The 57,671-nt window shown below is 59.4% G+C and carries 54 protein-coding genes (2 of these 54 running past the window's edge); 28 read left to right on the top strand and 26 right to left on the bottom strand.

Translation table 11 applies throughout. The features are described from left to right. From DBR44_RS15565 to DBR44_RS15530, 8 genes are all read right to left on the bottom strand, one after another. Positions 1-349, bottom strand: partial view of a CheR family methyltransferase gene (locus DBR44_RS15565; RefSeq protein WP_124644924.1) — the start only. 494 nt of this gene lie to the left of the window's left edge; only the first 349 of its 843 coding nucleotides appear in the window; the start codon lies at positions 347-349; its stop codon lies beyond the left edge, outside the window. A gap of 18 nt (positions 350-367) precedes the next feature. Then, on the bottom strand, positions 368-3,142 hold the full coding sequence (locus tag DBR44_RS20105; RefSeq protein ID WP_124644923.1) for a methyl-accepting chemotaxis protein: 2,775 nt from the start codon (positions 3,140-3,142) through the stop codon (positions 368-370). A gap of 29 nt (positions 3,143-3,171) precedes the next feature. Further along, a complete protein-coding gene (locus DBR44_RS15555) occupies positions 3,172-3,666 on the bottom strand; it encodes a chemotaxis protein CheW (RefSeq protein ID WP_124644922.1) in 495 nt (164 codons plus the stop codon). A 16-nt stretch (positions 3,667-3,682) separates the two neighbouring features. Continuing rightward, entirely contained in the window at positions 3,683-5,911 is a 2,229-nt protein-coding gene (locus tag DBR44_RS15550; protein WP_199731064.1) for a chemotaxis protein CheW, read from the bottom strand. Between the two features lie 85 nt (positions 5,912-5,996). Further along, positions 5,997-6,413: a response regulator gene (locus DBR44_RS15545; RefSeq protein WP_342773767.1), complete on the bottom strand. Its 417-nt coding sequence runs from the start codon at positions 6,411-6,413 to the stop codon at positions 5,997-5,999. Continuing rightward, entirely contained in the window at positions 6,391-7,551 is a 1,161-nt protein-coding gene (locus tag DBR44_RS20035; protein ID WP_281279249.1) for a methyl-accepting chemotaxis protein, read from the bottom strand. Before DBR44_RS20035 ends, DBR44_RS15545 begins: the two co-directional genes overlap by 23 nt. A 278-nt stretch (positions 7,552-7,829) precedes the next feature. Continuing rightward, a complete protein-coding gene (locus DBR44_RS15535; protein WP_233170603.1) occupies positions 7,830-8,138 on the bottom strand; it encodes an STAS domain-containing protein in 309 nt (102 codons plus the stop codon). Positions 8,139-8,156: 18 nt separating this feature from the next. Further along, on the bottom strand, positions 8,157-9,317 hold the full coding sequence (locus DBR44_RS15530) for a PAS domain-containing sensor histidine kinase (RefSeq protein ID WP_124644920.1): 1,161 nt from the start codon (positions 9,315-9,317) through the stop codon (positions 8,157-8,159). A gap of 202 nt (positions 9,318-9,519) precedes the next feature. Here DBR44_RS15530 and DBR44_RS15525 point away from each other — a divergent pair, with 202 nt between their 5' ends. From DBR44_RS15525 to DBR44_RS15485, 9 genes are read left to right on the top strand one after another with little or no spacing between them, the layout of a single operon-like run. Next, a complete protein-coding gene (locus DBR44_RS15525; RefSeq protein WP_124644919.1) occupies positions 9,520-10,470 on the top strand; it encodes a chemotaxis protein in 951 nt (316 codons plus the stop codon). A gap of 36 nt (positions 10,471-10,506) precedes the next feature. Further along, positions 10,507-11,445 (top strand): chemotaxis protein, encoded by a 939-nt coding sequence (locus DBR44_RS15520; protein WP_124644918.1) that lies wholly within the window; start codon positions 10,507-10,509, stop codon positions 11,443-11,445. Positions 11,446-11,496: 51 nt separating this feature from the next. Then, positions 11,497-11,886 (top strand): chemotaxis response regulator CheY, encoded by a 390-nt coding sequence (gene cheY, locus DBR44_RS15515; protein ID WP_082693990.1) that lies wholly within the window; start codon positions 11,497-11,499, stop codon positions 11,884-11,886. A gap of 54 nt (positions 11,887-11,940) precedes the next feature. Next, the gene (gene cheZ, locus DBR44_RS15510; RefSeq protein ID WP_124644917.1) at positions 11,941-12,693 is read left to right on the top strand and encodes a protein phosphatase CheZ; all 753 of its coding nucleotides are present in this window, start codon (positions 11,941-11,943) and stop codon (positions 12,691-12,693) included. A 44-nt stretch (positions 12,694-12,737) separates the two neighbouring features. Then, positions 12,738-14,651, top strand: a complete 1,914-nt coding sequence (locus DBR44_RS15505) for a chemotaxis protein CheA (RefSeq protein ID WP_124644916.1) — start codon at positions 12,738-12,740, stop codon at positions 14,649-14,651. 25 nt (positions 14,652-14,676) lie between these two features. Then, positions 14,677-15,900: an EAL and HDOD domain-containing protein gene (locus DBR44_RS15500; RefSeq protein ID WP_124644915.1), complete on the top strand. Its 1,224-nt coding sequence runs from the start codon at positions 14,677-14,679 to the stop codon at positions 15,898-15,900. Between the two features lie 33 nt (positions 15,901-15,933). After that, positions 15,934-16,602, top strand: coding sequence for a tRNA (adenosine(37)-N6)-threonylcarbamoyltransferase complex dimerization subunit type 1 TsaB (gene tsaB / locus DBR44_RS15495; RefSeq protein WP_124644914.1), 669 nt, complete (start codon positions 15,934-15,936; stop codon positions 16,600-16,602). Further along, on the top strand, positions 16,599-17,036 hold the full coding sequence (gene rimI / locus DBR44_RS15490) for a ribosomal protein S18-alanine N-acetyltransferase (RefSeq protein WP_233578604.1): 438 nt from the start codon (positions 16,599-16,601) through the stop codon (positions 17,034-17,036). Before tsaB ends, rimI begins: the two co-directional genes overlap by 4 nt. Continuing rightward, a complete protein-coding gene (locus DBR44_RS15485) occupies positions 17,033-17,908 on the top strand; it encodes a uracil-DNA glycosylase family protein (RefSeq protein WP_124644913.1) in 876 nt (291 codons plus the stop codon). The genes rimI and DBR44_RS15485 overlap by 4 nt, the downstream gene beginning before the upstream one ends. Positions 17,909-17,931: 23 nt before the next feature. On the opposite strand, the gene DBR44_RS15480 is transcribed toward DBR44_RS15485, so the two are convergent. From DBR44_RS15480 to rpmB, 3 genes are all read right to left on the bottom strand, one after another. Continuing rightward, positions 17,932-18,639: a type 1 glutamine amidotransferase gene (locus DBR44_RS15480; protein WP_124644912.1), complete on the bottom strand. Its 708-nt coding sequence runs from the start codon at positions 18,637-18,639 to the stop codon at positions 17,932-17,934. Between the two features lie 234 nt (positions 18,640-18,873). After that, positions 18,874-19,029 (bottom strand): 50S ribosomal protein L33, encoded by a 156-nt coding sequence (rpmG, locus tag DBR44_RS15475; protein ID WP_012696028.1) that lies wholly within the window; start codon positions 19,027-19,029, stop codon positions 18,874-18,876. 34 nt (positions 19,030-19,063) lie between these two features. Next, positions 19,064-19,297, bottom strand: coding sequence for a 50S ribosomal protein L28 (gene rpmB / locus DBR44_RS15470; protein WP_011137003.1), 234 nt, complete (start codon positions 19,295-19,297; stop codon positions 19,064-19,066). Between the two features lie 268 nt (positions 19,298-19,565). Between rpmB and DBR44_RS15465 the strand changes: the two genes are divergently transcribed. The 5 genes from DBR44_RS15465 (at position 19,566) to DBR44_RS15445 (ending at position 25,611) form a co-directional block, all read left to right on the top strand. Beyond that, positions 19,566-21,206 (top strand): CTP synthase, encoded by a 1,641-nt coding sequence (locus tag DBR44_RS15465; protein WP_124644911.1) that lies wholly within the window; start codon positions 19,566-19,568, stop codon positions 21,204-21,206. Between the two features lie 2 nt (positions 21,207-21,208). Next, positions 21,209-22,060, top strand: a complete 852-nt coding sequence (kdsA, locus tag DBR44_RS15460) for a 3-deoxy-8-phosphooctulonate synthase (RefSeq protein WP_103525330.1) — start codon at positions 21,209-21,211, stop codon at positions 22,058-22,060. A 107-nt stretch (positions 22,061-22,167) separates the two neighbouring features. Continuing rightward, positions 22,168-23,451, top strand: coding sequence for a phosphopyruvate hydratase (eno, locus tag DBR44_RS15455; protein ID WP_124644910.1), 1,284 nt, complete (start codon positions 22,168-22,170; stop codon positions 23,449-23,451). A gap of 8 nt (positions 23,452-23,459) precedes the next feature. Then, on the top strand, positions 23,460-23,750 hold the full coding sequence (ftsB, locus tag DBR44_RS15450; RefSeq protein WP_059284867.1) for a cell division protein FtsB: 291 nt from the start codon (positions 23,460-23,462) through the stop codon (positions 23,748-23,750). 76 nt (positions 23,751-23,826) lie between these two features. After that, complete coding sequence (locus DBR44_RS15445; RefSeq protein ID WP_124644909.1) at positions 23,827-25,611, top strand: GGDEF domain-containing protein; 1,785 nt, start codon at positions 23,827-23,829, stop codon at positions 25,609-25,611. 46 nt (positions 25,612-25,657) lie between these two features. On the opposite strand, the gene DBR44_RS15440 is transcribed toward DBR44_RS15445, so the two are convergent. Together DBR44_RS15440 and DBR44_RS15435 are read right to left on the bottom strand one after the other, a co-directional pair. After that, entirely contained in the window at positions 25,658-25,969 is a 312-nt protein-coding gene (locus tag DBR44_RS15440; RefSeq protein WP_124644908.1) for an RnfH family protein, read from the bottom strand. After that, a complete protein-coding gene (locus tag DBR44_RS15435) occupies positions 25,962-26,399 on the bottom strand; it encodes a type II toxin-antitoxin system RatA family toxin (protein ID WP_124644907.1) in 438 nt (145 codons plus the stop codon). The genes DBR44_RS15440 and DBR44_RS15435 overlap by 8 nt, the downstream gene beginning before the upstream one ends. A gap of 178 nt (positions 26,400-26,577) precedes the next feature. Here DBR44_RS15435 and smpB point away from each other — a divergent pair, with 178 nt between their 5' ends. The 3 genes from smpB (at position 26,578) to guaA (ending at position 29,029) form a co-directional block, all read left to right on the top strand. Then, positions 26,578-27,033, top strand: a complete 456-nt coding sequence (gene smpB / locus DBR44_RS15430) for an SsrA-binding protein SmpB (protein WP_103525334.1) — start codon at positions 26,578-26,580, stop codon at positions 27,031-27,033. Then, positions 27,030-27,386, top strand: a complete 357-nt coding sequence (locus DBR44_RS15425; RefSeq protein WP_124644906.1) for a hypothetical protein — start codon at positions 27,030-27,032, stop codon at positions 27,384-27,386. Before smpB ends, DBR44_RS15425 begins: the two co-directional genes overlap by 4 nt. Positions 27,387-27,451: 65 nt before the next feature. After that, a complete protein-coding gene (guaA, locus tag DBR44_RS15420) occupies positions 27,452-29,029 on the top strand; it encodes a glutamine-hydrolyzing GMP synthase (protein WP_124644905.1) in 1,578 nt (525 codons plus the stop codon). Positions 29,030-29,317: 288 nt separating this feature from the next. Here the strand turns inward: guaA and DBR44_RS15415 are convergent, their stop codons facing one another. After that, positions 29,318-30,931: a methyl-accepting chemotaxis protein gene (locus tag DBR44_RS15415; protein WP_124644904.1), complete on the bottom strand. Its 1,614-nt coding sequence runs from the start codon at positions 30,929-30,931 to the stop codon at positions 29,318-29,320. A gap of 424 nt (positions 30,932-31,355) precedes the next feature. Here DBR44_RS15415 and DBR44_RS15410 point away from each other — a divergent pair, with 424 nt between their 5' ends. The 3 genes from DBR44_RS15410 to DBR44_RS15400 are packed head-to-tail and all read left to right on the top strand — an operon-like array spanning position 31,356 to position 32,351. Further along, positions 31,356-31,670 carry a YqjD family protein gene (locus DBR44_RS15410; protein WP_124644903.1) on the top strand — a complete coding sequence of 105 codons (315 nt, stop codon included), beginning with the start codon at positions 31,356-31,358 and terminating at the stop codon, positions 31,668-31,670. Between the two features lie 14 nt (positions 31,671-31,684). Next, positions 31,685-32,071: a phage holin family protein gene (locus DBR44_RS15405; protein WP_124644902.1), complete on the top strand. Its 387-nt coding sequence runs from the start codon at positions 31,685-31,687 to the stop codon at positions 32,069-32,071. 1 nt (position 32,072) lies between these two features. Next, positions 32,073-32,351, top strand: a complete 279-nt coding sequence (locus DBR44_RS15400) for a hypothetical protein (protein WP_124644901.1) — start codon at positions 32,073-32,075, stop codon at positions 32,349-32,351. A gap of 39 nt (positions 32,352-32,390) precedes the next feature. Here the strand turns inward: DBR44_RS15400 and DBR44_RS15395 are convergent, their stop codons facing one another. Continuing rightward, a complete protein-coding gene (locus tag DBR44_RS15395; protein WP_233578603.1) occupies positions 32,391-33,455 on the bottom strand; it encodes a hypothetical protein in 1,065 nt (354 codons plus the stop codon). A 24-nt stretch (positions 33,456-33,479) separates the two neighbouring features. Between DBR44_RS15395 and tadA the strand changes: the two genes are divergently transcribed. Genes tadA through DBR44_RS15380 form a run of 3 tightly spaced genes read left to right on the top strand, consistent with a single transcriptional unit; the run spans position 33,480 to position 35,276 of the window. Beyond that, positions 33,480-34,205 (top strand): tRNA adenosine(34) deaminase TadA, encoded by a 726-nt coding sequence (gene tadA, locus DBR44_RS15390; RefSeq protein ID WP_199731072.1) that lies wholly within the window; start codon positions 33,480-33,482, stop codon positions 34,203-34,205. A 1-nt stretch (position 34,206) separates the two neighbouring features. Then, positions 34,207-34,854 (top strand): L,D-transpeptidase, encoded by a 648-nt coding sequence (locus DBR44_RS15385; RefSeq protein WP_124644898.1) that lies wholly within the window; start codon positions 34,207-34,209, stop codon positions 34,852-34,854. Between the two features lie 5 nt (positions 34,855-34,859). After that, positions 34,860-35,276 carry a DUF2721 domain-containing protein gene (locus tag DBR44_RS15380; protein ID WP_124644897.1) on the top strand — a complete coding sequence of 139 codons (417 nt, stop codon included), beginning with the start codon at positions 34,860-34,862 and terminating at the stop codon, positions 35,274-35,276. Positions 35,277-35,327: 51 nt separating this feature from the next. Here DBR44_RS15380 and DBR44_RS15375 read toward each other — a convergent pair whose 3' ends face one another. Next, a complete protein-coding gene (locus tag DBR44_RS15375) occupies positions 35,328-36,080 on the bottom strand; it encodes a class I SAM-dependent methyltransferase (protein WP_124644896.1) in 753 nt (250 codons plus the stop codon). Between the two features lie 442 nt (positions 36,081-36,522). After that, on the bottom strand, positions 36,523-36,993 hold the full coding sequence (locus tag DBR44_RS15370; protein WP_124644895.1) for a YaiI/YqxD family protein: 471 nt from the start codon (positions 36,991-36,993) through the stop codon (positions 36,523-36,525). A 174-nt stretch (positions 36,994-37,167) separates the two neighbouring features. Here DBR44_RS15370 and DBR44_RS15365 point away from each other — a divergent pair, with 174 nt between their 5' ends. After that, positions 37,168-38,316 (top strand): SpoIIE family protein phosphatase, encoded by a 1,149-nt coding sequence (locus DBR44_RS15365; protein ID WP_124644894.1) that lies wholly within the window; start codon positions 37,168-37,170, stop codon positions 38,314-38,316. 69 nt (positions 38,317-38,385) lie between these two features. On the opposite strand, the gene DBR44_RS15360 is transcribed toward DBR44_RS15365, so the two are convergent. From DBR44_RS15360 to DBR44_RS15350, 3 genes are all read right to left on the bottom strand, one after another. Beyond that, the gene (locus DBR44_RS15360) at positions 38,386-39,084 is read right to left on the bottom strand and encodes a DsbA family protein (RefSeq protein WP_124644893.1); all 699 of its coding nucleotides are present in this window, start codon (positions 39,082-39,084) and stop codon (positions 38,386-38,388) included. Then, a complete protein-coding gene (locus DBR44_RS15355) occupies positions 39,078-39,956 on the bottom strand; it encodes an MBL fold metallo-hydrolase (RefSeq protein ID WP_124644892.1) in 879 nt (292 codons plus the stop codon). Before DBR44_RS15355 ends, DBR44_RS15360 begins: the two co-directional genes overlap by 7 nt. Before the next feature lie 235 nt (positions 39,957-40,191). Beyond that, positions 40,192-41,403: a diguanylate cyclase gene (locus DBR44_RS15350; RefSeq protein ID WP_233578602.1), complete on the bottom strand. Its 1,212-nt coding sequence runs from the start codon at positions 41,401-41,403 to the stop codon at positions 40,192-40,194. Between the two features lie 355 nt (positions 41,404-41,758). Between DBR44_RS15350 and DBR44_RS15345 the strand changes: the two genes are divergently transcribed. After that, positions 41,759-42,682 carry a LysR family transcriptional regulator gene (locus DBR44_RS15345; RefSeq protein ID WP_124644890.1) on the top strand — a complete coding sequence of 308 codons (924 nt, stop codon included), beginning with the start codon at positions 41,759-41,761 and terminating at the stop codon, positions 42,680-42,682. Here the strand turns inward: DBR44_RS15345 and DBR44_RS15340 are convergent. After that, positions 42,676-43,617 carry a GlxA family transcriptional regulator gene (locus DBR44_RS15340; RefSeq protein WP_124644889.1) on the bottom strand — a complete coding sequence of 314 codons (942 nt, stop codon included), beginning with the start codon at positions 43,615-43,617 and terminating at the stop codon, positions 42,676-42,678. The genes DBR44_RS15345 and DBR44_RS15340 overlap by 7 nt on opposite strands. 124 nt (positions 43,618-43,741) lie before the next feature. Between DBR44_RS15340 and DBR44_RS15335 the strand changes: the two genes are divergently transcribed. After that, complete coding sequence (locus DBR44_RS15335) at positions 43,742-44,269, top strand: cysteine hydrolase family protein (protein ID WP_124644888.1); 528 nt, start codon at positions 43,742-43,744, stop codon at positions 44,267-44,269. A gap of 77 nt (positions 44,270-44,346) precedes the next feature. Here the strand turns inward: DBR44_RS15335 and DBR44_RS15330 are convergent, their stop codons facing one another. The 4 genes from DBR44_RS15330 to DBR44_RS15315 form a co-directional block, all read right to left on the bottom strand. Then, the gene (locus tag DBR44_RS15330; protein WP_124644887.1) at positions 44,347-45,873 is read right to left on the bottom strand and encodes a fumarate hydratase; all 1,527 of its coding nucleotides are present in this window, start codon (positions 45,871-45,873) and stop codon (positions 44,347-44,349) included. A gap of 293 nt (positions 45,874-46,166) precedes the next feature. Beyond that, positions 46,167-47,087, bottom strand: a complete 921-nt coding sequence (locus tag DBR44_RS15325; RefSeq protein ID WP_158613631.1) for an Hpt domain-containing protein — start codon at positions 47,085-47,087, stop codon at positions 46,167-46,169. Between the two features lie 57 nt (positions 47,088-47,144). Then, complete coding sequence (locus tag DBR44_RS15320; protein ID WP_124644885.1) at positions 47,145-48,869, bottom strand: diguanylate cyclase domain-containing protein; 1,725 nt, start codon at positions 48,867-48,869, stop codon at positions 47,145-47,147. Between the two features lie 3 nt (positions 48,870-48,872). Continuing rightward, complete coding sequence (locus DBR44_RS15315; RefSeq protein WP_233578601.1) at positions 48,873-49,910, bottom strand: extracellular solute-binding protein; 1,038 nt, start codon at positions 49,908-49,910, stop codon at positions 48,873-48,875. Positions 49,911-50,324: 414 nt separating this feature from the next. Here DBR44_RS15315 and DBR44_RS15310 point away from each other — a divergent pair, with 414 nt between their 5' ends. Both DBR44_RS15310 and DBR44_RS15305 read left to right on the top strand, forming a co-directional pair. Next, on the top strand, positions 50,325-51,527 hold the full coding sequence (locus DBR44_RS15310) for an ammonium transporter (RefSeq protein ID WP_124644884.1): 1,203 nt from the start codon (positions 50,325-50,327) through the stop codon (positions 51,525-51,527). A gap of 158 nt (positions 51,528-51,685) precedes the next feature. Continuing rightward, positions 51,686-54,928: an EAL domain-containing protein gene (locus DBR44_RS15305; RefSeq protein WP_124644883.1), complete on the top strand. Its 3,243-nt coding sequence runs from the start codon at positions 51,686-51,688 to the stop codon at positions 54,926-54,928. Here DBR44_RS15305 and DBR44_RS15300 read toward each other — a convergent pair. Beyond that, positions 54,923-57,671, bottom strand: the 3' portion of a protein-coding gene (locus DBR44_RS15300) for a bifunctional diguanylate cyclase/phosphodiesterase (RefSeq protein ID WP_124644882.1). It continues 398 nt past the right edge of the window; only the last 2,749 of its 3,147 coding nucleotides appear in the window; its start codon lies off the right edge, out of view; its stop codon occupies positions 54,923-54,925. The two genes, DBR44_RS15305 and DBR44_RS15300, sit on opposite strands and share 6 nt — an antisense overlap.

Raw genomic sequence — 57,671 nt, 5'->3', positions numbered from 1 at the left:
CGGTGGAAACTGCTGCGCTCCACACCCGGTAATGCCGCTCCTGCGCCACTCGCTCCATCGCATGCAGCCGCAACAAGTCGAAGTGGTGCGGCTCGCGGAAAAACGCGGTGAGATTGGTGGTGAGCGCGTTGACGAAGTGTTGCCACTCCGCCTCGTCTTCCGCCTTTTCCAGCAGGTCCAGATAATCGGCAAACTGGCGCATGCCCAGCTGGCGCACGCGCTTGGCCAGCCGGGAATAAGCCATGTGGCTCTTGCTGTCGTTCAGCGAAATGCCGACACGCTGGTACAGCATCTGTCGCAGGCGACGAAAATCCGCCGCGGTAAACTTGATATCGCGCTCAGTGCTCATCAGGCATCACCGCGCGGCTCAAAACTCCTCCCATTCGTCGTCGTGTTGAGCCGGCCCCGGCAGGGTCTTGATGCGCTCGGCATTGAGCGCCATGCGGGTCGATACCGGTTTGATCTGCTGACCGGGTGCCGGCAGGCGCGCCGCCTGGCCGTGGTCGTGGCTGCGATGCGCCTTGGGTGCGGACAGGCGCGCCACTGGCGTGCCATCGAGGCGGAAGATCGACACCGCTTCCATCAGATGACGGGCCTGCTCTTCCAGCGACTCGGCCGCCGCGGCAGCCTGCTCGACCAGCGCCGCGTTCTTCTGGGTGTTTTCGTCCATCTGCGTCACCGCCAGATTGACCTGTTCGATCCCCGAGCTTTGCTCGACCGAGGCGGCCGATATATCGCTCATGATGTCGGCCACGCGGCGAATGGAGCTGACGATCTCTTCCATGGTGCGGCCAGCCTCATCCACCAGCCGGCTACCCGATTCCACCTTGTCCACCGAGTTGCCGATCAACAGCTTGATTTCCTTGGCGGCAGCCGCCGAGCGCTGTGCCAGATTGCGCACTTCGCTGGCCACCACGGCAAAACCCCGGCCCTGTTCGCCGGCACGCGCGGCTTCCACCGCAGCATTCAGCGCCAGGATATTGGTCTGGAAGGCAATGCCGTCGATCACGCTGATGATGTCGACAATCTTTTTGGCACTGTCGTTGATCTCGTTCATGGTGGACACCACATTGCCCACCACCTGGCCGCCACGGGCAGCGATGTCGGACGCACCGATGGCCAGGCTATTGGCCTTCTTGGCGTTTTCGGCATTCTGTCTGACGGTGCTGGTGATTTCTTCCATGCTGGAGGCGGTTTCCTCCAGGCTGGCCGCCTGCTGTTCGGTGCGACCGGACAGATTGCTGTTACCGGCAGCGATTTCCTGCGAGGCGGTGTTGATGGCCTCGGTCGACTCCTGGATATTGCCGACAATGCTGCGCAGCCGTTCCACGGTGGCATTGGTATCAGACTTGAGCTGCCCCAGCATGCCTTCGTAATCATTCTTGATGGTGCGCGTCAGGTCGCCCTGAGCCAGGCCGCCCAGCACGATGGCGATGTCACCCAGTGCCTGGCTGGTCACACCCAGCAACTGGTTGACACCCTCGGACAGTACGCGGAAGAAGCCGGTCTTGCCCTCGAGCACCAGCCGGGAGGCATAGTCGCCCTTGCCGGCGGCACTGACGATGGCTTCCACTTCTTTCTCGATCAGCACTTCGCCGGTGCGGTCCTTCCACTCAACCACCGTACCCAGACGTTCGCCGTCGCCGCCGAATACCGGGTTGGCAGTCAGCGAGAAATGACGGCCACCGACCGCGATATCCGCCTTGTAAGTGCTGCGCAGATTGGCCAGCAGATCGCGCTGGTGCGCCGGATTGCGGTGGAACATGTCCATGTTGCCACCCAGCACATGACGGGTGCTGAAATTGGGCAGGGCCTTGCGCAGATCCGCCTCGGCCGTGGCCAGCATTTCCAGCACGCTGTGATTCACATAGATGATGTTGCGCTCGTTGTCGGCAATCATCACATTGGTGGTGACATTGTCCAGGGCGCTGCGGATGCGGGCATTCTCTGCCGCCACTACGCGCTCGGCATCCATGCGCTGCTGCTCGATGGCCTGCTGTGCCAGCTCGGCGGTACGGTCAATCCACTCCACCCCATAACCAAGCCGCTTGCCGCTTTGGCCATTGATCGGCGTCAGAATCAGGTTGAAGGTGCGGCCGCCGACATGGATGGTGCCTTGGTGCGGATTACGCAGCTGTTGCATCAGGCCACGCTGATGCCCCGGATTGCGGTGGAACTGGTCGATATTGCTGCCCAGCAGATTGCGGGCGGAAAACTGCGGCAGGTCGCGGCGAATATCGCTTTCTGCCTGAGCGAACATATTGATGACCGACTGGTTGGCGTACACCACATTGAAGTCGGCATCGGCAATCATCATATTGGTGGCGGCATTATCCAGCGCATTGCGCACCCGGATGTTTTCCACCGCCTTGTCTGCCGCCTGGCGGATATAGGCAAACAGGCTGCTATTGTCATTGGCCGCCACTTTCAGTTCGGTGGTGACTTCACCGGCAGCCAGCTCCTGCATCAGCTTGACAGCCTCTGCCGGCTCGCCACCGATCTGCCGCAGCAAGGAGCGGCTGATCAGCCAGCCGGCCAGCATGGCGATCAGCACAGCGGCCGCCATCAGGGCGTTCAGCAGCACAGACGCACTATTAGCCCGCTCCAAGGTGCCTTGCGCTACCTGCCGGGACAGCGCTTCCTCGAACTTGACATAGCCATCAATTTCCTTGAGGTAGTCCAGCTGGGTGGCGCGCAGGGTCTGCAGCAGATAGCTCTTGGCTTCTTCCTCCTGCCCTGCTTGCAGATGCTGACGGAACACGGCCAGTTGCTGGCGATAGCTGGCCTCGACCGTACGCACACGGTCGAACAGCACCTGCCCTTCGGCCGGCACGCCACTGGACAGGGTGGCCATCTGCCGGCTAATCAGCGTCAGCGCTTCGTCGATCTGCTTGTGCTGCTGTTCCAGCACCACCGGGTCTTTGGACAGCAGCAAGGTCCGGGTGGCCCGGGCGGTGAGGTTGACGTTATCCACCACCTTGTTGGCTTCAGAAGCCCGCGGCACATGGACGTTGGCGATTTCGTCGATATCGTTGCGCAGACTGTGGATCTGCGCAATCGCTACCGCCATGGCGGCGATGATCACCACGACCAGCAGGCCGAAGCCCAGCAGTAAGCGGTGCGACACTTTCAGATTATTCATTTTCACCTCTCCCAAACGCCATGTCGGCCTCAGCCACGGTCGGTAATATCCACCAGCGCCATCTCATCACTGCTCATCAGGCGCTCGATATCCACAATAATCACCATGCGCTCCCCTTGGGTGCCCAGGCCCTCGATATACGTGGTTTCCACCACGGAACCAAACTCCGGCGGATCGCGCAGTTCATCCTCAGCCAGCTGGATGACATCGGACACGCCATCCACCACCATCCCCACCGTACGCTGGAAGATATTGAGGATGATCACCACCGTAAATGCGTTGTAGACCGGTTCGCCCAGCCCGAACTTGATGCGCATGTCGACAATCGGCACGATGCTGCCACGCAGATTGACCACTCCCTTGATGAAGGCAGGGGCGTTGGCAATGCGCGTCACCGCTTCGTAGCCACGAATCTCCTGCACTTTCAGGATGTCGATCCCGTATTCTTCCTGTCCCAGGGTAAACACCAGCAGCTCGCGCACTGCCTTGCTTTGCCCGTGGCGGTATTCCAGCTGTTCTGTCATCGGTTCTGCCTTCCCCTCATGCCTCGTCTGTCATGGCCTGCCGTGCCGCCGTTTGCGCCGGTCGCTGGTTGTGACGGGCGATGATCGATATATCCAGAATCAGGGCAACCCGGCCATCCCCCATGATGGTGGCGCCGGACATGCCCTCGACTTTGCGATAATTGGTTTCCAGATTCTTTACCACGAACTGTTGCTGGCCGATGAGTTCATCCACCAGCAGGGCCAACTGATAGCCGCCGGCCTCGACGATGACCAGAATGGCGCTGGTGGGATCGCTGGCGGCACTGGCATCGACATGGCCGAAGAAGGCAGCCAGCGACACGATGGGCAGGTATTGGCCGCGCACATTCACCAGCTGGCCGCGCCCTGCTACCGTTTTCAGTTCCGGAGCCTGCGGCTGCAGGGACTCCAGCACAAAAGTCAGCGGGATGACATAGATATCCTGGCCGACACGCACCGACATGCCATCCATGATCGCCAGCGTCAGTGGCAGGCGGATGCTGATGGTGGTGCCGAAATCCGGCATGGAATCGATATCGATGCGGCCACCCATGCTCTGGATATTGCGCTTGACCACATCCATGCCCACTCCGCGACCAGACACATCGGTCACTTCGGTTGCCGTGGAGAAGCCCGCCTCGAAAATCAGCCCCCACACCTCGCTATCGCTCAAGGCATCGCTGACCGGCATGCCGCGCTCGCGCGCCTTGGCCAGAATGCGCTCGCGATTAAGGCCGGCGCCATCGTCGGTCACTTCAATCACGATGCTGCTGCCCTGATGAAAGGCCCGCAGTGTCAGTCGCCCCACGGCCGACTTGCCCTTGGCCACCCGGACCTCGGGCGATTCCACCCCGTGGTCCAGGCTGTTGCGCACCAGATGGGTCAGCGGGTCGGCCAGCTTTTCGATAAAGCCTTTGTCCAGCTCGGTATTTTCGCCCACCATTTTCAGCTCGATCTGCTTGCCCAGCTTGCCGGCCAGATCGCGTACCACACGCGGAAAACGGTTGAAGACAAAGGCGATGGGCGTCATGCGAATGGACATCACCGCTTCCTGCAATTCACGCGAGTTGCGCTGCAAGGCCGAGATGCCGCCCAGCAGGCGTTCGTATTGCACGGCGTCCAGCTCCTGGCTGGACTGGGTGAGCATGGACTGGGTAATGACCAGCTCGCCCACCAGATTCAGTAGCAGGTCGACCTTGTCGATATTCACCCGAATGGAGTTTTCCACGGCCGGTGCAGCACGCTCCTGTCGCGGAGCGGCCACCACGGCAACCGTGGGTGCGGCCGCCACGGCCACAGCCGGCTCCAGCGGTGCAAACAGGCCAAAACCTTCTTCCTCGTGCAACATGACTGGTGCGATGGCTGGCCCGGCTACCGGGGCAAACAGCCCGAAGCCCTCTTCCTCATACAGCATGTCTGCCGTCGGCTCGCTGCCGCCAACGGCAGCGGCCAAGGGTTCGAACAAGCCGAAGCCATCCTCTTCAAAGGCAATGTCGGCAGCAGCAGTCTGTGTGGGGCTGGCAATACTGGAAGAAAGAAACAGCCCGAAATCGCCCTCGTCTTGCTGGCCATGATCCTGGGTGATGCGGAAGTGTTCCGGCGAAATGGAAAAGGCCAGCGATTCGGCCACTTCGTCAGCAGCCAGCGTCGAGGTGAAAATCACTACCCAGGGCAGTTGATCACTCCCCCCCCCTTCTTGCACCACACTCAGCTCACCCAGCGCAGTCAGCGACTGCAACAGTGCCGGGTAATCGGTGGTCGGCAAGCAGCAGTCCAGCTCGACATACAGCGTGGTGCAGACTGCAGGCGCGGCGGATGACTGCACAGGCGCCACCACCGGCGGCGGTGCGGAGCCGCCACCGGCAACCAGCCGTTCCAGCCAGTTTTCCACCGCACTGATCGCGGACTCGGCCACGGCCTCGCCACCGCGGTGTGCGCCCAGCATGCCGGCCAGCACATCCTTGGCATTCAGGCAGGCATCCACCATGTCGGCAGTCAGCCGCATGCTGCCCTTGCGCACCTTGTCCAGCAGGTTTTCCAGGATATGGGTCAGCGCAGCCAGATCGGCAAACCCGAACGTAGCCGCCCCCCCCTTGATGGAGTGGGCAGCACGGAAAATGGCATTGAGGTCTTCGCCGTCCGGTGCCGCCAGGTCTACCCCCAGCAACACGGACTCCATGGTGGCCAGATGCTCGTCGGTTTCATCAAAGAACACCTGATGAAACTGCGACATATCGATTGACACGATGCTTCCCCTTACTGCGCAGTCCGGATAGTCAGCGGTGGAACCCGTCTGCTGTCGCCCGGCACATCACGATCGGTCTGGGCAATCAGCCAACCAGCCGCTTTACCACATCCAGCAGCTTTTGCGGATCAAACGGCTTGACCAGCCAGCCGGTAGCACCGGCGGCTCGCCCCAGCGATTTCATCTGATCGCTGGACTCGGTGGTCAGCATCAGGATGGGCGTCGTGCCATAGGCCGGCAATTTGCGCAGCGCGCGAATCAGGTTCAGGCCGTCCATGCCCGGCATGTTCTGGTCGGTCAGGATCAGGTCAAAGCTGTCCGCCTGGGCCCGCGCCAGACCACCATTGCCATCGACCGCCTCTACTACCTCATAGCCCGCACTTTTGAGAGTAAAGGTCACCATTTGACGGATTGACGCCGAATCATCGACTGTCAGTACTTTTTTTGGCATGTTGTTCCCACTTTTCTTTTGTTCACGCTCAAAACAAATCAATGCTGCCACTCTGCATCTGACCTTGTGCCACCGGATTGTTGGACAAGCTGATTTGCAGTTCTGCCAGCCGGGCAGAGGCTCTCACCTCCCACTGCCCTTGTTGTTGCTGCTTGTTGCTGGTCAATTCCATCATTTCTTCGATGCCGTACAAACGCTTGCCGACATGGGCAATCAATTGCGACACCATGTCCTGAAACTGCAGCGAACGCACCGCATCGCCCACGTGGTCTGACAGCAAGCCCACGCCATGGCGCAAGCGACCGATTGATTCGGCCATCACCGCATCCATCACCCGGATGCGCGATGAAGTGTCATCCAGCCGCTGTTTGGCCTGCAAGGTAAACATCATGTCCTGCGAGGCCAGCTGGTTGATCAGCCCCTCGGCATGCTCGACCGAACCATTCACCCGGTTGATCAGGTTACGGATTTCATCGCTGAAACTACTGGTGCGGCCGGACAGATGGCGGACTTCCTCGGCCACCACGGCAAACCCCCTGCCGGCCTCCCCGGCCCTGGCCGCCTCGATCGAAGCGTTCAAGGCCAGCATATTGGTTTGGTTGGTAATGGAGTGAATCTCATCCAGCAACAGAATGACCCCCTGCATCTCCTGACCAATCGACTCCATCTGCTCGACCAGCAGCATGGCCAGCCGGCTGTTCTCCACCGTCTTTTCAACAAAGCTGCCCATCGCATTGGCGATTTCATTGACAAAAGTGCTGAAAGACATGGCATGCGAGTCCATGCCCACCTCGCCTTTGGCCAGGCTTTCGGCTAGCTGCAACTGTGCAGCGGCCTCCTGCGACAGGCCGGAAAAACTGTTGACCAGGGTCAGTACCGCATCCTGGATCAGCGTCTGTACCCGGCTCACCTCCAGCTTTGACTGGGAGATCTGCTCCTGAATGAAGTCAAGGCAGTCAGGCGCAGCAGGTGCAGCTGCGGTCTTGCCGGAATCCGCCTCTTCCCTATCCATCACCGTCGGCTCCTTGGCTAGGTACAGAAAATGCAATACGAACAGCAGGCTGGCGGCAAGCGGCAAAGCCAGGCCCCACACCAGCGCACCCCACAAGGGGCCACTCAATATCACCAGTACCGAAATCAGGCAAAGACCACACGCCACGAAACGTCGCTGCGGATAGAAAAGCACCATGTAGCCCCCGGTCATTCAGCAAAATTGCCAATGTACTATCTTCTTCATCAACTAATATGCCAGCTTAATCAAGGAGAAAATCGACCGGATGGTGTAAATAATGGTATTAGCCATTAAATAATTAATTATTAATGTTTTTATCACTTCTACAGAAAACCGACAAAACGGCTGTCTGTCAAAATATATAGACTGACTTGCTGCCAACGGAAACCCCGACAGACAGCGAGATGGCGCTCACCAGCCAGCCCGGGCCGGCACTACGTCACAGAGTGAAGGCATTACTTGATGGTGAACATCTTGTTGAAGCAGGCGATTTCCAGCACTTGCAGCACGGTATCGCGGCAATTGATCAGCGACATCGATTTTTTCTGACTGGTAGCGCGTTCTTTCAGCAGCAGCAACATGCCCAGCGCCGAGCTATCCAGAAAGGGCACTTGATCAAAATCGACCTGAATTTCCTGCACGGCCGGATTTTCCAGCAACTCCTGGCTGGCAAGACGGAAATCCTTGTGCAGATTGAAATCGAACTGGCCGACCAGAACGAGCGTACCAACCTGACCTTCTACTTTAACCACTGGCTTCATCATCTATCCCCCTGATTCACATTACACATCGACCGCTCCCGTCCCGCGGCAGGGGAGAGTCAATTCAAAATAAGCACCACCTTGCGCACGATCCCCACCCATCACCGTGCCGGCCAGCTCTTCCGCCACCTTTTTCACGATGGACAGCCCAAGGCCTGTTCCGCCTGGGCGGGTGGTAAAGAAAGGCTCGAACAGCCTGGCCGGATCAGCCCCCTGCAGGCCCACGCCATCATCCTCTACCCGGAAACAAACCTGCTCATCCCGCAGACTCACCGTGAGGCCGATACGCCCGCCTTCCGGCGAGAAATGCATGGCATTTTCCAGCAGGTTGACCAGCGCCCCCTGCAGGGCCTTGCGGTCACCCATTACCGTTATGGCAGAAGGCAGCAGGTTATTGCAATCCCAAATCATGTCACGCTCATGACATTGCGGTATCAATACCGCAGCGACATCCTCAACCAGCGCCGCGACATCGAGCCACTCCAGCGCACTGGTCTGGCCGCGCACAAACCCCAGCATGTTCTGGATCAGCCCCTCCAGCGCCTTCATCCGGGCCAGGCTCTTGTCGACAAACTTCGCCCGGTCCTCTGGCCGCAAGCCTTCCTGCTTCAGATTGGCGGTATAAAGCATGGCCGTGGCCAGCGGGGTGCGTAACTGGTGCGCCAGCGACGCAGCCATGCCGCCCATCGCGGCCAGCTTTTGCTGGTGCGCCAGCTCCACCGTCAGATGATGCAGACGGCTGACATCATGCAGCAGCACGATGCGTCCGCCCGAGGCCGGCAAATCCTGATATTGCAAGGCCAGACGACGGGCAGACTCTTGCTGCGGCAAGGTATAGGTCCCGTCCAGTTCGGAGCGCGTCCAGCCGGCCATGACGGTATCCCAGGCCATCCCGCCGTGCTTGCCTTGCAGCAAAAGCTGGGCCGCCGGATTTTCAGCCACGACCACGCCATCGGCGGCCAGCTGTACCACGCCGGCAGGCAGCGCTTCCAGCAACATCCCCAATCTTTCGGCGAGTTCGGCGTTTTCGTCACGCTGTTTACGCAATTGGTTGTTAGCCTCGTCCAGTTGCGCATTCAGTACGTTAACCTGCACTTCGAGCTGGCGATAAGCATCGATTAACTGACTAGAAACAGTGTTGAACTGCTCGAAAGCCGCCTCCAGCATCTCCTGGTCTTTCAAATTTGATGCTGTCTTGGCCATGTTTAGCGTCGTATTTGTAAAAAGGACTTAAACAGTATGATAATGACTAAGTCTGAGCCAAGCCAACTTAAAGTCTGATCTGAGCCAAGACAGTTTTCAAAGAAAGCTGGGAAAATGAATAATTGGCGTATACAACGGGAGTATTGCGCCACCACAACGAACCGATGCAGCGGAGGTTTCTGTGTCAGAGCTTCTTAAAAAAATTGATGCCAGAACAAAACTGGCGGGGACCAACAAGCTGGAAATCCTGCTGTTCTCCCTGGGGCACGACCAGCGTACGGGAAGAAAAGAAGTTTTCGGCATTAACGTGTTCAAGGTGCGCGAAGTCATGCGCACCCCTGAAATCACGTCCGCCCCGGAAATGCCATCGTCGGTCGAAGGCATGGTCAGCCTGCGCGGCTCGCTGGTGCCGGTGATTGATCTGGCCAAATACGCTGGCATCGTCACCAGCAACAAGCCGGAAATCATGATCGTCACCGAGTACAACGGCCACACGCAGGGCTTTCTGGTGGAAGCGGTCGACACCATTTTGCGCCTGGACTGGTCTGCCATGCGCGTGCCGCCGGACATGATCACCAACCGCATGGCCGGCCTGGTCACCGCCGTCACCGAGCTGGATCAGGGCACCCTGGTGATGATGATGGATGTGGAAAAAGTACTGGCCGAAACCTCGCTGGTTGACGATTCCCACCACTTCATCAATATCGAACCGGTAAAAGAAGAACGCATGATCTTCTTCACCGACGACTCCGCCGTCGCCCGCAAACAGATCGAACGCACCCTGGACGCGATGCAGGTCAAATACGCCTACGCCATCAATGGCATGCGCGCCTGGGAAGAACTGCAAAAAATGGCCATGCAGGCCGAGCTGTCCGGCAAGCGCCTGTGTGAAACCCTGCATCTGGTACTGACCGACGTGGAAATGCCGGAAATGGACGGCTACATGCTGACCAAGCTGATCAAGAGCGACCCGCGCTTTGCCGGCATTCCGGTACTGATGCACTCCTCGCTGTCCGGCTCTTCCAACCAGAAGCTGGGCCAGTCGGTGGGCGTCGACGAATATGTCTCGAAATTCGAAGCCCAGAAGCTGTCGATGAAGCTGCGCGAAATGCTCAACCTGGCCAAAAACTAAAGCAAACCGGACAGCCATTCGGAAGAGGGAAAAAATATGTCAGCAACAGACGCATCCTTGCTTGCCAGCGTCGATGCCCGTACCAAACTGGCGGGCTCCAACAAAATGGAAATCCTGCTGTTTTCGCTGGGCACCCGCGAAACCTTCGGCATCAATGTATTCAAGGTCAGGGAAGTATCACAAACGCCGGCCATCACCAAAACCCCCAACATGCCGTTCGGGGTGCAGGGCGTGCTGTCCCTGCGCGGCAACATCATCCCGGTCATTTCGCTGGCACGTTTCGTCGGTTCGGAACAGAGCGGACGCAAATTCGACACCATGATCGTCACCGAATTCAACAAGAGCACGCAGGCTTTTCTGGTGGATTCGGTCGACCGCATCATCCGCGTCGACTGGGACCGGGTACGTGCCCCGGAAAACATGATGAGCACCACGACCAACTCCAACCTGATTACCGCGATTACCGAGCTGGAAGACGGCAAGCTGGTTTCCATTCTGGACGTGGAGCAGATTCTGGCTACCGTGGTGGGTGAGCCACGCCTGCCGGACATCCCGCAGGCACAGCTGGAGAACGACCAGTACCTGTTCTTCGTCGACGACTCGGTGGTGGCGCGCAAGGAAATCACCAGTGTGCTGGAAAAGATGGGCATCAAGTTCCAGCAGGCCACCAATGGCCGCGAAGCCTGGGACCGCCTGCAAGTGCTGGCCAGCCGCAACTGGGGCGAGGACGAATCGCTGCACGACTATCTGAAGATCATTCTGGTGGATGCGGAAATGCCGGAAATGGACGGCTATGTCCTGACCAAACTGATCAAATCCGATGTCCGCTTTAAAGGCATCCCGGTTATCATGCACTCCTCGCTCTCCTCCAACGCCAACAAGGCGATGGGTTCCAGCGTGGGTGTCGATGCCTATGTTGCCAAATTCGATCCGGCAATACTGGCTGAAACTTTGATTCCATTCCTGCAGAGGTAACCGTTAAAATCAACGGCTCAATGGAATACCGACATTTCAGGACCTACCCAGATGCCAGATAAAAACATGCGATTCCTCGTTGTGGACGATTTCTCGACCATGAGAAGAATTGTTCGCAACCTGCTGAAAGAGTTGGGGTTCACCAACGTCGATGAAGCCGAAGACGGCCAGGTTGCCTTGCACAAGCTGAAAACGCAGCATTTCGACTTTATCGTTTCCGACTGGAACATGCCGAACATGACCGGCATCGAGTTGCTGAAAGCAGTACGCGCCGATCAACAGATCAAGCATCTGCCCTTCATGATGATTACTGCCGAAGCCAAGCGGGAAAACATCATAGAAGCCGCCATGGCCGGAGCCAGCGGCTACATCGTCAAACCGTTCACGGCGGCAACACTGGAAGAAAAGATGAACAAGATCTTCCAGACCATGAACAAGTAAAACGAATAAACATAGCAAATAAACTTGCCTAGTCAGCACTGAGGAGAGGCTATCGTGCCGGATCACATTCTGGAAAGTGGAGATTCCCCGGATCTCGAAGCATTGTTTGACAGCATAGCCAGTCAGCAACAGCAAAAAGAACCAGAAGCAGTCTCGACGACATCGGCTGGGGCGGTCACCACGGCAGGTAGCAACGAAATCAGTACGGCAGTCATGTACGAACAGATTGGCCAGCTAACCCGCAAGATGCACGACGCACTGCGTGACCTGGGCTACGACAAATCGCTGGGGAAGGTGGCGGATGCCATTCCCGATGCCAAGGACAGGCTGAGCTATATCGCCTCGCTGACGGAAAGTGCCGCAGAGCGGGTGCTGAATGCCACCGATCTGGCCAAACCCTACCAGGATGATCTGGAAAGCCGTGCCAAACTGCTGTCGGAACGCTGGAACCTGCTCTATGCCAACCAGCTGTCCACTGCCGAATTCAAGAACCTCGCCGAGGATACCCGTCAGTACCTCGGCCATGTTCCGAAACAGACTCAAGCCACCAATACCCAGTTGCTGGAAATCGTGATGGCGCAAGACTTTCAGGACCTGACCGGCCAAGTCATCAAGAAAATGATGGATATGGTGCATATACTGGAAACGGAACTGGTCGCCTTCCTGATCGAATTCTCTCCGGATTCGAAGAAGGCCGAGCTGGACAATAATCTGCTGAATGGACCGGTAGTCAATCCGGAAGGCAGAACGGACGTGGTGTCCAGCCAGCAGCAGGTCGATGATCTGCTGGAAAGCCTGGGCTTCTAAACAAAAAGCGGTGAACGTGTTAGCGGCATAAGCGGGGTGAGAAAATGAGCGATTTTGGCGGCATGGAAGAACTGCTACAAGACTTCCTGATGGAGTCTACCGATCTGCTGTCCGACGTGGACAACAAACTGGTGGAACTGGAAAAGCGTCCTGAAGACAAGGCACTGCTGAATGACATTTTCCGGGGTTTTCATACCATCAAGGGCGGAGCTGGCTTTCTGAATGTGGGTCCGATGGTGAATTTGTGCCATCGCACCGAAAACCTGTTCGACAAGCTGCGCAATGGTGAACTCCACATCACGCCAGAAGTCATGGACGTGATCCTGGACGCAACCGGCATTGTGCGCGACATGTTCGGCACCCTGGGCCAAGGCCTGATGGTGGCCGATGCCGATGCCGACGTACTCAATGCGCTGGACGCCGTACTGGCCGGCGAGATGCCCGGCAAGGCAGAAGCTGCAGCCCCTGCAGCAGTGGCCCCGGCAGCGCAAGCTGTGGCCACCCCTGCTCCAGCCGCAGCCGCCGCGACAGACGGTCCGGACTGGAATGCCCTGCATCAGGCCATCGTGCCGCAGGCCGCTCCGACTGCCCCGGCAGCCGCACCGGCACCGGCAGCACCGGTGACTGCCGTCGCCACGACACCGGTTCAGGAATTGCTGCCCGCAGCAGAACACATCCCTGCAGCCAAGCCCGCCACCAAGGCTGTTGCCAACAAGCAGCCCAGCAGCGCCGGCAATAGCAGTGGCCCGCAGGAAAACACCATCCGTATCGATACCGTACGCCTGGACATGGTGCTCAATCTGTCCGGCGAAATCGGCCTGACCAAGAACCGCCTGACTACCCTGCGCACGGAAATCCTGCAGGGCAATCGCGACGGCAACACCCTGCGTTCGCTGGACGAAGCCATCAGCCAGCTCGACCTGCTGGTGGGTGACCTGCAGAACGCGGTGATGAAGACCCGCATGCAGCCGATTGGCCGCCTGTTCCAGAAGTACCCGCGCTTGGCGCGTGACCTGGCCCGCCAACTGGGCAAGGAAGTCGAGCTGGTGCTGTCCGGTGAGGAAACCGAGCTGGACAAGACCATGATCGAAGATCTGAACGATCCGCTGGTCCACCTGGTTCGCAATGCGGTCGATCATGGTGTGGAGTCACCAGAAGAGCGCATTGCCGCAGGCAAGAAGCCGCAATCGCTGATCCAGCTGACTGCCGAACAGGTGGGCGATCACATCCAGATTGAAATCACCGACGATGGCAAGGGCATGAATCCGGATGCCCTGCGTCGCAAGGCTATCGAAAAGGGCCTGATCGACCAGGAAACCGCCAACGGTCTGGACGAGAAGCAGTGCCTGCAGCTCATCTTCATGCCGGGCTTCTCAACCAAGGACCAGATTTCCAGCGTCTCCGGCCGTGGTGTCGGCATGGACGTGGTGCGGACCAATATCCAGAAGCTGAACGGCCGCATCGATATCAACTCGCTGCCGGGCGAAGGCACTCGCATCAGCATCTCGTTGCCGCTGACGCTCGCCATTCTGCCGGTACTGGTGGTACGTGCCTGCAACCAGCCGTTTGCCGTACCGCTGGCCATGGTGCGCGAGATCATCACCATCGATCCGAATGCCATCCAGGAAGTATCCGGCAAGCCCACCATCGTGGTGCGCGACGAAATCCTGCCACTGCGCACGCTTGCCGGCCTGCTAGGCTGGGAACCGACGCAGAAGCCTTACTTTGGCGTGCTGATGCAGTCGGCCGAAAAGTCCTTCATTCTGGCCATCGACTCCTTTGTCGGTCGTGACGATGTTGTCATCAAGCCGCTGCAGAATATTCGTCCGAAGGGTGTGGCTGGTGCCACGCTGTCTGGTGATGGCTCGGTAGTCCTGGTACTGGACATGGAAGACCTGCTCAGCTCCAGCGATGGCACCAACGGTCAAGTCCGGACCTCGGAGTTGATCTCCGCATAAGAAAAACCAGAACTGGCAAGTTTTAATGACCTCACAAAGCGCCTTCATTGGCCGACAAACGGTATTAAACCGTAACCAGCAGCTCATCGGGTATGAGCTGCTTTTTCGTGCAAGCGAGGAAGCCAACTCGGTAGGCCCTCACAGCGAACTGCAGGCGGATACCCAGGTATTGGTCAATACCCTGAACAATATGGGTACCAGCTGGCTGATCGGCAACAAGCTGGCGTTTATCAATGTTGGTGAAGCCATGCTCACCAGCGACTTTCTGGAGCTGCTGCCACCGCGCCGCGTGATTCTGGATATCGCCCCCGACATCAGCGCCTCCAGCGAGCTGCTGTCGCGGGCGCGCCATCTGCGTTCGCTGGGTTTTGGCATCGCTCTGGATGATTTCTCGTTCGAAGCCCAGTCCGCCGCTTTTCTGGAGTTCGCCAACTACGTCAAGCTGGATATCCAGAACCGCAATACCAACCACTTCCAGGTGCTGGCGGCCCGTTTGCGCAGCTATCCGGTGATCCGCATCGCCGAGCGGGTGGAAACCCACGAGCAATACCATCTGTGCAAGGAACTGGGCATGGATGGCTTTCAGGGCTACTACTTCGCCAAGCCGGAAACGCTGTCGGCGCGGGTGATTCATCCCACCTTCAGTAATGCGCTGGAACTGCTCAACCTGTTGCGCATGGATGCTGACCTGCGCCAGGTAGAACAGATCCTAAAGCGCGATGTGGCCCTGTCCTTCAAGCTGCTGCGCTATGTCAACTCCGCGGCAGCCGGGCTGAATACCACCATCAGCTCCTTCTCGCATGCCGTCACCGTACTGGGCTACAAAAAGCTTTACCGCTGGCTGACCCTGTTGCTGATCACGGCCTCTGACGATGGCCGTGCACCGCCCGCCTTGCAGAAAACTGCGGTGACCCGCGGCCGCCTCATGGAATTACTGGGTGAGCAGCTGGGACTGAATCATGACGACTGCGACAATTTGTTCATCGTCGGCATGTTCAGCCTGCTGGATGTGCTGTTCGACATGCCCATGCCCAATATTCTGGAACACTTGCAGCTGCCGGCTGCCCTGATCGAAGCCCTGGCGGAACGCAAGGGCCAGATGGGCGCGCTGCTGCAACTGACCTGCAGCTGCGAAGATGGCCAGCTGACCGGCGTAGTTGAACAGTCAGCCCAACTGAAGCTCAGCGCGGACCAGCTCAATCAGGCCCACGTCGCCGCACTCGCATGGGTAGAGGATCTGGGCTTATAATTGCCAGCCCTTCAGCCGGTTCCGAACCCTTCGATGAAACTGTTAGCCATTGATACCTCCAGCAGTTATTTGTCCCTGGCCCTCAGCCTGGATGGCGAAATGCACGCCTTTCATGAGGAAATGGGGCAAAAACACGCGGAACGGACCCTGCCGGAAATTGACCGCCTGCTACAACAGGCGGGCATCAAACTCGGAGCACTGGACGCCATCGTCTTCGGGCAGGGGCCAGGTTCGTTTACTGGTCTGCGCATTGCCTGCGGCCTGGCGCAAGGACTGGCCTTTTCAGCCGGGCTGCCGGTCATCGGCATCCCCACACTGGATGCAGTTGCCCAGCAAAGTGAAGCCGGCCAGCTGCTGGTTTGCCTGGATGCCCGCATGCAGCAGGTGTACTGCGCGGTCTACCAGACCGGCCCTCACTGGCAACGCCGGGGACCCATTACCCTGCAGGACCCCCAAGCGGTAATACTACCGGACGGTATCAGCCTGGTGGCTGGTGACGGCTTTGATAATTACCCTGCCCTGCTGGCTGGACAGCGCGAGCACATCCGCCATAGCGGCGTCCTGCGCGCCGATGCCCGTGCCCACATCGCGCTGGCACAGAGCGGCCGTTATCCCATGCAGCACCCGCGCGAAGCCGAACTGCTTTACGTCCGCAACAAAGTGGCCTTGACCTCAATCGAACAGCAGGCGCTCAAGGGATGAGCAGCGTCCACCGCTACCATCCTGCCTCCGCCCACAGCCTGGCCACGCTGGAAGCCGCTGCGACACCGCATGGCTGGAGCGAAGGCAATTATCAGGACTCCATCAACGCTGGCCACCCGTTTTACTGCCTTGGTCAACAAGAGATCGGCTTTGCCGTGGTCATGCCCGTGCTGGATGAAGCCGAATTGCTGAACATTGTCATCGCCGCGCCGCAGCAAGGGCGCGGTCTGGGCCGACAACTACTGGCCGGCCTGATGCAGGATCTCCAGCAACAGGGCTGTCAGCGCCTGTTTCTGGAAGTACGTGCCAGCAATACCCCGGCGCGGGCACTCTATCAACGCTGTGGCTTTCGTGAGTCCGGCCTGCGCAAAAACTACTATCCTGGCCACGATGGTCAACGCGAACACGCCATCCTGATGGAGGCCAGCCTGTGAACCGCAGCAGCTTTATCCAGCAGGCCATCGGCCTTGGCCCGCAATGGCAGGCCCGCAGCGGCTGGTTTGAACAGCATCCGGCCGAACTGGACCGGCAAGCCATGCAACTGGCACAGCAGCAATCCAGCCAGCCGCCCACAACAGACACTGTAGCCATCCCGGCACCAGCTGCTGTTACCAATGTCCACATGCCCACCCCGGCCATGGTGACAAGCGAAACTGCAGCACCAAGCACGCTGGACGCAGCATTAGCTGCCGCCGGTGTGACTGACCACCTGGAGCAGCCGCTGTCATCGCCCCAGCCGCTGGTGGAGCTAGGCTGGGACCAGCTTGAACAAGCAGTGGCAAACTGCCAGAACTGTCAGCTCTGCCACACTCGCACCCAAACGGTATTTGGCCGTGGTAATCCGCGGGCACGCTGGATGCTGATCGGCGAGGCACCCGGCGAACAGGAAGACAAGCAAGGCCAGCCCTTTGTCGGCAAGGCCGGTCAGTTGCTGGCCAATATGCTGGCCGCTGCCGGGCTGGACCGTGAGCACGATGTCTATATCGCCAATGTGTTGAAATGCCGGCCACCAGGCAATCGCAACCCGGCTCCGGAAGAAATCCTGGCGTGCAGCACTTATCTGCAACAGCAGATCCGCCATGTACAACCCACCCTGATCCTGGCGCTGGGCCGCTTTGCCGTGCAAACCCTGCTGCAAACCGAGCAAAGCATAGGCAAGTTGCGCGGTCAGTTACACCAGTATCAAGGCATTCCGCTGATTGCCACTTACCACCCGGCCTATCTGCTACGCAATCTGCCGGACAAGGCCAAGGCCTGGCAAGACATGGTGCTGGCCAAGCAGCACTTCAGCCGCCTCAGCAGCTAGTTGCGCCGCAGAACCTGCCATCATCAGCCATAAACGCCCAGCAGCCAGCGCCGATAGATGTCATCGGCCTGGGCGTGGCTCTGTGGCATGCCCTCCTCCAGCGAAGCTGCAATCTGCGCCACAGACATGACGCTGGGCAGATCATGGGCATCGATCTCCTGATAACCCACCTGCAACCACTGCCGGATCATTTCTACCTTCACCTCGCAATGAAACTGCATGCCCAGGTGCCGGCCATCGTAAAGATAAGCCTGGTTGCGACAATAAGCACTACTGGCGAGCAAGCTGGCACCTTGCGGCAAGTCGAAGCTGTCACTATGCCACTGAAAAACACGCAAGGACGCGCGCTGGCCAAACCACTCCTCCGCTAGCGGCTCGGCCTGCAGATCGATCCAGCCGATTTCCGGGATTGCAGCCTTGCGTACCTGCGCCCCAAGCGCCCGGGCCAGCAGCTGGCCACCCAGGCAGTGCCCAATCACCGGCACATCAGCAGCCACTGCCCGCCGCAGGAAATCAATCTCCGGCAGAATCCAGTCATGCTCTGTCTCGTCGTTTACGCTCATCGGACCACCAAAGGTGGCGATGCCGGCGTAAGTTGACACATCATCGGGCAGCACATCACCGGCATAGACCTTGAAAATGCGCGAAGGGATGCTCTGGCGGTTTAGATAATCGAGAAAATACTCTGGTCCATCCAGCGATACATGCTGAATGATGGCGATAGGCTTCATGTCGTTTCCTCATGCTCACCTGGCACCCAATCGATGCAAAAATGATCACAAAAAAATTTAAAAAGCCAATATAGATGAATTAATACAGGCAATGAATTGATACTTGATCAAATCATCAAGAGACCAGCCTAAGTGCGCCTCAGAAACAACACAATAATCCCGTGCATGACAGGCAATAAAAAACCCTTCTCCGTGCACCAGAGAAGGGCTCTTGAACGTTACCGAAAAACAAGCTTACTTCAGCTTGGTTTCCTTGTAGATAACGTGTTTACGGACAACGGGATCAAATTTTTTGATCTCCATTTTTTCCGGCATCGTGCGCTTGTTCTTCGTAGTGGTATAGAAGTGGCCAGTGCCGGCTGTGGATTCAAGCTTGATTTTATCGCGCATTGTATAACCTATCTGTCGCTATCTAGTTGACCGCTTAGATCTCGCCACGAGCGCGCAGATCTGCCAGCACTACATCGATACCAACTTTATCGATAGTACGCAGTGCAGCGTTGGATACGCGCAGGCGCACCCAGCGGTTTTCGCTTTCTACCCAGAACTTGCGGTACTGCAAGTTCGGCAGGAAACGACGTTTCGTCTTGTTGTTGGCGTGGGAAACATTGTTCCCGGTCATCGGACGTTTGCCGGTGACTTTGCAAACACGCGCCATGTTAACACTCCCAAAACCGGTAAAAGCTGGCTTTATACCATGAAAAAAGCCAGCGATTCAAGCATGATGCGCACCTTCCGCAGAAAGCACGATCTCGTATATGAAACAGTCGGGGCGGATTGTAACGGAATTACCACAAACACGCGAGTGCAACATGCAATTGCCCGAAGCAAGTGTTGCATTCATTGTTGCAACAAGCGGTGCCATGGCGGTTCAAATCCAAGCGATTTCAGGTTAAAATCCCGGATTCCCATAGAGCCGTAATTCCATGACCAAGTATATCTTCGTAACCGGCGGTGTGGTGTCTTCCCTCGGGAAGGGCATTGCCGCTGCGTCCATTGCTGCCATTCTTGAGTCGCGCGGGCTGAAAGTCACCATGCTGAAGCTCGACCCGTACATCAACGTCGATCCGGGTACCATGAGCCCCTTCCAGCACGGTGAAGTATTCGTGACGGAAGACGGCGCAGAGACCGACCTTGACCTTGGCCACTATGAGCGCTTCATCCAGTCCAAGATGAAGAAGAGCAACAACTTTACCACCGGTCAGGTTTACGAGTCGGTCATCACCAAGGAACGCCGTGGCGATTACCTGGGTGGCACCGTACAGGTCATTCCGCACATCACCGACGAAATCAAGCACAAGGTGCATGAGGGCGCCGGCGATGCCGACGTAGCCATCGTCGAAATCGGCGGCACCGTGGGTGATATCGAATCCCTGCCCTTCCTGGAAGCCATCCGCCAGCTGCGCTCCAACCTGGGCCGCAAGAACACCATGTATGTGCATCTGTCCTACGTGCCGTTCATCGCGACCGCAGGCGAGATCAAGACCAAGCCGACCCAGCACTCGGTGAAGGAACTGCGCGAAATCGGCATCCAGCCGGATATCCTGCTGTGCCGCATGGACCGCGAACTGCCGGCCGATGAAAAGCGCAAGATCGCCCTGTTCTGCAATGTGGAAGAAAACGCCGTCATCGGCTGTTATGACTCCGACTCCATCTACAAGGTACCGGCGATGCTGCACGAGCAAGGCATCGACGACATCATCACCGAACACATGCAGCTGGACATTCCGCCGGCCGACCTGTCGGTATGGGCGCGCATCATCGACGCCATCGAGCACCCGGAGCAGTCGGTCAACATCGCCATGGTCGGCAAATACGTCGATCTGACCGAATCCTACAAATCGCTGTCCGAAGCCCTGAAACACGCCGGCATCCACACACGCTCGGCCGTCAACATCATCTATGTCGACTCCGAAGACATCGAACGTGATGGCGCCGAATCGCTGAAGGACATGGACGCCATCCTGGTTCCGGGCGGCTTTGGCAAGCGCGGTGTGGAAGGCAAGATCAAGGCCGTCAAGTTTGCCCGCGAGAACAATATCCCCTACATGGGTATCTGTCTGGGCATGCAGATCGCGCTGATCGAATACGCGCGTGACGTGGCCGGTCTGGCTGGTGCCAACTCCACCGAATTCGACCTCGACACCGATTACCCGGTGGTCGCCCTGATCGACGAATGGGTCAATCACGACGGCAAGATCGAAAAGCGTGATGAAAACTCCAATCTGGGCGGCACCATGCGTCTGGGCGGTCAGCACTGTGATCTGGTAGATGGCTCGCTGGCAGCACGCGTGTACGGCGCTACCGACATTGTCGAGCGCCATCGTCACCGCTACGAAGTCAACAACTACTACGTACAGCGCCTGGAAACAGCCGGCCTGACCATTTCCGGCCGTTCCGCCGGTCATGAAAAGCTGGTGGAAACCATCGAACTGAAAGACCATCGCTGGTTCTTTGCCTGCCAGTTCCACCCGGAATTCACCTCTACCCCACGCGATGGCCACCCGCTGTTCAAGGCCTATGTGCAGGCCGCCATCGACTACAAGGCTGAAAAGCAAGGGAAATAAGCATGAAACTGTGCGGATTCGAAGTCGGCCTCAACCAGCCCCTGTTCCTGATCGCCGGCCCCTGCGTGATCGAAAGCGAACAGATGGCTCTGGACACCGCCGGTCAGCTGAAGGAAATCACCAGCGAACTGGGCATCAACTTCATCTACAAGTCGAGCTATGACAAGGCCAACCGTTCTTCCGGCACCTCGTTTCGCGGCTTCGGCATCGATGAAGGCCTGCGCATCCTGGACGAAGTAAAGCGCCAGATCGGCGTTCCCGTCTTGACCGATGTACACGCAGAGAGTGAAATCGCCCAGGTCGCCAGCGTGGTGGATGTGCTGCAGACCCCGGCCTTCCTGTGCCGCCAGACCGACTTCATCCGCGCAGTTGCGCAATGCGGCAAACCGGTCAACATCAAGAAGGGCCAGTTCCTGGCACCGGGCGACATGAAAAATGTCATCGACAAAGCCCGTGCTGCCGCACTGGAAGCCGGCTTGCCGGAAGACAGCTTCATGAGCTGCGAGCGTGGCGTGTCTTTTGGTTATAACAACCTGGTATCGGACATGCGCTCGCTGATGATCATGCGCGAAACCGGCTGCCCGGTCGTTTACGATGCCACCCACTCGGTACAACTGCCAGGCGGACAAGGCAGCTCTTCCGGCGGACAGCGCGAATTCGTGCCGGTACTGGCGCGTGCGGCCGTGGCTGCTGGCATTGCCGGCATCTTCATGGAAACCCACCCCAACCCGGCATGTGCCATGTCCGACGGCCCCAATGCCTGGCCGCTGGGCCGCATGAAAGAACTGCTGGCCACGCTGCAACAGCTGGACAGCCTGGTCAAGCAAAGTGCCTGGCCGGAACACTCGCTGTAATACGTTTTCGCTCCATCTGTGGTAACAAGTTTTCTGCGGCCAGCCGCCTGTGAGGGCTGGCCGGTGATGATACGGTTAACCTAGCAAAGCAACTGAAGGGGACAAGTATGAGTTCGATTATTGACGTAGTGGCCCGCGAGATTCTGGATTCCCGCGGCAATCCCACCGTTGAAGCCGATGTACTGCTGGAATCTGGTGTCATGGGCCGCGCAGCTGTTCCCAGCGGCGCCTCCACCGGCGAAAAGGAAGCACTGGAACTGCGTGATGGCGACAAGAGCCGCTACTTGGGCAAGGGCGTGCTGAAAGCCGTAGAAAACATCAATACTGAAATCTGCGAAGCCATCATCGGCCTGGATGCTGCCGACCAGGCCTTCATCGACAAGACCCTGATCGAACTGGACGGCACCGAAACCAAGTCCCGCCTGGGCGCCAATGCCATGCTGGCCGTTTCCATGGCCGTGGCCCGCGCTGCAGCCGAAGACGCCGGCCTGCCGCTGTACCGCTATCTGGGTGGTGCCGGCCCGATGGCCCTGCCGCTGCCGATGATGAACGTGATCAATGGCGGCGCTCACGCCAACAACACCCTGGACATCCAGGAATTCATGATCATGCCGGTTGGCGCACAAACCTTCCGCGAAGCACTGCGCTGCGGCGCTGAGATCTTCCACAGCCTGAAAAAACTGTGTGACAGCAAGGGTTACGCCACCACCGTGGGTGACGAAGGTGGCTTCGCCCCCAACCTGGCCAGCCATGAAGATGCCATCAAGCTGATTCTGGAAGCCATCGATGCTGCCGGCTACGTAGCAGGCCAGGACGTGATGCTGGCGCTGGACTGTGCCTCTTCCGAGTTCTACAAGGATGGCAAGTACCACCTGACCGCCGAAGGCCTGCAACTGTCCTCCGAGCAGTTTGCCGACTACCTGGAAACCCTGGTCAACAACTACCCGATCATCTCCATCGAAGATGGCATGAGCGAACACGACTGGGACGGCTGGAAGATCCTGACCGACCGTCTGGGCAAGCGCATCCAGCTGGTGGGCGACGATGTCTTCGTCACCAACCCGAAAATCCTGGCCAAGGGCATCGAGGTCGGCATCTGCAACTCGCTGCTGGTGAAGGTCAACCAGATCGGCACCCTGTCCGAGACCCTGAAAGCTGTTGATCTGGCCAAGCGCTCCGGCTATACCAGCGTAATGAGCCACCGCTCCGGCGAAACCGAGGACAGCACCATTGCCGACCTCGCCGTGGCCACCAACTGCATGCAGATCAAGACCGGCTCGCTGTCGCGTTCGGATCGTATGGCCAAGTACAACCAGCTGCTGCGTATCGAAGAAGAGCTGGGTGATGCTGCCTACTATCCGGGCCGTGCCGCCTTTTACCACCTGAAATAAGCTGAACTATGCGCTGGCTGACCCTGACTCTGGTAACCCTGCTGATCGCCTTGCAATGGCCCTTGTGGTTTGGCAAGGGGAGCTGGCTCAGGGTCTGGCAGCTGGACAAGCAACTGCAGGAACAGCGGGCCGTCACGCAAAAGCTGATAGCCCGCAATGCAGCACTGGATGCCGAAGTACGTGATCTGAAGCAAGGAACTGACGCGATTGAGGAGAGGGCGCGAAACGAACTTGGTATGATCCGCAATGGTGAGGTATTTTTTCAATTACTGGATCCGGCCGCCTCTGCAAAACATTGACTAAGCCCATCCAAACCTTCACCCTCCTAGACTAAAAATAATTATGGCTGGCTTTAAAACTTCCAGGGTTTGGTCAATGACAACACAGAATCCGATTGAGGTTGCACGCGAAACGCTCAAGCAGCTGAGCATGCGCAAATTGCTGCCAACACCGGAAAATTTCGAGCGCGTCTACCACGAGCTCACACAAACCCCTATCGAGCGCGACAACAAGCTGGGCACCCAGCTGCTGCGGGCACTGGAAACCATTCCAGCCGAAACCCCGCAGAGCAAGACTTCCCTGCTGCGCATCAAACAAGCCACCGACGAGTCGCGCTGGGAACAACTGCCGCAGCTGGCCATTGATTTTCTGCGGCTGGCACTGACCGAGAGCAATCTGACCCAGACCTGGGGCAGCCTGATACAAAGCCTGATCCGCAGCTGGGATCTGCGCCTGCCCGACCTGCCACAACATCACAAGCAGGCAGCACTGGAGCGGGTACTGATCAACTACGGCAACCAGCCCGAAGAGCTCAATACCAAACTGTCGGCTCTGGTCAGAAACTGGAGCGCCCCTGCCAGCCAGCGCGAAGCGCTAGCCATGCCGGATGATCCGGCAAGCATCGGCAGCAATATTCCCACCGTAGCAGGCCAGGACAATAGCAGCTGGCCGCTATGGCAACGTACGCTAGCCTTTGCCCTCAAGCACGGGCTGGAACCGCGCCTGATCAGCATGCCGGACATGGTGGAATCGCTGGAAGCGCTGATACGCGAGCTGGAACAGGTTTGCGACGACGCCAGCCTCAACGTCTACATGCCCAAGCTGCGCGGTTTCATGATCAAGCTGGAACTGCAAACCCAGCAGGAAGGCCGCTTGGTTTCCGGGCTGACCAATCTGCTGCGCCTGTTGCTGGACAATGTCGCCGAGATCAACCGCTCGGATGATTATCTGGTCGGTCAGGTCCATTCTCTGCAGGAAGTGCTGTCGCACCAGCCGCTGTCGATGCAGCAGGTGTACCAGCTGGAAACCAGCCTCAAGGAAGTCATCCGCAAGCAGGGCATGCTGAAGAGCACACTGGACGAAGCCACCAGCTCGCTGCGCACCCTGCTGGACCGCTTCATCTCGCGCCTGGCGCTGATGACCGACACCACCGACGACTTCCACAGCAAGATCAGCAAACATAGCGAAAAATTGAAGCAAACCAGCAATGTCGAAGAGCTGAGCGGCATCATTGGTTCGCTGATGGAAGACACCTCGCTGATGCAGCTGGACCTGACCCGTTCGCGCGACGAACTCTTGTCAGCCCGTGAACAGGTAGAAGCCGCCGAACAGCGCATCAACGAACTGGAAAACGCACTCGAAGCCGCCAGCGCCAAGGTGAAGGAAGACCAACTGACCGGTGCCTACAACCGCCGTGGTCTGGCCGAGCATTTCCAGCGCGAGATCAGCCGTGCCGAGCGCACCAGCAGCGACCTGAGCGTCGCCTTGATCGACGTCGACAATTTCAAGCAGCTCAACGACCGCTATGGCCACCTGACTGGCGATGACGCCCTGAAATATCTGGTGGACGTGATCAAGCACAATCTGCGTCCGGCCGACATCGTCGCCCGTTTTGGCGGTGAAGAATTTGTCCTGCTCATGCCGGATACGCCGGTTGAAGAAGCCATCGACACGGTGCAGCGACTCCAGCGCGAACTGACCCGCACCTTCTTCATGGCCAATAACGACCGGCTGGTCATCACCTTCAGCGCCGGCGTGGCCAAATGGCATCTGGGCGAGCAAGACATCGAAGTGATCGAGCGTGCCGACCAGGCCATGTATCAGGCCAAGATCAGCGGCAAGAACCGGGTCATTTCAGCCGAGCCAGACCGTATCATCTGAGTCACGCAGTCAACACAAAAAAAACCGGGGAGCTACCCCGGTTTTTTCATTCTGCGCTACCGCCCTTGCTCATGCCCTTGCCGGCCTCAGCCCGCTGTCGCCGCACAGCTTTCGGGTCTGCCTGCAAGGGGCGGTAAATCTCTACCCGGTCCCCCTCGCGCAGCACGGTATCCGGCTTGATGGCCTTGCTGAAAATACCCAGCTTGAGAGCCGCAGCATCGATAATGGGAAACTGCGCCAGAATGCCCGACTCCCGCACCGCCTGCTCCGCCGTCGTCCCCACTGCCACCTGCATGGCCATGATGCGCTGCCGTTGCGGCAAGGCACAGGCGACCTCGATCCGAATCAGCTCAGTCATCGCCATAGACCTTGTCGGCATGTTTGATAAAGGCGTCCACCAGCGTGCCGGAGATATGGCCGAACACCGGGCCGATCACCTTTTCCAGCAGCTTGCTGGAAAACTCGTAGCGCAGGGTGAACTCCACCTTGCAGCCAAAATCGCCCAGCGGGGTAAATTGCCACAAGCCCTGCAAGTGCTGGAAAGGCCCCTCGACCAGCTCCATCAGAATGCTTTCGCCATCACGCAGGGTATTGCGGGTAGTGAAATGCTGGCGAATCTTCAGGTAATCAATATGCAGGCTGGCTACCTGCTGATCGCCCTCACGCGAATGCTCTTCTGCCTTGGCGCACCAGGGCAGGAAACGCGGGTAATTTTCCACCTTGTCTACCAGAGCAAACATCTGCGCCGGGGTATGACCAACCAGGACTTTCTTTTCTACAACCTGCATGGGGAAGCCGCACATTGTGCAAAATGATTCAAGCTGGCAAGTTTACCAAAAGCCGCCCCGGCTGTCCGTGCCTGTCCCGCAGCCGATTTCAAGCTGCTGATTTTCAGGAATTTTGGCCTGGACGCAGCTTCTGGTAGAATGCCGGATTCCCTTTTAAAGCCACGGAAATCTCAGGCTCATGAGCATCATCCAGAACCGCAAAGCCTTCCATGATTACTTCATCGAGGAAGAACTCGAGGCCGGGCTTGTGCTGGAAGGGTGGGAAGTCAAGGCCATACGCGCCGGACGCGTCCAGCTCAAGGAAAGCTATATCGACTGGAAAAACGGCGCTTTCTGGCTGATTGGCTGCCACATCACCGCTCTGCAGTCGGCCTCCACCCATGTCAAGCCAGACCCGGTACGCCCGCGCAAGCTGCTGATGTCCCAATCAGAAATGAACCGCTTCATCGGCAAGGTGGAACGCGCCGGCTACACCATGATGGCGCTGGACCTGCACTACAGCAAAGGCAATATCAAGGCCCAGGTTGGCCTGGCCAAGGGCAAGAAGCTGCACGACAAGCGTGACACGGAAAAAGACCGTGAATGGCAGCGTGAAAAGCAGCGCTTCATGAAGAACCAACGAGGTGGCGAATGAAAAAGAGCGCCGCCCTGCCCATTGCACTGATCTGCCTGGGTTCGGTGTGGTTTCTCAAAAGCACCGCCCTGCTGCCAAACACCTCCACCCTGCTTTCCCTGCTACTGGCAGCTGCAGGGTGTCTATTATTGATCATCGACGGCTTCAACAAATCCACCCTGATCAGCAGCCCGCTGCTGGTCTATGCCGGTGCCGCCATCTATCTGCGCGACAATATGGGCCTGCAATTGAGCCACCTGTTGTCGCTGGGCATGGTCGTGATGGGCTTGTTGATGCTGCTGGCACGTAGTGACCGCATTCCGGAGCGCAGCCTGCGCTGGCGCTCCATGCTGGAAGACCAGGACAAATCCTGATCCGGCACACCATTTACCCATTGAACGACAGGCCCTAGGGCCAACGGAACCTTTCAAGGACAGGCATGGACAAGATCCTCATTCTCGACTTCGGCTCTCAAGTTACCCAGTTGATTGCCCGCCGCGTACGCGAAGCTCACGTCTACTGTGAGCTTCATTCGTTTGACATGCCGATTGAAGAAATCCGTGCATTCGGCCCCAAGGCCATCATTCTGTCAGGCGGCCCCAACTCGGTGTACGAATCGGACTATCAGGCCGATCCGGCCCTGTTCGAACTCGGCGTTCCGGTGCTGGGCATCTGCTACGGCATGCAGTTCATGGCACAAAGCCTGGGCGGCAAGGTAGAAGCCGGTGACAAGCGCGAATTTGGCTACGCCCAAATCCAGGCACGCCATCACTCCAAGCTGCTGGAAGGCCTGCAAGACCACATCGACGATGCCGGCAACGGTTTCCTGGATGTGTGGATGAGCCACGGCGACAAGGTAACCGCCCTGCCGGCCGGTTTCCACGTCATCGCCGAAACCCCGTCCTGCCCCATCGCCGCCATGGCCGATGAAGCACGCGGCTACTACGGCGTGCAGTTCCACCCGGAAGTCACCCATACCAAGCGCGGCACCGAAATGATCCATCGTTTCGTACTGCACGTGGCAGGTGCCCTTCCTAGCTGGACCATGCCCAACTACATCGACGAAGCGGTCAAGAAAATCCGTGACCAGGTAGGCGATGAAGAAGTCATCCTCGGCCTGTCCGGCGGCGTGGATAGCTCGGTTGCTGCCGCCCTGATCCATCGCGCCATCGGCCCGCAACTGACCTGCGTCTTCGTTGACCACGGCCTGCTGCGCCTGAACGAAGGCAAGATGGTAATGGAGATGTTTGCACAGAACCTGGGCGTGAAAGTCATCCACGTGGATGCCACCGAACAGTTCATGGGCAAGCTGGCCGGCGAAACCGATCCGGAAAAGAAGCGCAAGATCATTGGCGGCGAATTCGTCGAAGTGTTCCAGGCCGAATCCAACAAGCTGAGCAATGCCAAGTGGCTGGCCCAGGGCACCATCTACCCGGACGTGATCGAATCGGCCGGTGCCAAAACCAAAAAGGCCCACACCATCAAGAGCCACCACAATGTGGGCGGCCTGCCGGAAGACATGAACCTCAAGCTGCTGGAACCGCTGCGCGAGCTGTTCAAGGACGAAGTACGCCAGTTGGGCGTGGCGCTCGGCCTGCCGCACGACATGGTGTATCGCCACCCCTTCCCGGGCCCGGGCCTGGGCGTGCGCATCCTGGGTGAAGTCAAAATGGAATACGCCGACCTGCTGCGCCAGGCTGACGCCATCTTCATCGAAGAGTTGCGCAATACCGTGGACGAAAAGACCGGCAAGAACTGGTACGACCTCACCAGCCAGGCTTTTGCCGTGTTCCTGCCGGTAAAATCGGTTGGTGTAATGGGCGATGGCCGCACTTACGACTACGTGGTGGCACTGCGCGCCGTGGTGACCAGCGACTTCATGACCGCCCACTGGGCCGAACTGCCCTATGCACTGCTGGGCCGCGCCTCCAACCGCATCATCAACGAAGTGCGCGGCATCAACCGCGTGGTTTACGATGTGTCGGGCAAACCACCGGCAACGATTGAGTGGGAATGAAACTGATTTAATATCAATTAGTTACTTACTGCACAAACGATTCGCAGCGAGAGTGAAGGCACTGAAGAGTTTTGCTCTGAGGTGCTTTGCTGGCCAAGCTACTTGGACAGAAATTGGACAGCACACTCACCATGCCAAGCCCGGGAAACCGGGCTTTTACTTTATCGCCCGCTCATCACACCCTGCTGGAGTGGACACTACCTCATCAGCAGCAAGCCAGATACTTAGCCTCTTCTCACGCGACATCGGGATGCACCTTCCCTTCGGTGTGCCTATACAGTACAGCCCTCACAGCGTATAGCTTGCTAGCGTGGCAATTTGTTGCCCGGCAAGGGTAGCCAGATGCACCGCCGTATCCGCCGTAGTCTGCGCCGCAGCACTCGCCTGCTCAGACATCTGCGCAGTCCGCTCGACTTCGCGGGCGATGTTGTCGCTAGCCACACCTTGCTGGCTAATCGCGGCACTAATCTCGCTTACCAACGCCCCTGCACTGGCCGATGCGCTACCAATTTGCTTGATTGCATGATCTGCCAGATCGGCCCGCTCTACACCACGGGCCACCAATATCTCAGCGGATTGCATTTGCACGGTAGCCTGTTGCGCACGCGCAATCATGGTGGTGATGGTGTGGGATATTTCCTGTGTCGAACGGGCGGTGCGCTCGGCCAGCTTGCGTACTTCATCGGCGACCACGGCAAAGCCACGCCCCTGCTCGCCGGCACGCGCCGCTTCGATAGCTGCATTTAAGGCCAATAAATTGGTTTGATCGGCAATCTCCCGAATCACCATCACCACCATACTGACCTTGCCACTATCATCTTCCAGTTCGCGGATGCTGCTGGATGCTGTTTGCACCATACTGGCAATCTCGCGAATATCCATAATGGTCTGGCCGACAATCTCGGAACTCTGCCCCACAAGCAGCCCCGAGTTAGCAGATAGCGCATGGGCTTCACGTGCCCGGCTGGCAACATGATTAATGCTCACCGTCATTTGCTCAACAGTAGCGGCCATGCTTGCCGCAGCATTACTTTGCGCGGAGGATGCGCCAGACACTTGGCTGGCCGTTTCCGACATCTGCAAGGAAGCCTGCGCCACCTGCTGTGCGCCATGCAGAATGCTCTGCAAATTGCCCTGCAACACACTCAACAGGTGATTGAAGGCAAGCGCGGTCTGGCCAATTTCATCCGGATGCAATACCACCGCCCGCTGGGAAAAATCCAGAGTTTGACTCACATTGAGCAAGCTGCCCTGAATGCCATTCAGCCCGTTACGGATGATGCGGAACAACTGGGCAGCCAACAAACTCGATGCCATCACCGACGCCGCCATCAAGGCAATCGCCATTTGCATCGACCACTCATAGCTTTGCTGGTTTTGCGCATTGAGTGCACGCACCTGTTGAAAATTGTAAGCGACATGCTGCTTGAACTGCTGCCCCAAGGCAGTACTCATGGCGCGCGCATCCACCACCAGTGTGCGGAACGCACCATCACGATCGGTGGCGCTCTGGCGGATCACGCGATCGCGTACCGCACGATAATGGCTCAAGGCCAATTGATCAGCCGCCAGCATTTGCCGGTCGGTCTCATCGCTTACATCATGTGCAGCATAATCGACCAGAAAGTCATCCAGCTTTTTGTCATTTTGTGCAATTGCCTGTTGTGCGGCTTGGCGAATTGCCACATCCGGTGCGACCAGATATTTCAAGGTGGCCAGCCGCATTTCTGCGGTGGTGTGCTGTGCCTCAGTAATGGCGGCGATGCTGGTAGTGGTATTCATCGCGACAAAACGGAAGCGCTGTTGGGCCTGGTGTAATTGCCAAATTCCATAACCACCAACGCAGAGCATGGCGAGCAAGCTGATAGACAAAGTCAACGTGAGATGTTTGGTGATTTTCATATTGATCTCAAAGGAAAAGTACGAGAAATGTGCGATCGCCTTATCCACAGCATTTGCAACATCTATGCCAGTGAAATCAATAAATCAATCGGTTGATTTTAAATATTTTTCTAAATACAAAGATGAACTGATGTTCGGTAAGGCGTGTATTCCTACCCTGACAATGCACGCCTTACCGTATGCCATCGCGGCGATAGCACGCCACGACGGGCGGTGCCGCGCTCTATGCGCCCCACCCAGCCATGGCAGCCTCCATCTGGCCAGGCTGTGTTGTTGCACTACAGCAAATGTGTGACCGTGAGCATTTGACGTGCTTCATCCCGACTGTTACGGTCAACAGGCATACACGGGAGATGGGAACCATTCTTTTAGCATGATGGTCCGATACCGTTTACCCGCTTCAACTTTAGCCAAGGAGATCGCCATGTCCGATGCCGCACTCAATCAGGAAAAAGAACAACTGCTGGAAGATGTCCGTCAAGTTTTGTCCAGCACCGAAGATTTGCTGGGTGCTGCCGGCGATGAAGGTGGCGAAAAAGGTCGCGAGCTGCGCAAGCGCCTGAGCGAAAACATCAAGCTGGCCAAATCCCGCCTGCTGGAAGCAGAAAAAGTGGTGGTTGGCAAAGCCAAGGTAGCCGCCAAGGCAACCGATGACTACGTGCATGAAAATCCGTGGAAGTCGATCGGTATCGCAGCCGGTGTGGGCTTCCTGCTGGGTATGCTGGTTTCGCGCCGCTGATGCGGATTGACTGAATGAGCGATACCCCACGCCAGACACCTCGCCCGGGCAGCATCCGCTCGCTGATGGGCGGGGTGTTTTCCTTGCTGCTAACACGCTTTGAGCTTTTTTTGCTTGAAGCCGAAGAGCACAAGGACAATCTGCTGTTCAGCCTGCTGCTTGGCGGACTGGCGCTGATTCTGTTGCTGATCGGTCTCTTGTGTGCACTGCTGCTGGTGCTGGTGCTGACACCGGCGGCCTACCGCCCGGCGGTTTTGTCCTGTCTCACGCTGGGCAGCGTACTGGGTGGGCTTGGTTTGCTGTGGCAACTGAGGCGACGCGCGCATCGTAGCCGTGCGCCGTTTGCCGGTACTGTCGCTGAAGTCCGCAAGGACTGGGACAGCCTGAGCGGGAGGCGCTGAGATGTCACCACAGGATCGTGCACTGAAAAAGCAATTGCTGCTGATGAAAGGTGAAGTGCTGCGCGTGAAGCTGAAGCTGGAAATCGACAGCTTGCGTCAACGCCCACTTGGCCTGGCAGGCGAGGGCTTCAAGGCTTTCTCGACCAGTAGCGCGCTGGGAAAACTGGTCAATACGCTGGCGGCCATCCTGCCTTCGGAATCGCTGCGCCAATGGTTGCGCCGGGCATCACGCGTATTTCTGCTGTGGAAGCTGGCCAGCAAGTTTTGGCCATCTCGATGATCAAGCAAGCGGCGACAGCCGCTTTTTATTTGGCTGGCTTCAAGACTGCACACCGCTGCCAGCGCTGTCAGTGCCACCAGCATTGACGTCCGCCCCGCTGAACTGGACTGCGATAGTGCTTTGCCCGCTATCACTGTTGTCGCCACCATTGAGCATATGATCAATGGCTGCCATATCCTTGTCACCCGACTCCAGCAATTTTTTCAAACCATCATCCGACTGCATTTGCTGGCTGCGCTGCTTGAGCCACTGCTGAATCGACTTGATGCTGTTAAGCATGATTTGCAGCTCGAGATTCCCCTTCAATGCCGAGCCATTACCGGTCACACCAGCAGCATCTGCGGCCAGGGCGCTACCCAGCTGCTGCCTGCTGTCGCCAGTGGCAGCGGCGGCGTCTGCATCGGCTGGCGCTTGCTGGGTGACATCGCTGGCATTGGCATCGTCGCTGACTTGAGCTGACTTGCCATCGCTGCTGTCCGTTGCCGTGCTCGCGGCGGCCGGCGCACTCGCTGACACGGTCAGCGCCATGCTCTGCTGCGAGTCATTGCCTGTGGCATTGGCAACCATCTGACGCAGCTCGGACGTAATCTGCTTCAGCTGCATCGCGATGGCACGCAGTCCGCCTTTATCCCGGCCAACCAGCATCATCATCTGGCGCAGATTCTTGATGCGCTCTTTCAGCATGTCCATACGGCTACCATCCAGCTGCTGCGCCTGACTGGACTGGCTGCGTGTCGCAGAGCGGCTACGCAGGCTGGCTTGTTGTTGCTGCCACTGACTCAAAGCGAGTTGGAGGGATTGATTGACCGCTTGCTTGCCGCTATTTGGCAAGGCGGAGGGCAGAACAGCGCTGGCTGATCCCGTTAGCGCTGCCGGCATGCTGGTGGCGGACTTGTTGGCAGCAGACGCAGGGGTGTCACTAGCGCGTGACACCGTCTGGCTAAGGAAAGGGGAAAAAAACTGGATCTGGCTCATGCCTGCAGCTACCGAGACGCTATCTTTATGTGAATGTATCGGCATTATCGGCAACTTCTTTAAGTCAACGGTACAAGACTGGTCAGCAATACCGTTAAAATGCCTGCACCTTGGACTGTACACATACACTCGATGCCCTCTTCTTCTACCGACCTGCTAGGCACGCCGCCCCTGCCACCTGCCGCGGTGCAATGGCTGCGCGACATGGGCATTGCCAGCCGGGAGCAGCTACAGCAACAGGGCAGCGTAGCCGCGTTTCTGCTCCTGAAAGCAGCCGGCCATAGCGTGACCACGCGCCTGCTGTTCGCACTGGAGGCGGCGGCGCGCGGCGTGCACTGGTCGCAACTGAGTGATGCCGACAAGCAGCATTTACGCCAGCAACTGGCTGCACACCCGCCGGTGTCACTGCCTCCGACGGCTGCGGACATTGAACGCTTCATGCAGCAGGCCATGTTGCAGGCCGAGCTGGCCGCTGGACAGGGCGAAGTGCCTGTGGGCGCGGTGGTGGTGAAAGATGGCCAGATCATCGGCCGTGGTTTCAATCAGCCGCTGGGCAGCTGCGATCCGTCGGCCCATGCCGAAATCCAGGCGCTGCGTGCTGCCGCACGGCATGAGGGTAATTACCGACTGGACGGTTGCGACCTGTATGTCACACTGGAGCCTTGTGCCATGTGCAGCGGTGCCATTTTGCATGCACGGCTGGCACGGGTGATATTCGGGGCCTACGAAGCCAAAACCGGCACGGCGGGCAGCGTGACCGATCTGTTTGCGCTACGGCAGTTGAATCATCACACCGCGGTATGGGGAGGACAGTTGGCCGAGCCGTGTGCGGCCCAGTTGGCCACTTTCTTCCGCCAACGCCGGTCGCAGGAGTCCTAGCATGTACAGACTGTCGTGGAACATGATCCTGCTGTGCGGCCTGCTGGCCGTGCCCCGCTTTGCGTCTGCAGCTGCGGCAGAGGATGCTGCCGGATTTATCCTGCAGACAGAGCAGGATGGCCCCATTCAAAGCACCCGTGCCAATCTGCGCCATTACGGACAACCATGGATTCTGGTTGGCATACGCAGCCAGTCGCTCAGCCTGTTTGACGAGTGGGGCCGGCAGCAGCAACGCTATGTAGCCTCTACGGCCAAACGCGGAGCAGGCGAACAGGTCAACAGCTACCAGACCCCGCGCGGCTGGCACCATGTGTGTGACAAGCTGGGGGCCGGTGCCGAAGAAAACACCATCATTTTTCGCCGCCGGGTCACGCCGTGGAAGTACACGGCCGAATTGCACCAGCAATACCCCGACAAGGACTGGATCCTCACCCGCATCCTGTGGCTGTGCGGTGATGAACCGGGCAAAAACCAGGGCGGCAATGTCGACAGCTATGACCGCGCCATCTACATTCACGGGGCCGGCGACCATGTCGCCTGGGGCAATCCGACTTCGCTGGGTTGCGTACGAATGAAAAACCCGGACATTATCCAGCTGTTTGAGCAGACGCCAAACGGCATAGACGTTTTGATAGACGAGAATTCCTGATCACCATGCACGCAGCTCTCAACCTGACCACGCCGGCCCTGCTGTTTCCCGCCATTTCCCTGCTGTTGCTGGCCTATACCAATCGCTTCCTCGGTCTGGCCAGCATCATCCGTAATCTGTATACCGATTACAAGGAAGAACAGAATCCCAAGATCCTGCTGCAAATCGGCAATCTGCGTACCCGCATCCAGCTGATCAAATGGATGCAGTTTCTGGGCATCGGCAGCCTGTTCCTGTGCACCATGGCCATGTTCCAGATCTATACCGGCTGGCAGCAACTGGGCGAGCTGTCTTTCGGCATCAGCCTGCTGATGATGATTGCCTCGCTGGCCACCTCGCTGTGGGAGCTGGTGCGCTCGTCCGATGCCCTGAACATCCTGTTGTCCGATCTGGAAGCCGAATCGCACCGCCAGCAGCGCTAAGCACCTGTCCGACCAGACCATAAAAAAAACCGGCCGCGCCGGTTTTTTTGTTCACGCCGGTTTGCGGCCGGCAATGATGTGCAAGGGCATGCTGACGCGCCGCACGATGGTCGGGTCGCCCCAGCCACGGGCCAGACGCTGGCGGGCATCATTCAGCACATGGTTGCCCAGGCTTTGCACGCACAACTTGGTTGCCGACCAGGTATGCAGATAGCCCAGCAGCTGCTCGAAATTCCAGTCCATCATGATCTGGCATTGCGGCGTTTCCAGCGGTGGCAACGGCAGATCGACATCACGGTAGCCATCCCACAGCAGCTGACTGCAACTGGACCAGAACGGCTCGATGACAGCGCGGAAAAAGCGCATGGCGTCGTCCACCTGTGGATTGACATGAAACCAGTCATAGCCCCAGGCCGCAAATACACCACCCGGCTTGAGTACCCGCTCGACATGAGGCCAGAAACGGGGGAGATCGAACCAGTGCAGCGACTGCGCCACCGTCACCAGGTCGAATACCGCATCGCCAAAGGGTGGATGCTCCACCGCACACTCGAAATACATGATGTTATCGGCACGTTCGGCAGCGGCAAGCTGGCTGTGATTGATATCGCAGGCATCGACTCTGCCAAATCTGCGGGCCAGCTGCAGCGCCGCCAGTCCCGTACCCGTGGCGCAATCCCAGGCACGCTCGTGCCCGGTAACCGCGGTATTCAGCCAGCGGAATAAACTGTCCGGATAGCGCGGTCGGTAGCGCGCGTATTGGTCGGACTGCAAATCAAATGTGGCAATGGCACGCATATCCATGATGGGGCTCAAATAAACGCTCTCTCAGGTAAACAGTGCGCCGGACTATTCCGCGTCACCCTTTCATTTTGCACAGAAATGATAATAGCATTGAAAATCAGCGCCAATTAGAATTAATTTATTTTACAAATATTTATTTAAACAAGTCGCCATTTCCACCCGGAAATAATAATCAGACAGTTAAATAGCAGCCAATATTGGCTACTATTATTCTTTATCGCTTATGCTGGCCAATACTTGTTCCGGATCAGCCATTCAGCAGATTGTGTTGATTATTTCAGCGGGAAAAACAACATCAGGCAGGATCAGCAAGCTTGCCGCCCATGGCGAAAATCCGCAGGACAGGCAGACGGAGAGCTGCAGCAAAGCCAGCAGACTGAATGGGCCGCTACGGCAGGCAGCCGCAGCAGCATGCGCCAGCATGAAAATGCTGACAGGCGGATTACCGGCCTGGTGGGCTGGTGCGACGCAGGCGGGCTGCCAGCCATTGATCCAGCTTGCCGGCAAACTGTTGACGATCAGCCTGGCTGAATGGCGGCGGGCCGCCGCTCTGAATACCGCTGGCGCGCAGATTGTCCATGAAATCGCGCAGAGTCAGCTGGCCTTCGATGGTATCGCTGGAATAGGCTTCCCCACGAAAGTTGATGGCAGCAACGCCCTTGGCCAGTACCTGTGCCGCCAGCGGAATATCACCGCTCACCAGCAGATCCCCTTCCTGGCATTGCCGGGCGATCTCGGCATCGGCCACATCAAAGCCCTGCCCTACCACAATGCTGCGGATATGAGGACTGGCCGGCAAGGCTGGCCGGCGGTTGGCCACAAATACGGCTGGCGTGGCCGTGCGCTGGGCAGCGCGACAAATGATGTCGCGGATCACGGCAGGACAGGCATCGGCATCTACCCAGATGGTCATGATTACGGTTCTTGTGTGGCTGGAGTGCGGCAAGCCTACAACAGTCGCCATGCTTCTGCCCATGGCAATTTGTTAAAGTTGGTGCATTCATTACCAAGCTAATGGCATAAACCGGCCAAGGCCACTATAGTAGTGGGGCATGATTTCCGTCCCTCCCCTCACAAGGTTTGTTGAATGACCCGCGCGCTGACCATCCTGGTGGCCGAAGACAGTCCGACCTCCCGTCAGATTCTGCTCGACTACATCCGTCTGCTTGGCCATGAAGCCGTGCCGGTGAGCAATGGGCAGGAAGCGGTGGAATACTGCCTCCAGCAGCGGCCCGACGTCATCTTCATGGATGTCACCATGCCGGTGCTGGATGGCTTTGCCGCGACGGCTGCGATCCGCCAGCTGCTGGGTGAGCACTGGATTCCCATCATCTTCCTGACCTCGCTGTCGGATCGCAGCCAGTTGCTGCGCGGCCTGGCCATGGGCGGCGATGATTACCTGACCAAACCGATTGATCTGGACATGCTCACCGCCAAGCTGCATGTGCTGATCCGCATTTCGGAGATGCAGCAGCGCATCGCCTCGGACAGCGAGCGGCTGGAAAGCTACTACCGCATCAACGAGCAGGAGCAGATGTTTGCCCAGATGGTGCTGGACCGCTTTACCCGCCGCGCCGAGCAGACACCGCCCAATATCCAGCAATGGCAGCGCCCGGCGATGAATTTCAGCGGTGACACCATCTGCATTCGTCGCTGCCAGTCGGGGCTGGACCGCATCATGCTAGCCGATAGCACGGGGCATGGGCTGGCGGCGGCCATCTGCGGCCTGCCGGCGGTGGATACATTCTTTGCCATGTGCGACCGCAATCTGCCGGTGCAGGAGATTGCCCGCACCATCAACCGCAAGCTGCACACCATCCTGCCCATCGGCCGCTTTGTCGCCGCTGCCATCATCGAGGTGGATTACCAGCTGCAACGCATAGCGGTATGGAATGGCGGCATTCCCTGTGCCATGTATGTCGACCGCCAGGGTGAGGTGCTCAAGTCTTTTGGCTCGCGCTCACCGCCTCTGGGCATTCTGCCGGACAGCGCTTTTGAATCCTCGCTCGACTATTACAGCTGGGAAGATGCCGGTGCGCTCATCGTCTGCTCCGACGGCGTGACCGAAGCCTATGACGACAGCCGCCAGCCCTTCGGGGTGGATGGCATCCTGGGTGCGGTAAGCCAGGCGCGCACGCTGGACATCCAGGGCTCCATCACCCATGCCGTCAACCAGCATCTGGCCGGGCGGGAAAACCACGATGACATCTCGCTGGTGGTGGTCCGCTGCCAGTAAAGCATTACCAGCAAATAAAAAAGCCGATCACCGTTTAGCGGTGATCGGCTTTTTTCATGGTGAACCCGCTCAAGCTTGCGGTGGTGTGCAATTTTCCGGGGTGCAGAACAGGGCCGCATCTTCGCCGGTGGCCACCAGCTCTCCCAGCAAGGCTGCGACAAAAGCTTGCGGCTGCCCCAGCCAGGGCGATACATCCACCCGCTGCCACTGGCCGTTCTGCTCCAGCAGCAAGCTGGGAAAACCGCTCAAACCGGCCTGCTGCATACGCAAGCGGCTGTCCGCAGTATGTGCGGCCACGCTTTCCAGCTGCCGCTCCAGCTCGGCTGCAAATTCTGCAGCCGGCAGACCCAGTTCTCCGGCCAGCTCCTGCAGTACCTCGGGTTTGGCAATTTGCCAACCACGCTGATAATGCGCCCGCTGCAGAACAGACAACATGTCCAGTGCCGGCAGGCCCAGTTGCGCGGCGGCCAGAATGGCTGCCGTTGGCGGGGTCGAATCAAACACCGCGCTGCTGTCTCGCAGCAAGCCCTCAAAGTAAGCCTCACCAAACTGCAGGCCGGTCATCTTGGCAATACGCTGATCATGCGGCATCACATAGTCGCGTAGCGCCGGGGTCACCGCTTGACGATTGGCACCGCTCATCATGCCGCCGCCATGCAGTTGCAGCGACAATTGCGGCTGGGCAGCTGCGGCTTGCAACAGTGGCGAGGCGGCATAGCACCAGCCACACAGCGGATCATAAAAATAATGCAGGGTGGCTTTTACCATTTCATCTCGCCCTTGTTGACCTTGGCACCAATTTCCAGCGACATGGCTTCACCAGCCTGGGGGAAAGCTTGCTGCATACGCTGGATCAGCTCGGCACTATTGGCCGAAGACGCCAGATTCTTTTCAAACTGCTGCAGATAGTCGCGGGTAAAGCGCAGGCTGGCCACGCCGGTGGCAGCACCAGCCGCCATGTGGCCTGGCACGACCTGCTCGGGCTGCAGCGCTTCCATTTCATTCAGCTGGGCCACCCAGGCCTGACGCTCCTGCTTGCTTTGGGTATCTGCCGTCCACACATGCAGGCCGGAAACCACGCCGACATTACCCACGATGGCGCGAATCGACGGAATCCACACATAGCCACGGTGGGCCAGCGGGCCGGTAGTGCCGCGCACTTCCAGCACCTGGCCTTCCAGCATCAACTGCTTGCCAGACAAGGCATGCGGCAGTGCCAACGGAGCCTGGGGCGCATTGGCACCCATTTTCGGCCCCCAGAAAGCCTGCTTGCCTGCCACATTGGCCTTGATCTTGGCTAACGTCGGTGCGGCGGCAAGCAGTTCGGCCTGCGGGAAAATCTGCTTGAGCACGGTGGCACCGAAGTAGTAATCCGGATCGGCCTGGCTCACGTAAATGGTTTTCAGCTGCTTACCGCTATCCAGCACGCGGGCGGCAATGCGGTAGGCGTCGGCACGGGTGAAGCCGGTATCGATCAGCACGGCATCTTTTTCACCGCTGACCAGCACCGAAGTGACATTGAAGCTGTTGTCGTCGGCATTGTAGACCGACAGTTTGAGCGGTTCGCCGGCATGGGCAAGCGTGGTGCCCAAGGCCAGGGCAAGCGTCAGCGGCAGGAATTTCAAAGTGGAAAGCTTCATGTGTATCTCCTGAATGGTGGCGGGCATCTACCCTGCGTGTCATTGATGGAGTGCACTTTAGCGCTAAAAATAATGCAGATAAATCCGTTAACCTGGGCAGTATTGTTTCAAAAAAAGAGCAAATCGCTATTGTTAGCCGTTTAGAAAGGAAGCGGAGTTTGCCTGGCGTCCATGCGCATTCCGCCGGCGGTATTAACGCGGTATCACCGCAGCGCAGCAGACGATGAACAGCGTCTTAACCGGCCAGTGGCTGGCAGGAGTGCATGGCCACGATACGGTTACGCCCCTGCTTCTTGGCCTGGTAGACCGCCGCATCCGCCGTATTCACCAGCCAGTCGGGCTGCTGGTTGATGCTGGCGTGCGCCACAGCAATGCCAATGCTGATGGTAACGACCCTGCTGCAGCCGGATGAGGGATGTGGCAAAGCCAGCGCCTCAACCTCGCTGCGGATGCGCTCGGCCAGCGCCATGGTCTGCTGCAGATTGCAGCCACTGAGCAACAGGACAAACTCCTCACCGCCATAGCGTGCCGCACAACCTTGCCAGGGGGCCGCATTACGACTGATCACCTGCGCCACCTTGATCAGGGTCTCGTCCCCCATCTGGTGGCCCTGGCTGTCGTTGTAACGCTTGAAGTAATCCACATCGACAAACAGCAGGGCGATGTCTACCTGCTGCTGCAGGCGCCGTTCCCAGAAAATGAGCAATTGCTGGTCGAAATAGCGTCGGTTGAACAGGCCGGTCAGGCCATCAACCGTGGAGATTTGCTGCAGATACTTGAAGCCCTGCTGTAGCTGGCGGTGATCGCGCTGCAACTCCAACGCCAGCAGATAGCTGCGCCGCTCCTCTTTTTCCAGCTGGAACAGGCCGAGCAAGCCCAGCAATACGCAGGAAACCAGCAGAATGAAGATGAGCGAACGCGCCGCCTCCTCAAGAAAATGCAAACCGCACAATACCCAGCCGAGGTAAGCCAGCGAGACAACGCAGCTATAGCAAGCCAGGCGGAAGGGAATGCGCAATCCGAACATCATGAACACCAGGCACAGCATCACCCCGCCATAGTAATGCTGGGCGGTCGGCATATGGCTGATCGAGAAAAACCAGGTCAGTCCCAACACAAAGGCGGTGCTGGCCACCACCACGGAATATTCGTAGTAAGGCTGGAATGGCCGCCAGAAACTGCAGATGATGGTCAGTGCAGCAAAACCTGGCAGCAGCAGCAAGCGCCAGATCCAGATGCGCTGATAAACATCCACCAGGTAAAAGCGGTCGACCAGACCGTACAACATGAACACCACGATACCGATGGCACCGAACAGCCGATAACGCCGGATGCGATGCGCCGCCGTATCCCGCTGGTAGATTTTTTCCAGCAGCGGTGGGAACTGTAGCTGATGCCAGGGCTGCTTGTCGGCAGTCGCCAGCGCCTGATTCAGGCTGGGAGGCATTTTCGCTACCATGGTCTCCCCCTCGTCAACAAGGTGGTGCCTGGCATCCATTCGAGATTAGACATGGTGCGATCCAGTGCGTACCGTATGGGTCTGAATAGCGACACGATGCGGAAAAAAGCAGCGCTGCCACGCGATGAGCAGCCTGCTTGCCGGCAGTATAACGGAAATGCCCGCAGGCAAGCCGCTAGCGCAGCCAGCAGAGCCGCCATTTGATGACAAATGAGCAAATTGCCTAGCTGTTTGGCAGGCATGGCTCAAAACTGGCGGATTGCCGCCTTTTTATCTTGCTGTTTCGCTGTGCAAGGGCTCGGCCAAGCCGTATCACTGGCACCGAAAACAAACAAGGAAAACCATGGATCGCCTGATTGCCATGCAGGTATTTGTTGAAGTCGCCCGCCGCGGCAGCTTTACCGCAGCCAGCGAAGAGCTGGACCTGAGCCGCGCCATGGTGACGCGCTATATCGCCGAGCTGGAAGACTGGCTGGGCGCGCGCCTGCTGCAGCGCTCCACCCGCAAGGTGACGCTGACCGATGCCGGTGCCAGCTGCCTGGCCCGCTGTCAGCAGATGCTGGAACTGGCGGCAGAAACCCGCGAAGAGGTGGGCCTGCGCGATGGCCAGTTGCGCGGCCAGCTACGCATCACTACCAGCATGTCCTTTGGCATGGCGCAGCTGGCACCGGCCATCAGCGATTTTCTGGCCGAACACCAGCAGATCCGCATTGACCTGCAATTGGGCGACCGTGCGGTCAACCTGATCGAAGAAGGTGTTGATCTGGCCATCCGCATCACCAATGACCCGGAGCCGGGCCTGATCGCGCGCCGGCTGGCTGATTGCCATTCAGTCATTGTCGCGGCTCCCGCCTATCTGGCGCGGCACGGCCAGCCACTACAGCCCGCCGATCTGGGCCAGCACCATTGCCTGAGCTACAGCCAGTTTGGCCGCAGCGAATGGCGCTTGCGCCGCGGCGAGGAAGAAGCCGTGGTCAAGGTACATGGCCGGCTGAGCGCCAATGAAGCCGTGGCGCTGCTGCAGGCCTGCCGCCATGGTGCCGGCCTGGCCATGCAGCCCTATTATCTGGTCAAACCGCTGCTGCACAGCGGCGAACTGGTGGCACTGCTGCCAGACTGGCAGCCCGTCAGCATGGGCATTTATGCGCTCTACCCTTCGCGCCGCCAGTTGCCGCTGGCCATGCGCACGCTGCTGGACTTCCTGCAGCAGCACTTTGCCCCCACCCCGCCCTGGGAACAGCCTGTTGCAACGCCAGTCGCTCATTGAAAACTCTGCCGCCACTGGCTGGGTGACACGGCATAGCGTTGACGGAAGTGATGACGCAAGGACTCGGGCGAGCCAAAACCAGCCAGCTGGGCAATCTGTTCAATAGTGTGATCGGCGCGTTCCAGCAGGCGCTGACTCAACAGCAAGCGCTCGTCCAGCAACCACTGGCTCACCGTGCGCCCGGTAAGTTGCCGGAAATGCCGGGTAAAACTGCGCCGGCTCATCGCCGCCTTGTCTGCCAGGCTGTCCAGGGTATGCGGCGCGGCCAGATTGGCCCTGATCCAGTCCAGCAGCACCGCCAGCCGTGAATCACCGGCGCTGGCCGGCAGTGGCTGCTCGATGAACTGCGCCTGCCCGCCCTGACGGTGTGGCGGCACCACCAGCCGCCGCGCCACGCCATTGGCCAGCTCGGCCCCGTAGCGCTGGCGCAGCAGATGCAGGCAGCAATCCAGCCCGGCTGCCGTACCGGCCGAAGTCAGCATCTGGCCGTCCTCCACATACAGCACCGCCGGGTCCAGCCGTACCTGCGGATAGCGATGGGCAAAGTCATCGGCATAGGCCCAGTGCGTGGTGGCCGCACGACCATCCAGCAAGCCGGCCTCGGCCAGCACATAAGCCCCCAGACACAGGCCGACGATCTGCACACCACGCGCCGCTGCCTGCTGCAGGGCAAGCAACAAGGGCGGCGGCACCGCGCGGCCAGCCTGCCAGCTGGGCAGGATGATGATGTCGGCAGCAAGCAGTGCTTCCAGACCATGCTCACAGTGGATGCTGAAACCGGCGCTGGTGCGCAGCTCACCGGCTTCCGCACTGCACACCCGCAGGTCGAATGCTGGCAAGCCCGGATGGGCATCGCCAAACACCACGCAAGGCACCGACAGGTGAAAGGGGCTGATCTGGGCAAAGGCGACAACGGCAATGACGGGGGTGGACATGGCGGGATACCAGCGCGAAACAGGATTGGCCCGATCTTAACGTATTATGGCAAGCGGGCCACTATGGCAGTCTGTCGTCGGTGCTGATAATGAGCGCCTGACCACCTGAAACCGGAGCATGCACATGACAGCACAAGACAGCGCACTGATCGTGATCGATCTGCAGAACGACTATTTCCCCGACGGCAAATATCCGCTGTGGAATACGGCAACCGTACTGGATAACTGTGTGGCGGCCATCGAACGGGCCAACACACTGGGGATGCCGGTGATTCTGGTCCAGCACGTGGCCGACGGCAGCAAGGGCATCGCGCCTTTCTTCAATGCCGGCAGCGCGGGCGTGGCCATCCACCCGCGTATTCTGGCCGCCGCCCCGCAGGCACCGATGGTGATCAAGCAGGCCGCCGACAGCTTTCATCAGACCACGCTGCAGGCAACACTCGATCAACTTGGCAGCCGCAAGCTGCTGCTGTGCGGCATGATGACGCAGAACTGCGTGACCCATACCGCCCTGTCACCCGCAGCCGCTCAGTACGAGGTGGCGGTGCTGGCCGATTGCTGCACCACGGTGGACCAGATGCTGCACGCCATTGCGCTGAATGCCCTGTCTATCCGTGTGGCCCTGCCGACGGCGGCGCAAGCACTGGCCTGAAGCGCCCCTCTCTCAGCCCAAATAGAAAAACCCGCCGGATGGCGGGTTTCTGATTACTGAAAGGCAAAGAAGCAGGATCAGGCCTTGTTGACCGGAATCTTGCCAATCTTCACGCGCCATTCCGCCGGGCCGGTGTTGTGTACCGAGATACCGTTGGAATCGACTGCCACCGTTACCGGCATGTCCTTGACTTCGAATTCGTAGATGGCTTCCATGCCCAGATCGGCAAAGCCGACCACCTTGGAGGCCTTGATGGCCTTGGACACCAGGTAGGCCGAACCGCCCACTGCCATCAGGTACACCGCTTTATTGTCCTTGATGGCTTCGATGGCAGCCGGGCCACGCTCGGCCTTGCCGATCATGCCCAGGAGACCAGTCTGCTCCAGCATCTGGCGGGTGAACTTGTCCATGCGGGTGGCAGTGGTGGGGCCTGCCGGGCCAACCACTTCGTCACGCACCGGGTCAACCGGGCCGACGTAGTAGATGAAGCGGTTGGTGAAGTCCACCGGCAGCGCCTCGCCCTTGTTCAGCATGTCCACCATGCGCTTGTGCGCGGCGTCACGACCGGTGAGGATCTTGCCGTTGAGCAGCAGCACATCGCCCGGCTGCCAGCTGGCCACTTCTTCCTTGGTGATCTGGTCCAGATCAACGCGCTTGCCATTGCTGGTGTCGTAGGTGATTTCCGGCCAGTCTTCCAGGCTGGGCGTAGCCAGATGAGCCGGGCCGCTGCCATCCAGATGGAAATGGATGTGACGGGTGGCGGCGCAGTTGGGGATCATGGCGACCGGCAGGCTGGCAGCGTGGGTCGGGTAGTCCAGAATCTTCACGTCCAGCACGGTGGTGAGGCCACCCAGGCCCTGCGCACCAATGCCCAGCGCATTCACTTTTTCGAAGATTTCCAGGCGCAGCTGTTCAACGCGGGACAGCTCGGCACCGCTGGCAGCCTTGGCTTTCAGCTCGTGGATGTCCACGTGCGACATCAGGCTTTCCTTGGCCAGCAGCATGGCTTTTTCCGGCGTACCGCCAATGCCGATACCCAGGATGCCCGGCGGACACCAGCCAGCGCCCATGGTGGGCACGGTGTTGACCACCCAGTCGACAATGCTGTCGGACGGGTTCAGTGCGTAGAACTTGGACTTGTTCTCCGAGCCGCCGCCCTTGGCCGCACAGGTCACTTCCACGCCGTCGCCTTCGACGATCTCGAAGTGCACCACGGCCGGGGTGTTGTCCTTGCTGTTCTGGCGCTTGCCAGCCGGGTCCAGCAGCACGGAAGCGCGCAACTTGTTGTCCGGGTTGTTGTAGGCGCGGCGCACGCCTTCGTTGACCATTTCCTGTACCGACAGGGTGGCATCCCACTGCACATTCATGCCCACTTTCAGGAACACCACGGCGATGCCGGTATCCTGGCAGATCGGGCGACGGCCTTCGGCACACATGCGGCTGTTGATCAGGATCTGCGCCATGGCGTCCTTGGCCGCCGGGCTTTCTTCGTGCAGATACGCCTGGTACAGCGCGTCGATATAGTCCTTGGGGTGGTAGCAGCTGATGTATTGGAAAGCATCGGCGATGCTTTGAATGAAATCATCCTGACGGATAACGGCCATGAGAGGTTTCTCCAGCGTAGTGGGCTGTTAGAAGCTGTACACGATCTGCCGCATGGATGAGGCGGCATGGCGCGATCGCGGACACGCTCTTAGGAATTGTCGGATTATTTTAGGGCCTTACGCTGCATTGCGCCATGCCTGCGCCGGGATTAGAAGGTATTCATGATCTAGGGAACGAAGGGTCAGACAAGGCGAAAGGGCGTGAAAAAGCGCAATGGACATGGCGTCCATGAGCATTTTGAACGCCATTTCAACGCAGGATCACCCGAGTATCGCAGAGCGTGAGCAGGTTCTCAGATATCAATCAGCGGTCCATCCTGTGCCCGCTGCAGCACGCTGGCAAAGGATTGCAGCGCCTGCTCCAGCGCCCGCAGCAAGCCAGGCAAACTGGCGTGGTGCTGGCCACGGGCGGCCTGCTCCACCTGTGCGGCAGCCTGTGCCAGCGCGGCCGCTCCCACATTGCGGCTGGCACCCTTGATCCGGTGCGACAGCAGCACCAAAGCCTGCAGGTCGCCACTGTGCCAGGCTTGCAGCAGCGCATGCAGGTCGGCCTGCTTGTCATGCAGAAAAGCCTGCAACAGTGCTCGTTGTTGCGACCAGTCATCCTGATACAGCACGCGCAGCACGCGGTGATCCAGCACCGGCAGCGATTCGTCCACAGGCGGTGCCGGCATGGCGGCTTCGACGACCTCGGCGCGCAGCTGCACAATCAGCTGGCAGCCCAGCCCGCTACCATGCTCCAGCTGCAGCCTGGCACCGCTCAGCCGAGCCAGACGGCGAATACTATGCCAGCTGGCGGCATGCTGTCCGGCCTTGCGGGCGGTATCCGGCTGCTGCAACAGCGCGGCCAATGCCACCGCCGGGCCATCATCCTGACTACCCTCATGCATGATTTCGATGGTGATGATCTGGCACATCTGCTGCTGTGCCAGCAGCTGCGTCCTGAGCAGAAGGCCACCCTGGCGGGTGTAACGGATGCTGGCAGCCAGCAGTTGCTGCAACAGCTGCTGCAAGGCGAGCGAGTGCAGCAGCAAGGACGGTGCCAGCACGGCATCGGTGTCCAGCTGCCAGGCCAGGCCCTGTTGCGCTGCCGACTGGCGGCAGCTGCCGTGCAGCTGTGCCAGCAATTGTGGCAAGCACATGGCGACCATAGGCCGCTGCTGCGGATTTGCCTGCTTGCGCTGGCGCAGGTGTGTGGAAGTGGCTCTTTTCATCGGCATCTTCCCGAGCATGTAAGGAGGCGCCGCCGGCGGCGGCTCATGCAACATAGCCTAGCCACAGGGCAAGGCGCTGGCTTCGCCGCCGCGCTGGCTGGCCTTGACATGGTACATGGCGTGATCGGCCTCGTTGACCAGTTGCTCGGCCGTGGTGCCATCACGCGGGTACAGGCTGTAGCCAATGCTGGCCCCCACTTCCAGCCGCTGCCCGGCCACGGTGATGGCTTCGCCGATGCTCAGCCGCAGCTTGTACATCAGCTCGCCCAGCGCCGCATCGGTGAAGTTGCCCTGCAGCAGGATCAGGTATTCATCCCCCCCCATGCGCGCCACCATGTCGCTGCCGCGCACGGTATGCAGCAAGCGGCGGGCGACAATCTGCAAGACCTGGTCGCCGATGGCATGGCCATGGCGGTCATTCACTTCCTTGAAGTGGTCCAGATCGACAAACAGCACGGCGAACGGCGCGCCATTACGCTGCGACAGCTGCAATAGCTGCTCCAGCCGCTGGAAGAACAAGGCGCGGTTGGCCAGCCCGGTCAGGCTGTCGTGGTGGGCCAGATAGCTCAGTTCGCGCTGATTGTCGTACAAGCTGGCCATGTGGCTGTTGATCTGCCGCTGCGTGCGTTCGAAATTGCGCGCCAGTACGCCGATTTCATCATTGCGCTCCACCGGCAGCACCTGCTGCAGCTGGGTTTCGGAAAAACTGCTGGCGGCCTGCGCCAGGGTGTTGATCGGCCGCAACAAGGCGCGGGCGAACACCACCGCCAGCAAGATGGCGATGGCGCTGAAGGCCAGTACCATGTGGATGATGCGCAGCCCCAGCGGCGCAGCGCTTTCCAGCACCGCATCCAGCGGCTGTACCAGCCCGGTCACCACGAAATCATCGCGATTGCCCAGCCCCACCGGCTGGCGCACAAAAGCCATCACCCGGTCTGCGGCCTGCTGTGGCTGTTCCAGCCCGCTGAGCGCCAGATTGTTGAGCTTGCGCTCGAACAGGGGCTGGGTGGCGGCAAAGCTGTCCTGCATCAGGATACGGCGGCCCTGCTCGAAACCGAAGGTTTGCGTCGGGTCGGGGTGGACCAGAAAATCGCCCCAGCGGTTGGCCATATACAGCTGATAGCCCTTGGGCAAGTCGGCACGCAGCTGTCCCAGCAGCCGCTGCAGATCGAGACTGATCACCAGCAGCCCACCCGGCTGGCCGTCGCTGCGCGGCAGCGGCGTCGCCACCATCATGCCGGGGCGTCCTTCGGCGTCATGTGCGGCCCGTTCGTGATTGATGCCGATGGCTGACTGGTAGATTTGCCCGGCCGGCAAGGCCAGGGTTTCAAACACATAGGGGAAGTGGCCTTTTTCCTGCAAATCCGCGCCCGCCACCCGCAGGGTCAGCCCGCCACTGCTGTCTACCCTGACCAGTTCCAGCCCGTTGTCAGCCGCACCGATCAGCCTGACCTGCAAGTATTCGGGATGCAGCGCCAGCATGCCGGCAAATGCCTGCGCCAGTTCGTCGCGCGCCCCTTGTGCCTGCTGGCCGCCATGACTATTGATCACCTGGGCCACCTGCACCAGCCGTGCCAGCAGCATGGCGTCATCGGCGGCCTCTTCCTCGGCCTGTTGCAGCCGGCGGTTCACCCCGCGCGCAGCCATCAGCAAATCGCCCTGCGCCGCCGACACCAGCATGGTGCGGTTGGCGGTAAAGGCGTAATAGCCGGTGAGGCCGGACGACAGGATGCCGAACACCGCCAGTAGCAGCGCCAGTTTCACCAGCAGACCGGAGCGCATGATTCAGAAGCTCCCCGGCCGGTCGCCGGAATAGATTTTTTGCCATAGCGCTTCACGCTGCGCGGCATTTTCCACCGGCTGCAACCACAGCACTTTGGCACCGGGTTTCAGTTCGTCGCTGGCGCTGAGGGTATTGGCCAGCCCCTGACGGGTCGGCAGCAGGGCACTGACTGCGGGTTCCAGCATGTAGTTGATCCATTGCTGTGCCAGCCGTGGCTGGCTGCTGGCTGCGGTCATGGCCCAGCAGTCCAGCCAGGCCAGCACGCCTTCGCGCGGGATGGCATAGCCAACATCGGCCCCGGCCTGACGCAGGGAGTTCAGCTGCTGGGTGCCGTAGTTGCCAAACATCAGCGCGATCTTGTGGCGGATGAACAATTCCGTCCCTTCTTCCGGCAGGCTGTAAAAAGTCAGTACGTTGCGCCGCAGCGCAATCAGCCGCTGCACCAGCCTGCCTTGCTGCGCCGCGCTCAGCGTAAAGGGCTGCTCGATGCCGCTGGCTAGCGCGCTAAAGGAGAAATTGTGCTGTCCGCTATTGAAGTCGAGCACCTTGTGGCGATAACGCGGGTCCCACAGCACATTCATCGTGTCGGGCGGTACGGGAAACTGCCGCCGGTCGTAGATGATGCCCATGGTGGAATAGGTGAAGGGAACGGCATACAGCCGGCCTTGCTGCTGCAAGCCGGGAATGGCCGCCAGATTGCGAAAGCGCGGCAGCTGACGGCGGGTATTGGGCAGCAAGGCCGGGTCCAGCGGCTTGAGCAGACCGGCGGCGAAATAGCGCTGCATTTCGGCGGTATTGGCAGCCAGCACATCGAAACGCGGGCCGGTGGACGCGTGCATCTTCGCCCACAGCGCCTCGTCCGAATCGACAAAAGTCACCTCCACGCTCACCTGAAAGCGCTGTTCGAAGGCATGCACCACATCCGGATCGGCATAGCCAGGCCAGGCCAGCACGCGCAGCACGTCCTTGGCCATGGCCAGTTGGCAGCACAACAGGCAGCCGATTACCCCCGCAAGCAGGCTGAATTTATTGAATGCCACGATTGCATTTCTTCTTTTTCAATTCACCGTTTGAATGTAGCTGCTTGTCATCCCTTATACCTAAGTATTTTTACGAAAATTCGATCAAATGACCACGGCGGCAGCTGGCCGGTCTGGCCGGCCCATGCGCCCGGCAGCAACACCGAGCGGGATCGCAGCCGTGTCGCCACGCACCGAAGCGGTGCTTTTTATCTTTAACGCACCAATTAACAGCACGGACTCACAACAAAACACCGTTTTGGTGCATCAACGCACCAGCAGCACCATCCCAAGCCACACTCGGCATCACCGAAAGCGGGCAGTGCTGTCACCATTTTCGAGCAACCACGGTTCAAACTGGTGCCGATGGCGACAAGCTGGCATTCCCCTTGCTTTAAGGAAGCCCCATAAAAGCCGACAACAACGGGACTCGCCATGCCAAACTCGAATTCACCTTCCGACGTACTGTTCCTGCTGCTGGGGGCCATCATGATTCTGGCCATGCATGCAGGTTTCGCCTTTCTGGAACTGGGCACCGTGCGCAAGAAAAACCAGGTCAATGCCCTGGTCAAGATCCTGACCGACTTTGCCGTGTCGGCCATTGCCTATTTCTTTGTCGGCTACAGCGTGGCCTATGGGGTGAACTTCCTGGGGGATGCCAGCCATATTGCCCAGCACAATGGCTATGAACTGGTGAAGTTTTTCTTTCTGCTGACCTTCGCCGCCGCCATTCCGGCGATTGTGTCCGGCGGCATTGCCGAACGGGCGAAATTCCACCCGCAATCGGCTGCCACCTTCCTCTTGGTCGGCTTGGTCTACCCTTTCTTCGAAGGCATTGCCTGGAATAACCACTATGGCGTGCAGGACTGGCTCAGCCACAGCTTCGGCCAGCCTTTCCACGACTTTGCCGGCTCGGTGGTGGTACATGCAGTGGGTGGCTGGATCGGCCTGGCTGCCGTACTCAATCTGGGTGCGCGCCGTGGCCGCTACAGCAAGGAAGGCCGCATCTCGGCCCATCCGCCCTCTTCCATTCCCTTCCTGGCACTGGGAGCGTGGATTCTGATCGTCGGCTGGTTCGGCTTCAACGTGATGAGCGCACAAAGACTGAACGGCATTTCCGGGCTGGTGGCCATCAACTCGCTGATGGCCATGGTGGGCGGCACGCTCAGCGCGATGTGGGCCGGCAAGAACGACCCCGGCTTTATCCATAACGGCCCGCTGGCCGGCCTGGTGGCGGTGTGTGCCGGCTCGGACATCATGCATCCGCTGGGTGCGCTGATGGTGGGGCTGGCGGCAGGTGCGATGTTTGTCTGGCTGTTCACCCAGACCCAGAATCGCTGGAAAATTGATGACGTGCTAGGGGTATGGCCGCTGCACGGCATCTGCGGTGCCTGGGGCGGCATTGCTGCCGGCATCTTCGGCCAGAGTGCACTGGGTGGCCTGGGCGGCGTCAGCCTGGTTTCCCAGCTGCTGGGCACGGCAGGCGGCATCGCCATCGGCTTTGGCGGCGGTTATGTAGTGTATGCCGTGCTGCGCAAGACTGTGGGCATCCGGCTGGATGAAGAAGAAGAGTTCAACGGGGCCGACCTCACCATCCACCAGATCACGGCCACACCGGACCGTGAAACCAACTGGTAATTGACTGGCCGGTCGGGCCTGCCGTACGGGCCCGACCACGATGTCATAATCTTGATCCGCCTCAGACATTGGCGGTTTTGTCCGACAAGAAGACACACAGCGCGCAGGGCCTCCGCTATGCTGACGAGAAGCATTACCCGCAGGCAGCTACCGGAATCATGAGCACGCAATTCTCCCCGCACGGCAGGCGCTCCCTGCGCACTCGCATCACACTTGGCATGCTGCTGGCACTGGTCATTACCTTGTGGCTGGCCACCCTGCTGATCAGCCATAGTCTGCGCCAGCAGATGGAAGACACCATTTCCGCCCAGCAGTTTTCTACCGTATCGCTGGCTGCGCGCGAAGTGGACCGCTCAGTAAGGGAGCGGGTACAGGCATTGCAGTCCCTCACCACACAGTTCAAGGGCAAGCCGGTCACTGCGGACGCCATCCAGCCCGAGCTGCAACGGCGGCCCATTTTGCTGATGATGTTCAACTGGGGCATCGTGGTACTGGACAAAAATGGCCAGGTGAAAGCCAGCATCCCGGAAAGCCTGGGCCGCAACGGTCGCTCCTATACCGACCGCGCGTTCTTCCAGCTGGCCATGCAGCACGGCGGACGCTATATCACCGAGCCAATGCAAGGCCAGTACACTGGCAAACCAGTGATTTCCATGCTGGAACCACTACTGGATGCCAATGGCAAGCTGGTGGGGATGATCATGGGGATCACCAATCTGGCGCAACCCAATTTTCTGGATGACATCAGTGCGGCGCGCTATGGTGCCACCGGCAGTTTCTTCATTACTGCACCACAAAGCCGCCGCTACATCATGTCCTCGGATAAGCAACGCCTGCTCAAGGCCGGGCCGCCGCCCGGGATCAACCCGCTGTATGACCGCTATCTGTCCGGTTACCAGGGGTCGGGCATTGCCGTCAGTTCGCGCGGGATCGCCGAGTTGTCCTCCAGCGTGCGCATCCAGTCCACCGGCTGGCTGATGCAGGCGGTCTTGCCGACGACAGAAGCCTTCGCCCCCATCCGCACCCTGCAACAGCAACTGTTTGGCCTGGCGCTGTGCCTGACCATGCTGGCCGGCGGCTTCTGCTGGTGGTGGCTGCGCCGACAGCTGCTGCCGCTGTCCGAGGCCACCGCCCTGCTGGCCGGCATGCGTGATGGCACGCTGCCCAAGCAGGCGCTGCCGGTGCGGCAGCAAGATGAGCTTGGCCTGCTGGCCACCTCGTTCAACGGCTTGCTGGAGCGCATCCTGCGCGAAGAAGAGCAAGCCAGCGAACACGCCGCCAACCGGCTGCTGCGCAAGATCGTGTCGCATATTCCCGGCGTGGTGTTCCAGTACCGCCTGTTCGAAGATGGCCACGGCTGCCTGCCTTTTGCCAGCGAGGCTTTACTGGATTTGTATGGCCTGACACCGCTGGCAGTCAGCTGCAACGCCGACCCCATGCGCGCCATGCTGCACCCGGACGACGCGGATGCCTTCTTCAGTGCCATGCATGCCTCGGCCACCAGCCTGACGCTATGGAATATCGAGTACCGCATCGTGCTGCCCGATGACCAGCTCAAATGGCTGCGGGTGGATGCCATGCCCGAGAGAGACGGCCCCTTCGTCACCTGGTATGGCTATATCGCCGACATCAGCCAGGCCAAGGCCATGGAGGCCGAGCTGCGCATTGCCGCCACCACTTTCCTGACTCAGGAAGGCATCATGGTGACCAACCGCGACGGGGTGATTCTGCGGGTGAATCCGTCCTTCTGCCAGATTACCGGCTACAGCAGTGCCGAGGTGGTGGGCAAGACCCCGGCCATTCTCAGCTCGCACCGGCATCCGCCGGCGTTCTACCAGCAACTGTGGCAGTCCCTGCTGCAGGATGGCCGCTGGCAGGGTGAAATCTGGAACAGCCGCCAGAACGGCGAAGTCTTCCCGGAATGGCTCACCATTACCGCCGTGCACGACAGCGACGGCCAGACCAGCCACTACGTGGCCATCTTCCAGGACATTACCGAGCGCAAGGCCGCTGCGGACGAAATCCAGACCCTGGCGTTTTACGATGCCCTCACCCACCTGCCCAACCGCCGCCTGCTGCTGGACCGGCTGCAGCACGCGCTGGATGCAGCACACCGCCAGCAGCAGTACGGCGCGCTGCTGTTTCTCGACCTGGACAACTTCAAGTCGCTGAACGACACCATGGGGCATGACATCGGCGACCTGCTGCTGCAAGACGTGGCCGCCCGCCTGCATCACGGCATGCGCGTGGGCGATACCGTGGCGCGGCTGGGGGGTGACGAATTCATCGTGATGCTGGAAAACCTCGGCCCGCAGCGCGAAGCAGCGCTGCGCGAGGCCGAAAGCGTGGGCCGCAAGATACTGGCGCAGCTCAAGCAGCCCTACGAGCTGCGCGGCCACGACTACCGGGGCAGCTGCAGCCTGGGTATCGCCCTGTTTGCCGACGAGCACGCCAGCACCGAAGACATCCTCAAGCAGGCTGATCTGGCCATGTATCAGGCCAAATCGGCCGGCCGCAATACCCTGCGCTTTTTCGATCCGCTGATGCAGGCGGAAATCAATGCCCGCACCCGGCTGGAAGCCGAGCTGCACCATGCGCTGGAGCACGGCGAACTCAGCCTGCACTATCAGCCGCAGATTCGCCACGGCCAGCCCTGCCAAAGCGTGGAAGCGCTACTGCGCTGGCACAGCCCGCAACAGGGGCTGCGTCTGCCCGGCTCCTTCATTCCGCTGGCCGAACAGAGCAATCTGATCCTGGCCATCGACCACTGGGTGCTGCAACAAGCCTGCACCCAGCTGGCCGCCTGGGCCGGCCATGCCGACACCGCCAGCCTGAGCATCGCGGTCAATGTCAGCGCCCGCCAGTTTCACCAGAGCGATTTTGTCAGCCGCCTGAGCCGCCTGCTGCAAGACAGCGGTGCCAACCCGGCCCTGCTGAAACTGGAAATCACCGAAAGCCTGCTGCTGATGAAGCTGGACGACGCCGGCAGCAAGATGAACAGCCTGCGCCAGCTGGGCATTACCTTTGCCCTGGATGATTTCGGCACCGGTTATTCCTCGCTGTCCTACCTGAAGCAACTGCCGCTGGACCAGGTCAAGATCGACCGCAGCTTTGTGCGCGATGTGCTGGACAACCCCAACGATGCCGCCATCTGCAAGGCCGTCATCGCCCTGGGCCACAGCCTGGGCCTGACCGTGATCGCCGAAGGCGTGGAAACCGTGGCCCAGTACGACTTCATGGTGGCGCAAGGCTGCCAGGTGATTCAGGGCTATCTGTTCAGCCAGGCACTGCCGCCCGGACAGCTGCAAAACTGGCTGACAGATGCCCAGCCAGCGCGCCATGACGGAAACACACAGCAGGACAGCCAACAGCAAACGCCGGCAGTGGCTGCCGACTCATGAGCGCAGCAGCGCGGTGGCCGGCAAGTGCTGCTGCGCATAAGCCGCAAAGGCAGCGGCGGGCAAAGGCCGGCTGAACAAATAACCCTGTAGTTCATCGCAGCCCTGGGCGCGCAGCCAGCTCAGTTGCTCTTCGGTTTCCACCCCCTCGGCAATGGTCAGCAGGCCAAGGTTTTCCGCCATGTGGATGATGGCGGCCACAATGGCGCGATCTTCCGGATCGGTCGCGATGTCGCGGACAAAGCTCTGGTCGATTTTCAGCTTGTAGACGCGGAACTGCTTGAGCAGGTTGAGCGAGGAATAGCCGGTGCCAAAATCGTCGATCGACATGCGCACTCCCTGCTCATGCAAGACATTCATCACGGCGATGGCCTGTTGCGGGTCGAACATGGCCACGCCTTCGGTCAGCTCCAGCTCCAGCGCGCTGGCAGGCAAGCCCTCTTCCTGCAGGATGCGCGCCACCAGTGCCGGCAGGTCCGGCTGGCGGAATTGCACGGCCGACAGATTGACCGCCATCACCAGCGCCAGCCCCTGCTCCCGCCACTGCCGCGCCTGACGCACGGCATGGCGCAGCACCCATTCGCCCAGTTGCAGAATCAACCCGCAATCTTCGGCGACCGGAATGAATTCGGCTGGCGAAATATTGCCCAGCTCCGGATGCGCCCAGCGCAGCAGCGCCTCCGCCCCCACCAGCTGGCCACCCGCCATGGCCAGCTGTGGCTGGTAATGGATGCTGAACTGCTGCTGTTCCATTGCCACCCGCAGGGCATTCACCAGTTGCAGATGGCGCGAGGCCTTTTCCTGAATCGCCGCCGTATAAAAGCGGAAACAGCTGCGGCCAGCCTTCTTGGCCAGATACATGGCGGCATCGGCCCGCCGCGACAGGGTTTCCAGATCCAGACCATCCCGCGGATACAGTGCAATGCCGATGGAGGCAGAAACATTCAGGTCGTAAGGCGTCACCTGATAAGGGTGGGCAATATCGCCCAGCAGTTGCTGGGCCAGTGCTTCCGCCATGGACGCATTCATATCGGGTAGCAGCAGGATGAACTCGTCGCCACCCAGGCGGGACACCAGCGCACCATCCGGCACCAGCTGGCGCAATCTGGCGGCCAGCTGCACCAGCAAGGCATCGCCCACGCTGTGCCCCAACGAATCATTGATGTCCTTGAAGTGATCGAGGTCGAGGAACATCAAGGCCAGTTCCTGTTGCTGGCGGGCAGCCTGCTGCAATATCTGCTCGGCTTGCTCCTCCAGCATCACCCGGTTGGGCAGGCCGGTCAGCACATCGTAATGGGCCAGATAGCGGATATGCTGCTCGTTCTGCTTGCGCTGGGTGATATCGCGGGTAATCGCCAGCTGCATGCTGATGCTACCGTCTTCGTCGCGCATGGGCGCGGCATGGGTTTCCAGCCAGCGCCGCTGCCCCTGCAGGCCGCTTATTTCGAACTCCAGCGTACCGCTCTGCCCGCTCATCACCTGCTGGTGCAGCTGCATGAAGGCGGCATGATAGTCCGGCAAGACAAAATGCAGCAGGCCAAGCTGCTGGATCTGCTGCAGCGTGTCGGCTTGCAGCATGGCCATGCCGGCCTGGTTCATTTCCAGCAGCTGGCCATCGGCCGCCACCACCTTGATGCATTCCGGTTCGGTTTCGATGATGGTGCGCAAGCGTTGCTCGCTCCGCTGCAAGGCGGTGCTGGCAGCCTGTCGCGCCTGCTCGCGCTGGAAGCTGTCCAGCGCGTAGTCCAGGTCCATCACCATTTCCTCGATCAGCGTGCGTGCCGCTTCGTCAAAGGCGTGCGGCTCGCCACTGTAGAGGGTCAGCGCACCGATGACCTGGCCATTGCGCTGCAAGGGCAGCGCCGCCGAGGCGCCCCAGCCATAGCGGACAGCACGCACATGCCAGGGGGTGGTGGCAGGGTCATGCTGGAAGTCCTGACACCATTGCGCCAGCCCGCTCAGCACCGCCCGGCCGGTCGGACCGTGGCTGAGCGGATCGGCCGCATCGGTTGCCAGCGGCAGATCCACCAGGTACTCGGTACCGCTGCCGTGGGCACACAGCGGGCGGATGTGGCGGGCATCTTCATCCAGCAACCCCACCCACACCATTTTCATGCCGCCATGCTCTACGGCGGCCTGACACATCCGCTCAAACAGCTCGCGTTCGGAGCGACTGCGCACAATGGCCTGATTGCACTGACTCAGCGCATTGTAGAGCCCGGTCAGGCGCTGATTGCGCGCATCAGCCTGGCGGCGGGCTTCATTCAGCAGTTGCAGCTTGTAGCGGGTTTCGGCCAGCCAGCCCATCACGCTACGACGGCCGAACTTGCCTTGCGGCACCGGCTGCGAGAAATCACCACTGCCCAGCCGGGCGATGCTGCTGTGCACTTCGGCCACGGAGCCACCCAGCACATTGTGCAAATTGCGCCGCAGATCCCACAACAAAGGCAGCAACAGCAGACCAAAGGCAATGAATACCCAGCGCAGCTGCAAGGCATAGCGTTCGGCATCCAGTACCGCCTGCAAGGTGCGCTGGGCAGACAGGCGGTTGAATTCGGCAATCGGCTGCATGATGCCGGCCTTGGCCTGGTGATAGGCGGCGTCGTGCACCATGCGGATGGCTTGCTGCCGTGGCGCTGAGCCCTGCGGGGGACTGGAGGCCACCAGCGCCATGGCCGCCCATTCGGTACGGGTCAGGGCGTCCGATTTGGCTTTGGCCTCGGCCAGCCTGGCCATTTCCTCAGGG

Origin of the sequence: Aquitalea sp. FJL05, from assembly GCF_003852595.1 — a bacterium.
GTDB lineage: Bacteria > Pseudomonadota > Gammaproteobacteria > Burkholderiales > Chromobacteriaceae > Aquitalea > Aquitalea aquatilis.
The sequence above is the reverse complement of the archived record's forward strand: the minus strand, read 5'-3'. Positions and strand labels throughout refer to the sequence as shown.

Coding starts and splice junctions, on each gene's coding strand:
- rpmG (WP_012696028.1), bottom strand. CDS start 19,029: ATGCGCGATAAAATCAAGCTTGAATCCACAGCCGGCACTGGCCACTTC.
- DBR44_RS15415 (WP_124644904.1), bottom strand. CDS start 30,931: ATGAAAATCACCAAACATCTCACGTTGACTTTGTCTATCAGCTTGCTC.
- DBR44_RS15405 (WP_124644902.1), top strand. CDS start 31,685: ATGAGCGATACCCCACGCCAGACACCTCGCCCGGGCAGCATCCGCTCG.
- DBR44_RS15375 (WP_124644896.1), bottom strand. CDS start 36,080: ATGGATATGCGTGCCATTGCCACATTTGATTTGCAGTCCGACCAATAC.
- DBR44_RS15360 (WP_124644893.1), bottom strand. CDS start 39,084: ATGGTAAAAGCCACCCTGCATTATTTTTATGATCCGCTGTGTGGCTGG.
- kdsA (WP_103525330.1), top strand. CDS start 21,209: ATGAAACTGTGCGGATTCGAAGTCGGCCTCAACCAGCCCCTGTTCCTG.
- DBR44_RS20105 (WP_124644923.1), bottom strand. CDS start 3,142: ATGAATAATCTGAAAGTGTCGCACCGCTTACTGCTGGGCTTCGGCCTG.
- DBR44_RS15535 (WP_233170603.1), bottom strand. CDS start 8,138: ATGATGAAGCCAGTGGTTAAAGTAGAAGGTCAGGTTGGTACGCTCGTT.
- DBR44_RS15355 (WP_124644892.1), bottom strand. CDS start 39,956: ATGAAGCTTTCCACTTTGAAATTCCTGCCGCTGACGCTTGCCCTGGCC.
- DBR44_RS15435 (WP_124644907.1), bottom strand. CDS start 26,399: ATGCAGGTTGTAGAAAAGAAAGTCCTGGTTGGTCATACCCCGGCGCAG.
- DBR44_RS15380 (WP_124644897.1), top strand. CDS start 34,860: ATGCACGCAGCTCTCAACCTGACCACGCCGGCCCTGCTGTTTCCCGCC.
- DBR44_RS15320 (WP_124644885.1), bottom strand. CDS start 48,869: ATGCGCTCCGGTCTGCTGGTGAAACTGGCGCTGCTACTGGCGGTGTTC.
- DBR44_RS15425 (WP_124644906.1), top strand. CDS start 27,030: ATGAAAAAGAGCGCCGCCCTGCCCATTGCACTGATCTGCCTGGGTTCG.
- DBR44_RS15445 (WP_124644909.1), top strand. CDS start 23,827: ATGACAACACAGAATCCGATTGAGGTTGCACGCGAAACGCTCAAGCAG.
- cheY (WP_082693990.1), top strand. CDS start 11,497: ATGCCAGATAAAAACATGCGATTCCTCGTTGTGGACGATTTCTCGACC.
- guaA (WP_124644905.1), top strand. CDS start 27,452: ATGGACAAGATCCTCATTCTCGACTTCGGCTCTCAAGTTACCCAGTTG.
- DBR44_RS20035 (WP_281279249.1), bottom strand. CDS start 7,551: ATGGTGCTTTTCTATCCGCAGCGACGTTTCGTGGCGTGTGGTCTTTGC.
- DBR44_RS15385 (WP_124644898.1), top strand. CDS start 34,207: ATGTACAGACTGTCGTGGAACATGATCCTGCTGTGCGGCCTGCTGGCC.
- DBR44_RS15340 (WP_124644889.1), bottom strand. CDS start 43,617: ATGTCCACCCCCGTCATTGCCGTTGTCGCCTTTGCCCAGATCAGCCCC.
- DBR44_RS15505 (WP_124644916.1), top strand. CDS start 12,738: ATGAGCGATTTTGGCGGCATGGAAGAACTGCTACAAGACTTCCTGATG.
- DBR44_RS15370 (WP_124644895.1), bottom strand. CDS start 36,993: ATGACCATCTGGGTAGATGCCGATGCCTGTCCTGCCGTGATCCGCGAC.
- DBR44_RS15325 (WP_158613631.1), bottom strand. CDS start 47,087: ATGAAAAGAGCCACTTCCACACACCTGCGCCAGCGCAAGCAGGCAAAT.
- DBR44_RS15305 (WP_124644883.1), top strand. CDS start 51,686: ATGAGCACGCAATTCTCCCCGCACGGCAGGCGCTCCCTGCGCACTCGC.
- DBR44_RS15310 (WP_124644884.1), top strand. CDS start 50,325: ATGCCAAACTCGAATTCACCTTCCGACGTACTGTTCCTGCTGCTGGGG.
- eno (WP_124644910.1), top strand. CDS start 22,168: ATGAGTTCGATTATTGACGTAGTGGCCCGCGAGATTCTGGATTCCCGC.
- DBR44_RS15555 (WP_124644922.1), bottom strand. CDS start 3,666: ATGACAGAACAGCTGGAATACCGCCACGGGCAAAGCAAGGCAGTGCGC.
- DBR44_RS15440 (WP_124644908.1), bottom strand. CDS start 25,969: ATGACTGAGCTGATTCGGATCGAGGTCGCCTGTGCCTTGCCGCAACGG.
- rimI (WP_233578604.1), top strand. CDS start 16,599: ATGAGCAGCGTCCACCGCTACCATCCTGCCTCCGCCCACAGCCTGGCC.
- ftsB (WP_059284867.1), top strand. CDS start 23,460: ATGCGCTGGCTGACCCTGACTCTGGTAACCCTGCTGATCGCCTTGCAA.
- DBR44_RS15520 (WP_124644918.1), top strand. CDS start 10,507: ATGTCAGCAACAGACGCATCCTTGCTTGCCAGCGTCGATGCCCGTACC.
- DBR44_RS15500 (WP_124644915.1), top strand. CDS start 14,677: ATGACCTCACAAAGCGCCTTCATTGGCCGACAAACGGTATTAAACCGT.
- DBR44_RS15480 (WP_124644912.1), bottom strand. CDS start 18,639: ATGAAGCCTATCGCCATCATTCAGCATGTATCGCTGGATGGACCAGAG.
- DBR44_RS15400 (WP_124644901.1), top strand. CDS start 32,073: ATGTCACCACAGGATCGTGCACTGAAAAAGCAATTGCTGCTGATGAAA.
- smpB (WP_103525334.1), top strand. CDS start 26,578: ATGAGCATCATCCAGAACCGCAAAGCCTTCCATGATTACTTCATCGAG.
- DBR44_RS15410 (WP_124644903.1), top strand. CDS start 31,356: ATGTCCGATGCCGCACTCAATCAGGAAAAAGAACAACTGCTGGAAGAT.
- DBR44_RS15465 (WP_124644911.1), top strand. CDS start 19,566: ATGACCAAGTATATCTTCGTAACCGGCGGTGTGGTGTCTTCCCTCGGG.
- DBR44_RS15335 (WP_124644888.1), top strand. CDS start 43,742: ATGACAGCACAAGACAGCGCACTGATCGTGATCGATCTGCAGAACGAC.
- DBR44_RS15345 (WP_124644890.1), top strand. CDS start 41,759: ATGGATCGCCTGATTGCCATGCAGGTATTTGTTGAAGTCGCCCGCCGC.
- DBR44_RS15330 (WP_124644887.1), bottom strand. CDS start 45,873: ATGGCCGTTATCCGTCAGGATGATTTCATTCAAAGCATCGCCGATGCT.
- DBR44_RS15365 (WP_124644894.1), top strand. CDS start 37,168: ATGACCCGCGCGCTGACCATCCTGGTGGCCGAAGACAGTCCGACCTCC.
- DBR44_RS15350 (WP_233578602.1), bottom strand. CDS start 41,403: ATGCCTCCCAGCCTGAATCAGGCGCTGGCGACTGCCGACAAGCAGCCC.
- rpmB (WP_011137003.1), bottom strand. CDS start 19,297: ATGGCGCGTGTTTGCAAAGTCACCGGCAAACGTCCGATGACCGGGAAC.
- tsaB (WP_124644914.1), top strand. CDS start 15,934: ATGAAACTGTTAGCCATTGATACCTCCAGCAGTTATTTGTCCCTGGCC.